59 protein-coding genes, 5 tRNA genes and 1 riboswitch (2 of these 65 cut by a window edge) are annotated in these 53803 nt (G+C 62.6%); of the genes, 45 read left to right on the top strand and 19 right to left on the bottom strand.

The genetic code is table 11. The features are described 5' to 3' along the window. A protein-coding gene (asnS, locus tag ACVDHE_RS03430) for an asparagine--tRNA ligase (RefSeq protein ID WP_418724699.1) crosses the window boundary here: on the top strand, positions 1-619 show its final stretch. The gene continues 776 nt to the left of window position 1, outside the view; 619 of the gene's 1395 nt are visible here — the last part of the coding sequence; its start codon lies off the left edge, out of view; the stop codon is at positions 617-619. 1208 nt (positions 620-1827) lie between these two features. On the opposite strand, the gene ACVDHE_RS03425 is transcribed toward asnS, so the two are convergent. Beyond that, positions 1828-1995 carry a ribbon-helix-helix domain-containing protein gene (locus tag ACVDHE_RS03425; protein ID WP_213039653.1) on the bottom strand — a complete coding sequence of 56 codons (168 nt, stop codon included), beginning with the start codon at positions 1993-1995 and terminating at the stop codon, positions 1828-1830. Between the two features lie 124 nt (positions 1996-2119). Between ACVDHE_RS03425 and ACVDHE_RS03420 the strand changes: the two genes are divergently transcribed. From ACVDHE_RS03420 to ACVDHE_RS03410, 3 genes are all read left to right on the top strand, one after another. Continuing rightward, the gene (locus ACVDHE_RS03420; RefSeq protein WP_458885596.1) at positions 2120-2401 is read left to right on the top strand and encodes a hypothetical protein; all 282 of its coding nucleotides are present in this window, start codon (positions 2120-2122) and stop codon (positions 2399-2401) included. An 80-nt stretch (positions 2402-2481) separates the two neighbouring features. Continuing rightward, positions 2482-3270: a ZIP family metal transporter gene (locus ACVDHE_RS03415; RefSeq protein ID WP_458885595.1), complete on the top strand. Its 789-nt coding sequence runs from the start codon at positions 2482-2484 to the stop codon at positions 3268-3270. A 72-nt stretch (positions 3271-3342) separates the two neighbouring features. Further along, entirely contained in the window at positions 3343-4620 is a 1278-nt protein-coding gene (locus ACVDHE_RS03410) for an L-cysteine desulfidase family protein (protein ID WP_325225657.1), read from the top strand. A 62-nt stretch (positions 4621-4682) separates the two neighbouring features. On the opposite strand, the gene ACVDHE_RS03405 is transcribed toward ACVDHE_RS03410, so the two are convergent. Next, complete coding sequence (locus tag ACVDHE_RS03405) at positions 4683-5342, bottom strand: DUF624 domain-containing protein (protein ID WP_458885594.1); 660 nt, start codon at positions 5340-5342, stop codon at positions 4683-4685. Between the two features lie 321 nt (positions 5343-5663). On the opposite strand from ACVDHE_RS03405, the gene ACVDHE_RS03400 reads away from it, so the two are divergent. The 9 genes from ACVDHE_RS03400 (at position 5664) to ACVDHE_RS03360 (ending at position 15410) form a co-directional block, all read left to right on the top strand. After that, entirely contained in the window at positions 5664-6650 is a 987-nt protein-coding gene (locus ACVDHE_RS03400) for a LacI family DNA-binding transcriptional regulator (protein WP_458885592.1), read from the top strand. Between the two features lie 124 nt (positions 6651-6774). Continuing rightward, entirely contained in the window at positions 6775-7614 is an 840-nt protein-coding gene (locus ACVDHE_RS03395) for a carbohydrate ABC transporter permease (RefSeq protein ID WP_418725937.1), read from the top strand. Between the two features lie 60 nt (positions 7615-7674). Next, complete coding sequence (locus tag ACVDHE_RS03390) at positions 7675-8940, top strand: extracellular solute-binding protein (RefSeq protein ID WP_418725938.1); 1266 nt, start codon at positions 7675-7677, stop codon at positions 8938-8940. Positions 8941-9045: 105 nt separating this feature from the next. Continuing rightward, complete coding sequence (locus tag ACVDHE_RS03385) at positions 9046-9945, top strand: carbohydrate ABC transporter permease (protein WP_418725939.1); 900 nt, start codon at positions 9046-9048, stop codon at positions 9943-9945. Positions 9946-9949: 4 nt separating this feature from the next. Beyond that, the gene (locus ACVDHE_RS03380) at positions 9950-10942 is read left to right on the top strand and encodes a ComEC/Rec2 family competence protein (RefSeq protein ID WP_458885591.1); all 993 of its coding nucleotides are present in this window, start codon (positions 9950-9952) and stop codon (positions 10940-10942) included. A gap of 345 nt (positions 10943-11287) precedes the next feature. Then, a complete protein-coding gene (locus ACVDHE_RS03375) occupies positions 11288-12013 on the top strand; it encodes an MgtC/SapB family protein (RefSeq protein WP_418725941.1) in 726 nt (241 codons plus the stop codon). Positions 12014-12029: 16 nt separating this feature from the next. Next, a complete protein-coding gene (locus ACVDHE_RS03370; RefSeq protein WP_213039642.1) occupies positions 12030-12722 on the top strand; it encodes an MgtC/SapB family protein in 693 nt (230 codons plus the stop codon). Positions 12723-12743: 21 nt separating this feature from the next. Beyond that, positions 12744-13625: a PfkB family carbohydrate kinase gene (locus ACVDHE_RS03365; protein WP_213039641.1), complete on the top strand. Its 882-nt coding sequence runs from the start codon at positions 12744-12746 to the stop codon at positions 13623-13625. Positions 13626-13815: 190 nt separating this feature from the next. Then, positions 13816-13909, top strand: a riboswitch (glycine riboswitch). 112 nt (positions 13910-14021) lie between these two features. Next, a complete protein-coding gene (locus ACVDHE_RS03360) occupies positions 14022-15410 on the top strand; it encodes an alanine/glycine:cation symporter family protein (protein ID WP_458885590.1) in 1389 nt (462 codons plus the stop codon). 25 nt (positions 15411-15435) lie between these two features. On the opposite strand, the gene ACVDHE_RS03355 is transcribed toward ACVDHE_RS03360, so the two are convergent. Beyond that, positions 15436-16158: an RsiV family protein gene (locus tag ACVDHE_RS03355; RefSeq protein WP_458885589.1), complete on the bottom strand. Its 723-nt coding sequence runs from the start codon at positions 16156-16158 to the stop codon at positions 15436-15438. Positions 16159-16353: 195 nt separating this feature from the next. Between ACVDHE_RS03355 and ACVDHE_RS03350 the strand changes: the two genes are divergently transcribed. The 8 genes from ACVDHE_RS03350 to ACVDHE_RS03315 all read left to right on the top strand — a co-directional run bounded on the left by ACVDHE_RS03350 (position 16354) and on the right by ACVDHE_RS03315 (position 18980). Next, positions 16354-16644, top strand: coding sequence for a YerC/YecD family TrpR-related protein (locus ACVDHE_RS03350; protein WP_213039639.1), 291 nt, complete (start codon positions 16354-16356; stop codon positions 16642-16644). Further along, complete coding sequence (locus tag ACVDHE_RS03345; RefSeq protein ID WP_325225680.1) at positions 16629-17393, top strand: class I SAM-dependent DNA methyltransferase; 765 nt, start codon at positions 16629-16631, stop codon at positions 17391-17393. The genes ACVDHE_RS03350 and ACVDHE_RS03345 overlap by 16 nt, the downstream gene beginning before the upstream one ends. Positions 17394-17413: 20 nt before the next feature. After that, a complete protein-coding gene (gene hslO, locus ACVDHE_RS03340) occupies positions 17414-18313 on the top strand; it encodes an Hsp33 family molecular chaperone HslO (RefSeq protein WP_458885588.1) in 900 nt (299 codons plus the stop codon). Between the two features lie 68 nt (positions 18314-18381). Then, a tRNA-Val gene (locus tag ACVDHE_RS03335) sits at positions 18382-18458 on the top strand. A gap of 37 nt (positions 18459-18495) precedes the next feature. Further along, positions 18496-18572: transfer RNA gene (locus ACVDHE_RS03330), tRNA-Asp, on the top strand. Between the two features lie 83 nt (positions 18573-18655). Further along, a tRNA-Phe gene (locus tag ACVDHE_RS03325) sits at positions 18656-18731 on the top strand. Positions 18732-18734: 3 nt separating this feature from the next. Further along, a tRNA-Gly gene (locus ACVDHE_RS03320) sits at positions 18735-18810 on the top strand. 95 nt (positions 18811-18905) lie between these two features. Continuing rightward, positions 18906-18980 (top strand) — tRNA-Cys (locus ACVDHE_RS03315). A 472-nt stretch (positions 18981-19452) separates the two neighbouring features. On the opposite strand, the gene ACVDHE_RS03310 is transcribed toward ACVDHE_RS03315, so the two are convergent. Together ACVDHE_RS03310 and ACVDHE_RS03305 are read right to left on the bottom strand one after the other, a co-directional pair. Beyond that, positions 19453-19722: a hypothetical protein gene (locus ACVDHE_RS03310; RefSeq protein ID WP_458885586.1), complete on the bottom strand. Its 270-nt coding sequence runs from the start codon at positions 19720-19722 to the stop codon at positions 19453-19455. 67 nt (positions 19723-19789) lie between these two features. Further along, the gene (locus tag ACVDHE_RS03305) at positions 19790-20017 is read right to left on the bottom strand and encodes a hypothetical protein (protein ID WP_458885585.1); all 228 of its coding nucleotides are present in this window, start codon (positions 20015-20017) and stop codon (positions 19790-19792) included. A gap of 381 nt (positions 20018-20398) precedes the next feature. Here ACVDHE_RS03305 and ACVDHE_RS03300 point away from each other — a divergent pair, with 381 nt between their 5' ends. Next, positions 20399-20614: an ABC transporter ATP-binding protein gene (locus tag ACVDHE_RS03300; RefSeq protein ID WP_458885584.1), complete on the top strand. Its 216-nt coding sequence runs from the start codon at positions 20399-20401 to the stop codon at positions 20612-20614. 128 nt (positions 20615-20742) lie between these two features. Here the strand turns inward: ACVDHE_RS03300 and ACVDHE_RS03295 are convergent, their stop codons facing one another. Continuing rightward, on the bottom strand, positions 20743-21939 hold the full coding sequence (locus ACVDHE_RS03295; RefSeq protein WP_458885583.1) for a tyrosine-type recombinase/integrase: 1197 nt from the start codon (positions 21937-21939) through the stop codon (positions 20743-20745). A 128-nt stretch (positions 21940-22067) separates the two neighbouring features. Then, positions 22068-22583 (bottom strand): helix-turn-helix domain-containing protein, encoded by a 516-nt coding sequence (locus ACVDHE_RS03290; RefSeq protein WP_458885582.1) that lies wholly within the window; start codon positions 22581-22583, stop codon positions 22068-22070. A 147-nt stretch (positions 22584-22730) separates the two neighbouring features. On the opposite strand from ACVDHE_RS03290, the gene ACVDHE_RS03285 reads away from it, so the two are divergent. The 10 genes from ACVDHE_RS03285 (at position 22731) to tnpA (ending at position 28190) form a co-directional block, all read left to right on the top strand. After that, positions 22731-22931, top strand: a complete 201-nt coding sequence (locus ACVDHE_RS03285) for a helix-turn-helix domain-containing protein (protein ID WP_458885581.1) — start codon at positions 22731-22733, stop codon at positions 22929-22931. A 17-nt stretch (positions 22932-22948) separates the two neighbouring features. Beyond that, complete coding sequence (locus tag ACVDHE_RS03280; RefSeq protein WP_458885580.1) at positions 22949-23137, top strand: helix-turn-helix domain-containing protein; 189 nt, start codon at positions 22949-22951, stop codon at positions 23135-23137. A gap of 197 nt (positions 23138-23334) precedes the next feature. Continuing rightward, complete coding sequence (locus tag ACVDHE_RS03275; RefSeq protein ID WP_458885579.1) at positions 23335-23814, top strand: hypothetical protein; 480 nt, start codon at positions 23335-23337, stop codon at positions 23812-23814. Next, the gene (locus ACVDHE_RS03270; protein WP_458885578.1) at positions 23811-24008 is read left to right on the top strand and encodes a hypothetical protein; all 198 of its coding nucleotides are present in this window, start codon (positions 23811-23813) and stop codon (positions 24006-24008) included. Before ACVDHE_RS03275 ends, ACVDHE_RS03270 begins: the two co-directional genes overlap by 4 nt. Continuing rightward, a complete protein-coding gene (locus tag ACVDHE_RS03265; protein WP_458885577.1) occupies positions 24005-24277 on the top strand; it encodes a hypothetical protein in 273 nt (90 codons plus the stop codon). Before ACVDHE_RS03270 ends, ACVDHE_RS03265 begins: the two co-directional genes overlap by 4 nt. Then, positions 24274-24402 (top strand): hypothetical protein, encoded by a 129-nt coding sequence (locus tag ACVDHE_RS03260; protein ID WP_458885576.1) that lies wholly within the window; start codon positions 24274-24276, stop codon positions 24400-24402. The genes ACVDHE_RS03265 and ACVDHE_RS03260 overlap by 4 nt, the downstream gene beginning before the upstream one ends. A 117-nt stretch (positions 24403-24519) precedes the next feature. Beyond that, positions 24520-25275, top strand: coding sequence for a rolling circle replication-associated protein (locus ACVDHE_RS03255; protein WP_458885575.1), 756 nt, complete (start codon positions 24520-24522; stop codon positions 25273-25275). Positions 25276-25418: 143 nt separating this feature from the next. Next, complete coding sequence (locus ACVDHE_RS03250) at positions 25419-25643, top strand: cysteine-rich KTR domain-containing protein (RefSeq protein ID WP_458885574.1); 225 nt, start codon at positions 25419-25421, stop codon at positions 25641-25643. Between the two features lie 1061 nt (positions 25644-26704). After that, a complete protein-coding gene (locus ACVDHE_RS03245; RefSeq protein ID WP_418725438.1) occupies positions 26705-27166 on the top strand; it encodes a hypothetical protein in 462 nt (153 codons plus the stop codon). Positions 27167-27710: 544 nt separating this feature from the next. Further along, on the top strand, positions 27711-28190 hold the full coding sequence (tnpA, locus tag ACVDHE_RS03240; protein WP_087270007.1) for an IS200/IS605 family transposase: 480 nt from the start codon (positions 27711-27713) through the stop codon (positions 28188-28190). A 132-nt stretch (positions 28191-28322) separates the two neighbouring features. Here the strand turns inward: tnpA and ACVDHE_RS03235 are convergent, their stop codons facing one another. Beyond that, on the bottom strand, positions 28323-29555 hold the full coding sequence (locus tag ACVDHE_RS03235; RefSeq protein ID WP_458885573.1) for a serpin family protein: 1233 nt from the start codon (positions 29553-29555) through the stop codon (positions 28323-28325). Between the two features lie 144 nt (positions 29556-29699). On the opposite strand from ACVDHE_RS03235, the gene pdaA reads away from it, so the two are divergent. Further along, a complete protein-coding gene (pdaA, locus tag ACVDHE_RS03230; protein WP_458885571.1) occupies positions 29700-30533 on the top strand; it encodes a delta-lactam-biosynthetic de-N-acetylase in 834 nt (277 codons plus the stop codon). A 78-nt stretch (positions 30534-30611) separates the two neighbouring features. Here pdaA and ACVDHE_RS03225 read toward each other — a convergent pair whose 3' ends face one another. The 5 genes from ACVDHE_RS03225 to ACVDHE_RS03205 form a co-directional block, all read right to left on the bottom strand. Next, positions 30612-31349, bottom strand: a complete 738-nt coding sequence (locus ACVDHE_RS03225; protein WP_458885570.1) for an ABC transporter transmembrane domain-containing protein — start codon at positions 31347-31349, stop codon at positions 30612-30614. Then, positions 31330-33078 (bottom strand): ABC transporter ATP-binding protein, encoded by a 1749-nt coding sequence (locus tag ACVDHE_RS03220; RefSeq protein ID WP_458885569.1) that lies wholly within the window; start codon positions 33076-33078, stop codon positions 31330-31332. The genes ACVDHE_RS03225 and ACVDHE_RS03220 overlap by 20 nt, the downstream gene beginning before the upstream one ends. Next, entirely contained in the window at positions 33075-33515 is a 441-nt protein-coding gene (locus tag ACVDHE_RS03215) for a MarR family winged helix-turn-helix transcriptional regulator (RefSeq protein ID WP_249539367.1), read from the bottom strand. The genes ACVDHE_RS03220 and ACVDHE_RS03215 overlap by 4 nt, the downstream gene beginning before the upstream one ends. A gap of 132 nt (positions 33516-33647) precedes the next feature. Next, the gene (locus ACVDHE_RS03210; protein WP_458885568.1) at positions 33648-34880 is read right to left on the bottom strand and encodes a glycerate kinase type-2 family protein; all 1233 of its coding nucleotides are present in this window, start codon (positions 34878-34880) and stop codon (positions 33648-33650) included. Positions 34881-34894: 14 nt separating this feature from the next. After that, the gene (locus ACVDHE_RS03205) at positions 34895-36037 is read right to left on the bottom strand and encodes a CdaR family transcriptional regulator (RefSeq protein WP_458885567.1); all 1143 of its coding nucleotides are present in this window, start codon (positions 36035-36037) and stop codon (positions 34895-34897) included. Between the two features lie 130 nt (positions 36038-36167). On the opposite strand from ACVDHE_RS03205, the gene ACVDHE_RS03200 reads away from it, so the two are divergent. Continuing rightward, positions 36168-37133 (top strand): D-2-hydroxyacid dehydrogenase, encoded by a 966-nt coding sequence (locus tag ACVDHE_RS03200; RefSeq protein WP_458885566.1) that lies wholly within the window; start codon positions 36168-36170, stop codon positions 37131-37133. An 80-nt stretch (positions 37134-37213) separates the two neighbouring features. On the opposite strand, the gene ACVDHE_RS03195 is transcribed toward ACVDHE_RS03200, so the two are convergent. Genes ACVDHE_RS03195 through ACVDHE_RS03175 form a run of 5 tightly spaced genes read right to left on the bottom strand, consistent with a single transcriptional unit; the run spans position 37214 to position 41693 of the window. Then, positions 37214-37891 (bottom strand): AroM family protein, encoded by a 678-nt coding sequence (locus ACVDHE_RS03195; protein ID WP_458885565.1) that lies wholly within the window; start codon positions 37889-37891, stop codon positions 37214-37216. 59 nt (positions 37892-37950) lie between these two features. After that, positions 37951-38889 carry a DUF1177 domain-containing protein gene (locus ACVDHE_RS03190; RefSeq protein ID WP_213039631.1) on the bottom strand — a complete coding sequence of 313 codons (939 nt, stop codon included), beginning with the start codon at positions 38887-38889 and terminating at the stop codon, positions 37951-37953. Positions 38890-38920: 31 nt separating this feature from the next. Further along, on the bottom strand, positions 38921-39604 hold the full coding sequence (locus tag ACVDHE_RS03185; protein ID WP_213039630.1) for an aspartate/glutamate racemase family protein: 684 nt from the start codon (positions 39602-39604) through the stop codon (positions 38921-38923). Positions 39605-39639: 35 nt separating this feature from the next. After that, a complete protein-coding gene (locus tag ACVDHE_RS03180; RefSeq protein WP_458885564.1) occupies positions 39640-40581 on the bottom strand; it encodes an aminopeptidase in 942 nt (313 codons plus the stop codon). Positions 40582-40604: 23 nt separating this feature from the next. Beyond that, positions 40605-41693 (bottom strand): DUF917 domain-containing protein, encoded by a 1089-nt coding sequence (locus ACVDHE_RS03175; protein ID WP_325226760.1) that lies wholly within the window; start codon positions 41691-41693, stop codon positions 40605-40607. A 310-nt stretch (positions 41694-42003) separates the two neighbouring features. On the opposite strand from ACVDHE_RS03175, the gene ACVDHE_RS03170 reads away from it, so the two are divergent. Continuing rightward, complete coding sequence (locus ACVDHE_RS03170) at positions 42004-42816, top strand: IclR family transcriptional regulator (protein ID WP_213039627.1); 813 nt, start codon at positions 42004-42006, stop codon at positions 42814-42816. A gap of 67 nt (positions 42817-42883) precedes the next feature. Here the strand turns inward: ACVDHE_RS03170 and ACVDHE_RS03165 are convergent, their stop codons facing one another. Further along, on the bottom strand, positions 42884-43969 hold the full coding sequence (locus ACVDHE_RS03165) for a DUF917 domain-containing protein (RefSeq protein WP_458885563.1): 1086 nt from the start codon (positions 43967-43969) through the stop codon (positions 42884-42886). Between the two features lie 69 nt (positions 43970-44038). Here ACVDHE_RS03165 and ACVDHE_RS03160 point away from each other — a divergent pair, with 69 nt between their 5' ends. The 10 genes from ACVDHE_RS03160 to abc-f form a co-directional block, all read left to right on the top strand. Further along, the gene (locus ACVDHE_RS03160; RefSeq protein WP_458885562.1) at positions 44039-44200 is read left to right on the top strand and encodes a hypothetical protein; all 162 of its coding nucleotides are present in this window, start codon (positions 44039-44041) and stop codon (positions 44198-44200) included. A gap of 142 nt (positions 44201-44342) precedes the next feature. Continuing rightward, positions 44343-46013, top strand: a complete 1671-nt coding sequence (locus tag ACVDHE_RS03155; RefSeq protein WP_458885561.1) for an OPT/YSL family transporter — start codon at positions 44343-44345, stop codon at positions 46011-46013. 202 nt (positions 46014-46215) lie between these two features. After that, a complete protein-coding gene (locus ACVDHE_RS03150) occupies positions 46216-47091 on the top strand; it encodes a phosphate ABC transporter substrate-binding protein (protein WP_458885560.1) in 876 nt (291 codons plus the stop codon). A gap of 294 nt (positions 47092-47385) precedes the next feature. Then, positions 47386-48222, top strand: coding sequence for a phosphate ABC transporter permease subunit PstC (pstC, locus tag ACVDHE_RS03145; RefSeq protein WP_458886152.1), 837 nt, complete (start codon positions 47386-47388; stop codon positions 48220-48222). Positions 48223-48225: 3 nt separating this feature from the next. Further along, on the top strand, positions 48226-49074 hold the full coding sequence (gene pstA, locus ACVDHE_RS03140) for a phosphate ABC transporter permease PstA (RefSeq protein ID WP_325224226.1): 849 nt from the start codon (positions 48226-48228) through the stop codon (positions 49072-49074). Positions 49075-49091: 17 nt separating this feature from the next. Beyond that, positions 49092-49847: a phosphate ABC transporter ATP-binding protein PstB gene (gene pstB, locus ACVDHE_RS03135; RefSeq protein ID WP_249539366.1), complete on the top strand. Its 756-nt coding sequence runs from the start codon at positions 49092-49094 to the stop codon at positions 49845-49847. A 17-nt stretch (positions 49848-49864) separates the two neighbouring features. Further along, a complete protein-coding gene (gene phoU / locus ACVDHE_RS03130) occupies positions 49865-50512 on the top strand; it encodes a phosphate signaling complex protein PhoU (RefSeq protein WP_213039621.1) in 648 nt (215 codons plus the stop codon). An 87-nt stretch (positions 50513-50599) separates the two neighbouring features. Further along, complete coding sequence (locus tag ACVDHE_RS03125) at positions 50600-51265, top strand: response regulator transcription factor (RefSeq protein ID WP_458885559.1); 666 nt, start codon at positions 50600-50602, stop codon at positions 51263-51265. Positions 51266-51278: 13 nt separating this feature from the next. Continuing rightward, the gene (locus ACVDHE_RS03120; RefSeq protein ID WP_458885557.1) at positions 51279-52967 is read left to right on the top strand and encodes an ATP-binding protein; all 1689 of its coding nucleotides are present in this window, start codon (positions 51279-51281) and stop codon (positions 52965-52967) included. Between the two features lie 237 nt (positions 52968-53204). Continuing rightward, positions 53205-53803, top strand: the 5' portion of a protein-coding gene (gene abc-f, locus ACVDHE_RS03115; protein ID WP_458885556.1) for a ribosomal protection-like ABC-F family protein. It continues 889 nt past the right edge of the window; only the first 599 of its 1488 coding nucleotides appear in the window; it begins with the start codon at positions 53205-53207; its stop codon lies beyond the right edge, outside the window.

Raw genomic sequence — 53803 nt, 5'->3', positions numbered from 1 at the left:
CGACATGGACGTGGCCGAGGCCATGATCAAGTACGTCATCCGCTACGTGCTGGAAAAGTGCCCCGATGAGATCAACTTCTTCAACTCCTTCGTGGACAAGGGCCTGAAGGAGCGGCTGGAGCACGTGGCCTCCTCTGATTTCGCCCGGGTCAGCTACACTGAGGCGGTCAAGATCCTGGAGCAGAACAACGACAAGTTCGACTTCAAGGTCTACTGGGGCTGCGACCTGCAGACCGAGCACGAGCGGTATCTCACCGAGCAGGTGTACAAGCGCCCGGTGTTCGTCACCGACTATCCCAAGGAGATCAAGGCCTTCTATATGCGCCTTAACGACGACGGCAAGACCGTGGCCGCGGCGGACTGCCTGGTGCCCGGCATCGGCGAGCTGATCGGCGGCAGCCAGCGCGAGGAGCGGCTGGATCTGCTGGAGGCCCGTATCCAGGAACTGGGCATGGATCCCAAGGACTACTGGTGGTACTGCGACCTGCGCCGCTACGGCTCCTGCCGCCACGCGGGCTTCGGCCTGGGCTTCGAGCGGATGGTCATGTACCTCACGGGCATCAACAACATCCGGGACGTGGAACTGCATCCCCGGACCGTGGGCAACGCGGATTTCTGAGAAAAGCGAACAGACAGGGGGGCGGCCGCCGGGCCGCTCTCCTTTTTTTACGCTTTGTCCTGCTAACATCGGCGCTCTTGTCAAAAGCCCTCCCCCTTGGGGAGGGCGGCTGGCCGCGGGCCGGACAGGGGAGGGGGCAGGGTTGCTTGAGACTTTCGCAGAATGCGTTTTCCCGGCAGGCCGGGTGGGGAGTGCAGGCTCCCTGCGAGGGATCCGCCCCCGTTTTCTTTTGTCTTGACAAAAGAAAACGGCCGCGGCCGGTCAAAAGAAAACCGCCGGGACGAAAGGGCGGCCCTTATGGGCTGCCCTTTCGTAAGCGCGAAGGTCGTGCGGATCGGCCCGGTGGTGATCGGCGGCCCCGTCGACCCTGCGCCAGACCTGTCCCGTGAAGGACTGCGCCTCCGCATCCGATGGTGCGGCAGAAGATCGTGGGTGCAAGACCGGATGGGCGTATTTCTGCTCCCGCGCGTTACGCGCTGCTCCGGCGGTCGCTGAGGGACGTTCCGCAGGAACGGGTCCTGCGTCCGACTGAGGGCGGCGGGCGGATATGGGATCCGCCCCTACATCCCGCCGGGGCCGGGACCCTCGAAGGCCGCCCCGGCAGCGCGCAGCGAAGCGGACCGGGCGGAAAGAGGAGCAGACCAAATCCGACCGCGGCCCCGTCCATCTGCCCGGGGCCGTTATGCGGAGAGCAGCCCCTTCACCCGCCGGGGCCGGGACCCCTCGACGGCCGCCCCGGCAGCGCGCAGCGAAGCGGACCGGGCGGAAAGAGGAGCAGACCAAATCCGACCGCGGCCCCGTCCATCTGCCCGGGGCGTTATGCGGGGAGCAGCCCCTTCACCCGCCGGGGCCGGGCACCCTCAACGGCCGCCCCGGCAGCGCACAGCGAAGCGGAACGCGCGGAAGCAGAAATACGCCGATTCAGGTTTCCACCCCGTCCGCGCTCCGCCCCATCGAATGCGGAGGTGCAGTTCTTCGCGGGACAGGTCCGGCGCAGGGTCGACGGGGCCATCGATCTCCGCCGGACCGATTCGCGCGACCCCCGCATACACAAACAGGAGGACTGGACGGTCCTCCTGTTTGTCAAAACGGTTTTCTCTTCCACTGGGCGCGGCCCATTCTCTTTTGCCAAGACAAAAGAGAATGGGGGGCGCATCCCCGCAGGGACCCTGTGCCCCCGGAGGCTCCGGCCCATAACCCCGCCCCGCTCAGCGGTCCCTCTTTCCGTACTTTTTCAAAAGGTCCTCCACCGCCTCATCCAGCAGGCGGCTCTTGGGGATGCGGGTCTGATCCGCCAGGGTATTGAACCCCTCCATCAGTTCGTTTTTCAGCGATGAGGTGAACCGCGTCCGGTTGACCAGCACAGGCTCAGCCATTTTGAACGCCTCCTTTACTACAACATGGGTACTATATAGTCACCATGTTACACTATGGTAATTCTCTGAACAAGTGGTTGTACATAGTGCTATATAGTGTTATAATGCAGACGAGGTGATGAATATGAACGACGCGCTGGAACTGCTTTGCGCCTGGCTGGAGACCAACCGGCGGCAGATCCAAAAAGACGACCCCCAGTGGCGGGAGTTCTCCGCCGAGGCCAATGCGCGGATGGAGGCCTTTTACCGCACCCACCGCCGCAACAAGCCCCTGGTCCACGCCGTCAACGACCTGCTGGACGCCCTCTGGTTTCAGGCGGAGCGGGAGGCCCGGCTGTCGCTGCTGCTGGGACTCCAGATGGGGGCGGCCCTGGACGGCGCGGGCCCGCTGCGGTGGGAGCCGTGAGAGAAGAGCGGGCCGCGATTGACAGGATCTCCCCAAAAAGGGTATGATACAGTTAAGAACCAGTTAAAAAGGAGGCTTTCATGCTGCAGCGGGAACTGCTCTACGCCGCCATCGGCACCGGATGCACCTGCCTTGCCACGGTGCTGGGCGCCGCCATGGTGTTTTTCTTCAAAAAAGAGATGTCCGCCCTCACCCAGAGGGTCTTTCTGGGGTTCGCGGCGGGCGTGATGATCGCGGCCTCCGTGTGGTCGCTGCTGATCCCCGCCATGGAGATGGCGGAGAAGGCCGGAGGCAGCGTGTTTCTGCCGGCGGGCGGCGGATTTGTGCTGGGCGGCGTGTTTTTGATGCTGCTGGACCGCCTGCTGCCCCACCTGCACCTGGACAGCGACCGGCCGGAGGGTCTGCCTGCCCGGTGGAAGCGCACCACCATGATCGTCCTGGCGGTGACCCTCCACAACATCCCTGAGGGTATGGCGGTGGCGCTGAGTTTCACCGTGGCCGCGCAGGACGGCGGCGCCCTGGCGGGGGCCGTGGCCCTGGCCATCGGCATGGGGCTCCAGAACTTCCCGGAGGGCGCGGCGGTGTCCCTGCCCATGCGGTCCCAGGGCGTCCCCGTGTGGAAGGCCTTCTGGTGCGGCGCGGCCTCCGGCGTGGTGGAGCCGGTGTTCGGTTTGCTGACCGTTTTGGCGGCGGGCAGCGTCACGGGGCTCATGCCCTGGATACTGTCCTTTGCCGCCGGCGCCATGATCTACGTGGTGGTGGAGGAGCTGATCCCGGAGGCCCACCTGGGCGAGCACTCCCATGCGGGCACCGCCAGCGTCATGGCGGGCTTCCTGGTAATGATGCTGCTGGACGTGGCCCTGGGCTGAGCCCAAGGCGGAAATAGATGCTGGAACGAGCCCTCCGGGGCCCGAAAGACGGAGGAAAAGGAGGAGACAGCCATGGAACGCACACCCCATTACGACAGCTACGTGAAGATCCTGGAAGAGGAGCTGATCCCCGCCATGGGCTGCACGGAGCCCATCGCCATCGCCCTGGCGGCGGCCAGGGCCCGTCAGGCCCTGGGCGTGGAGCCGGAGGCCTGCCGGGCGGAGGTCAGCGGCAATATCGTGAAAAACGTCAAGGCTGTCACCGTGCCCAACACCGGCGGGCTCAAGGGCATCGAGGCCTCCGTGGCCGCCGGCGTGGTGGGCGGACGGCCGGAACTGGAGCTGGAGGTCCTCTCCCGGGTGACGCCGGAGGAGATCGCCGCCATGCGGGACTTTCTGGACCGGTGCCCCATCAAGGTGGCTCTGGGCGGCGAGGGCCGGATTTTCTACATCAACGTGACCGTCATCGGCGGCGGACACTCCGCCTGCTGCGAGATCATGGACTTTCACACCAACGTCACCCGGATCATGCGGGATGAGAACGTGCTGTTCCAGGGCGGCGCCGCCGGCGGAGAGGCGGAGGAGACGGACCGGTCCGTCCTCAGCGTGGAGGAGATCATCCGGTTTGCCGACTGCCTGGATGTGGAGGACGTGGCGGAGGTGCTGGAGCGGCAGATCGCCTACAACAGCGCCATCTCCGCCGAGGGCCTCAAGGGCGGCTGGGGCGCCGAGGTGGGCAAAACGCTGCGGACCGTGTACGGGGACAGCCTGCCGGTCCGGGCCCGGGCAGCGGCTGCCGCCGGGTCCGACGCCCGGATGAGCGGCTGTGAGCTGCCGGTGGTCATCACCTCCGGCAGCGGCAACCAGGGCATGACCGCCTCTCTGCCGGTGATCGAGTACGCCCGGGACAAAGGCGCCAGCCGGGAGGAGACCCTGCGGGCCCTGGCCGTGGCAGACCTCATCACCATCCACCAGAAGACCAGCATCGGGCGGCTGTCCGCCTTCTGCGGGGCGGTCAGCGCCGGCAGCGGCGCCGCCGCGGGCATCGCCTATCTGGAGGGCGGCCGGTATGAAGTCATCGCCCACACCATCGCCAACGCCCTGGCCATCTGCTCCGGCATGGTCTGCGACGGGGCCAAGCCCTCCTGCGCCGCCAAGATCGCCTCCGCCGTGGACGCGGGGCTGACGGGATACTATATGTATCTCCACGGCGGCCACCAGTTCGTGGGCGGCGAGGGCATCATCCGCAAGGGCGTGGAGAATACCATCGGCAGCGTGGGCCGCCTGGCCCGGCAGGGGATGCGCCAGACCGACGAGGAGATCCTGGACATCATGGTGGGCCAGCAGTGAGAATCATGAATCAGAAAAAGGGTACGGCCGGAGGGCCGTACCCCTTTTATATGAAAAACACTTCAGCTCTGGTTGGGGGCATGGCGCCGCAGAACTGGCTCCATCACCAGCAGCTTCAGCAGCGCCAGCAGCGCAAAACCCAGCAGGATCCAGAAGCCCGTCAGGATCATGAAGGTCCTGGCGTACAGGAAAAACAGCGCCAGAGGTACCAGCTCGATGACCAGCATCACCATGGACCGCCACAGCTCCCCCAGTCCCAGCAAAAAGGCCTTGCGCAGCAGCGCGCCGGGCCGTCCGCCGCCAATGGCCAGCAGCGGGAACAGCCACAGCACCACAAAGGCCCACACTGCTCCGGATACCAGCAGCGGCAGAAGGGCGAAGGCGTTGTTCAGAAGGTTCTGAACGGCTGTCAGCCACGCAGCCCACAGCCACACCACGCCCAGGACCAGCGCGGGCAGCCACAGCGCCGTAGCTGTGCGCCAGCAGCGGCGGAAGGCGCGGAAAAAAGCAGTGAATGCTGTGTCAAAGCTCAGCTCCCGGCGCTCCAGCAGCACTGCGTACAGAGCGGTGGTGGCGGCGCCCGTGGTCACCACCGGCAGGCTGCACACCAGCCAGCACAAATTGCACACTGCCAGCAGGGCTACCTGGCCCACCCGGGTCATCAGGGGAGAGCTGTCGGAGACCAGGTTGGAAAACCTCTGCCACAGTCCCGGCTTTTTCATAACGACCTCCCTCTCCGGCAGACGGCCGGTTTTGCAGTTTTCCAGGATTTTCTGGAGCCAGTATAGGGGAAAACAGACAGCTTGTCAACGAAAAGGGACGATTTGAAGGAATCAGAAAAGAGTGTAAGCGGTTACAAATATTCGGCAAAATCAATAAAGCAGATAAAAAGAATTTATTCAATTTGGATGAATTTCCAATTATGCCTTGCTTTTCAATAGAAACAATGTTAAATTGGCACTAGAAGGGCAGGGGCAAGAGCCGCCGCCCGTATGTTTGTAAAGATAATTGTAACCGCTTACATTACTGGGACGGAGGACACCGTGAATCCAACCATCTATGATGTTTCCAAACTCTCCGGCGTCTCCACCGCCACCATTTCCAGGGCCTTCTCCAATCCGGAACAGGTGCGGGAATCCACCCGGCGGAAGGTGTTCGAGGCGGCCGAGGTGCTGCATTATTCCCCCAATGCCATCGCCCGGGCCATGGCCCGGCAGCGGACCGACAAGCTGGCCTTTCTGATCTGTAAGAAGGACGCCACCATTCTCGACGAGTTCTACGCCGCCATTTGCGAGGGCATCATGCGGGAGACCAACAAGTCCGACCATCAGCTGCTGATCTCCACGGCGGCCGACTGGCGCCAGACGCCCAGCACCGCCCAGCGCAAGCAGGTGGAGGGGGTTATACTGGGCGGCAATGCCCAGCCGGATCTGGTTTCAGAGTTCCAGAGCCAGCACATTGCCGTGGTTCTGGTCAACAACCGCATGACCGGCTTCGATCTGCCCTGCGTCCTCTCCGACGAGTACGGCGGTGTCCGCCAGGCCATCGAGCACCTGATCGACCGGGGCCACCGGCACATCGGCATGATCGCCGGCCGTTTCTCTCCCTACATCGTGGGCGCCCGCTACAACGCCTTTCTCAGCGTCGCCAAGGAGCGGGGCATCCGGACCGACGCCCGGGACATCCAGATGTGTGACGCCGATGCGGATGACGCCGCCCGGGCGGCGATGGAGCTGCTGGACCGGCCGGACCGGCCCACCGCTGTGTTTGGTGCCAATGACGTGGTGGCCGCCGGCATCCTGAAGGCGGTCCGCCGCCTGGGGCTCCGGGTGCCGGAGGATGTGGCGGTGGTGGGTTACGACGATTCCACCGTCTGCGGCATGCTGGAACCGGAGTTGACCTCTGTACGGATCAACTGCCGCCGGATGGGAGAGCTGTGCGTGGAGCGGCTGCGGGCACTGTTGGCTGGGGAGGACTGCCCCTCCGTTACTACGGTGCCCACGGAGCTTTGCATCCGCGGAACCACCTGAGAGGGATTTTTTACAGAGTTTTGACAAAAGCTTCATAGAGCGCAGATAGCGAAGGGCGGGATCGCCCGGTATACTTGGGAGCCGGGACTGACGGTTTTCCGGTAAAGGCAAGGAGGAAGATAGCATGAAAGCAAGAAAGCGGATCGGGACAGTGGGAAAGATCCTGGGATGTGCGCTGCTGCTGTTTGTGGCGCTGTTCCCCATCTACTGGCTGCTGGCCATGGCCATCCGGCCCACGGAGGAGATGCAGGGCCATATCGCTTTGATCCCCCAGGCGCTGACCATGGAGCATTTCGTAAAACTGTTTACGGAGAAGGGCTTCGGCACCGCTATTATCAATAGCCTCCAGACCACCTTCGGATCTCTGGTGCTGTCTCTGGCTGTTGGCATCTGCGCGGCATATGTTCTGGCCCGCCGCCGTTTTCGCTTTGGCCTGAAGCGGCCGGTAACCTATTGGATTCTGCTGGTACGCGTACTGCCGCCGGTGGCTTTCACCATTCCTTTGTACACGATGTTCAGCAATGCCGGATTACTGAACACGAAGCTTCCTGTCATGCTGGCCTGCGTGCTGATCAACGTGCCGCTGATCATCTGGTTCCTCATCAGCTTCTTCCAGGACCTGCCGGAGGAAGTGGAGGAGAGTGCCAAGGTGGATGGTGCCACGGAGTGGCAGCTGTTCTGCCGGATCGTGTTGCCTCTGGTGGCCCCCGGCATTGCGGCGGTGGCCATGCTGTCCTTCATGTATGCCTGGAATGAGTATACCTACACCGTCATCTTTACCCGCAGCCCTGCCAACAATACCGTTCCTCTGGCCCTGTCAGTGCTGAATACCGAGGACAACCTGACCAACTTCGGCCTGGTGGCCGCCGGAGGAGTGATGTCCGTCATTCCCATTACCCTGTTTGTGATCTTTGCACAGAACTACTTGATCTCCGGTCTTTCAAGCGGCGCTGTCAAAGAGTAACAAAAATAAAAAACGAGACCAATTCAAAACGAGGAACAACTGAGATTAGGAGGAAAAGAAATGAAGAAATGGTTTGCCTTGCTCCTGGCCCTGGTCATGTCCCTGTCCCTGGTTGCCTGCGGCGGAAGCGATACCTCCACCGACAGCAGCGGTGATACCGGTACTGATTCCGGTTCCGAATCTCCCACCAAGATGACTCTGATCCTTCGCGGCGGCGCCTACGGCGAGGTCCTGGAGGCCTGCCTGCCCGCCTTCGAGGAAGAGCACAACGTGGATATCGAGGTGCTGCTGATGTCCTTCGACGATCTGCACACCGGTATCGCTCTTGATGCCGTGAACTCCACCGGCACCTATGATCTGTGCATGGTGGATGGCTCCTGGATGGCGGAGTTTACTGCCAACGGCGTGCTGGCCAACCTCAGCGAGATGGGCTACAGCTTTGACGACGACATTATTGAGGCCACCACCACCATCTGCAAGGTGGATGATGATATCTACCTGGCCCCCTACTATGGCAATGTCACCGTCATGATGTACAACAAGCAGCTGATCGCTGATGCCGGCTATGCTCCCGAGGACATCACCACCTTCGAGGACCTCATGGACATCGCCCAGAAAACCAAGGACGCTGATTCCAGCAAGAATGGCTTCCTGATCCGCGGCGGCAGCGCCGACAACATCCTCTCCGACTTCCTGCCCCACCTGGTGGTCCACGGCGGCTGGGTTGTGGATGAGAACAATCAGCCCACCGTGAACACTCCCGAGTTCAAGGCTGCCATGGAGGAGTATCTGGCTCTGTACAAGCTGGGCAGCACCCTGGATAAGGACGACATCGTGGCCTCTGTCACCGCTGGTGAGACCGCTCTGGCCCAGATCTGGCCCGGCTGGTACGTGCCCACTGCCGACGGCCCCGCCAACTACACCACCATCCCCACCAAGCTCAACGACTCCGACACCGAGAAGAACGTGGCCCTGCAGGGCGTGTGGTGCATCGGCATCCCCAACAACGCCCCCCACAAGGATCTGGCTCTGGAGCTGCTGGAGTACGTGATGAGCCCCGAGGTCCAGCTGGCCACCGTTGAGAACGGCGGCGTGCCCTGCCGCTATTCCAGCCTGCTGGATGAGACCGTTCTGGAGACTTATCCCCATCTGGAGACCGTCTGCGGCGCTCTGGAGACCGGCGTGTATCGCCCTGTGATCGAGGAGTGGACCGAGTTCACCAACATCCTGGGTACTGAGATGGACAATGTGATCCAGGGTACCAAGACCATCGACCAGGGCCTGGCCGACGCCCAGAGTCTGCTGGAAGATCTGATGGCCGGCTGATTTCCCTGCGATTTTCCCAACGGACCATGGGTGTGGTCCGGGGCACCGGTCTCCGGTGCCCCGGGCCCCCATTCCCTAACCTCTTAGAATTACGAGGGCTTTATGATGAGAAAGAATGAGTTTGCAAGACTCAGCAGCGGAGGTGCCCAGACGAAGCTGTTCGGCATCAAGATGCTGACCCCCACCATACTGGTGCTGCTGGTCATGACCGCGTATCCCCTGGTCTTTACCCTGGTGTACAGCTTCACCAACTACAATTACCTCAAGCACGCCAATCGTCCCGCAGACTTTGTCCTGTTCAAGAACTACATTGACCTGTTTCAAAACGAATATTTCCGTCAGGCCGTCCTCAACACCATTAAGTTCACCATCCTGGCGGTGGTGCTGGAGATGCTGCTGGGACTGCTGGTGGCGGTTTTCATCCATAGCCTCAAGCGGGGCCAGAAGGTCATGCGGACTTTGCTCCTGCTGCCCTACCTGCTGCCAGCTGTGACGGTGGCCCTGAGTTGGCGCATGATGCTCTCTTCCAACTACGGCATCATCAATCAGTTCCTCACCAGCCTGGGTCTGCCCTACTACAACTGGTTCCTGGATACCAAGACGGCCTTCGGCACGATCCTGGTGATCGATGTGTGGCAGAATGTGCCCTTCGTGTTTCTGCTGCTGTTCGCTTCCCTGCAGTCCGTGCCGGAGGGGCAGTACGAGGCCGCCCGTATTGACGGCGCCGACGCCATCCACCAGTTCTGGTACATCACCATTCCCAACATCAAGAACTCTCTGGCACTGTGTGCCCTGCTGCGGACCATCGACACCTTCCGCCTGTTCGAGAAGGTCAATGTCCTGACCGGCGGCGGCCCTGCGGGTACGACCACTACCATCACCCAGTACCTGTACAACTACGGCATCAAATCCCTGGACTTCGGTTTCGGCAGCGCCGGCGCCATTGTTATGACGCTGCTGGTGCTGATCCTCTCCAGCTTCTACATCAAGCGCGCCATGGGGTGAGCCTATGGAACATATGAGACTGACATTCGTAAACGTGGGCTATGGCGAGGCCATGGTGCTGGAGTGCCCGGACCCCGCCCGACGGAACGGTCAGTTCGTCATGGTGATCGACGGCGGCGGAAACGAGTCCGCGGAATTCGCGGACCGCTCCGGCGGCCGCGTGCCCATGGCGGAATATCTGACTGCCCGGGGTCTGGACCACATCGACGTGATGGTCAGCACCCATATCCACGAGGACCACATCTGCGGGCTGCTGCCGCTGCTGGAGCGATGGACGCCCCGGGAGCTGTGGCAGACCCTGCCGGCGGATTTCTACCGCCGGACCCGCCCTCTGGGCGTGCCGGAGGGCGTGACTCCCTCCCAGAGCAAGTTCCTCCGGGCCCTCAATGACTACGGAACCCTCTGCCGCCTGGTGGAGGACCGGGGCGGCGTGATCCGCACCATTACTGCCCCGCTGGAGGAGACCTTGTGCCGGGACCTGTCGGTCCGGGTGCTGGCGCCTTCCGCCTCTCAGGCAGAGGAGCTGGCGGTGCTGCTGGACGGAGTCTATGCTGCGAAGGATGCGGAGTTCTGGTCCCGTCTGGACCGCCTGGACGCCCGCATGAACAACTTCAGCCTGGTGCTGCGGCTGGACTTCCGCGGCACCGGTGTGCTGCTGCCGGGCGACACCAACTGCCTGGGTTACGGCGATATCCCGGCAGAGGCCCTGCAGGCGGACCTTTTCAAGGTGGGGCATCACGGCCAGCGGGACGGTGTCAGCGCCCAGCAGCTGCGCGCCATCGCCCCCAGGGCAGTGGTGTGCTGCGCCTCCAGCGACCGGCGGTACAACAGCGCCGATCCCGGCGTGCTGACCATGGCGGCGGAGGGCGGCGCCCGGCTGTACTTCTCCGACTGCCCCCCGGTCCCCGGCGCGGCGGAGCCTCTGCCTCCCCATCATGCTCTGGAGTTTACCATCGGCCCCGGCGGCGTGGTGGAAGGACGGTATCTTCCCCTTTGACCGATCCTGCAAGCCCCGGCCCCTTCTGGGGCCGGAGCTTGTTGCTTTCCCCTGGGGGATGCAGAGGTTTGGTAAACGTTTTCAAAAAATGGAAAAATATGGATTATACTTCAAAAACCGCTTGAAAAAAGCGGATTTTTTGGAAAACTTGCCTGTTAAAGACCGGAAAGCCATTGACTTCTCTCCCCTGGCATGATACAAAATAGGAAACGATCAGGAGACGGCAAAGAAAGTTTTTTTGCGAAATCAAGTGGAAATTTTCCGAAAGGAACCATCTTTTTTGCTTCGCAAGCGTTTTCAAAGACCGCCTCCAAAAATTCTCGGAAAAGGGAAGGAGGGGGCGGGATGATCGCCCAACTGGATTGGCTGCGGGAAATGAGTGCCGTTTCCGTCCTGCTGCGGCTGCTGCTGGCGATGCTGTTCGGCGGACTGATTGGCTTGGAGCGGGTGCGCAAGCGCCGGCCTGCTGGCTTCCGCACCTATATGCTGGTATGCATGGGCGCGGCGCTGACGGTGATCCTCAGTCAGTATGAATTTTATATGGTGACTCACGAGTGGACGGAGCTGGCGGCAGAGATCGGCCTGCGGACCGACGTCAGCCGTTTCGGCGCCCAGGTCATCAACGGCATCGGCTTCCTGGGCGCGGGCACGATTATTGTCACCGGTAAGCAGGAGGTCAAGGGCCTGACCACGGCGGCGGGCCTGTGGGCGTCGGCCTGCATGGGCCTTGCCATCGGCGCGGGCTTCTACGAGTGCGTGGCGCTGTGCTTCGCCCTGATCTTCCTGGTCATTCGCCTGCTGCCCTTTATTGAGACCGCCATCATCGAAAATGCCCGGAACATGAACATCTACGTGGAGTTTCAATCCCTGGACGATGTGGGCGAGATCATCAACCGCATCAAGTCCCAGGACGTCCAGATCTACGAGGTGGAGATCGAGCGGGGCCGCGAGGAGCGGTCCCGGAACCCCAGCGCCATCTTCTTCATCCGAATGAACCAGAAACAGGCCCATACGCGCGTGCTGGCGGCCATTTCGGAGCTGGAGAGCGTCTACGCCATCGACGAGATCTGAGAGGGGAGGAAACGAGATGTTATCCATTTTTGACGGCTTGCGGGATGTGACGATGGCCTCCATCTGCCTGCGGATGGTCCTGGCGGTCGTCTGCGGCGGCATCATCGGCCTGGAGCGGGAGTACAAGCGCCGGCCCGCCGGTTTCCGCACCCACATTCTGATCTGTCTGGGTGCGGCCATGACCACGCTGACCAGCCAGTACCTGTATCTGTACATGCACTACTACACCGATATGGCCCGCCTGGGCGCCCAGGTGGTGGCCGGCATCGGCTTCATCGGTGCAGGCTGCATCATCGTCACCCGGCGCCGCCGGGTGAAGGGCCTGACCACGGCGGCGGGCCTCTGGGCCGCGGCGGTGATCGGTCTGTGCCTGGGCGGCGGCTTTTTCGAGGGCGGCATTTTCGCCACGCTGCTGATCCTGGCCGCGGAGATGTTTTTCTCCAAGCTGGAATACCGGGTGCTGGACAACGCCCCGGAGGTCAATCTGTACATGGAGTACACCAATAAGGACTGTCTGGAAAACGTGCTGAAGCTGTTCCGGGAGCTGAATCTGAAGGTTTTGAACATGGAGATCACCCGCTCCACCGAGACGGAAAAGCACAACGCCTGTGCCCTGTTCACGCTGCAGCTGAACAAGAAGTGCGGTGTGGAGCGGGTGCTGGCGGGGGTACACGCCACCCAGGGCGTGATCTCCGTGGAAGAGCTTTGATACAACGAAAGGAGAATACATATGGCAAAGGCCTATGACGTGCTGGTCATCGGACCGGTATCCCTGGACCACAACATCGACTATCAGGGCAACGAGCGCAAGGAGGTGGGCGGCGCCGTGGTGGCCTCCGGCTTCGCGGCGGCCAAGTCCGGCAACCGTACCGCCGTGTTCACCAAGCTGAATCCCGCCGACGCCAATGTGGAGGAGCGCTTTGCCGGCTCCGGCGCCGACGTGTACTGGAAGCCCTCTGCCGCCACCTGCTCCATCCGCAACCAGTACTTCACCGCCGACAAGGAGAAGCGGGCGTGCACCTCCATGGGCGTGTGCGATCCCTTCCGCTTCGACGAGCTGCCGGAGGTGGAGACCAAGATCTACCACTTCGCCGGTCTGGTCTACGGTGACTTTGACGGTGCTCTCTTCGCCGAGGCCGCCAAGCACGGCAAGGTGGCCGTGGACGTCCAGTGCCTGCTGCGCCATGTGGAGGCCGACAAGACCATGGCCTTCCACGACTGGGCGGAGAAGAAGGAGTACCTCCCCTGCATCGACTATCTCAAGACCGACGCCGCCGAGGCGGAGATCCTGACGGGCCTGACCGACCGGGCCGAGGCCGCGAAGCTCCTGTACAGCTGGGGCGCCAAGGAGGTCCTCATCACCCACAACACCGAGGTCCTGGCCTACGACGGCAAGGAGATCTACACCTGCCCCATCAAGGCCCGGAACCTCTCCGGCCGCACCGGCCGGGGCGACACCACCTTCGCTGGCTACATCACCGAGCGCCAGCGCGCGGACATCAAGGACGCCCTCCAGTACTGCACCGCCCTGGTCTCTTTGAAGATGGAGACTCCGGGCCCCTTCCAGGGCACCCGGGAGGACGTGCTGGCCTACATCAAGGAGTTCTATTGACCGGATACAGTCCCCGCCCGGCGGATGCCGGACGGGGACTGCGCAAAAGCCCTGTTGACTTCTGCGTTGTAAAGTGCTATATATTACTACATAATTTCATAACGGCAAGGGAAGTTTTTAGGAAAACGGCGCACAGCCTGCCGAAGGAGTAACACTCTCAGGCGCCCGGGACCGGGCGGGGACTAAAAACGGATGTCGCTCTGGAGAAGCTCAGCAACGAGTACCGAAGGTGCAAGGCGGAGAAATCCGCTGAATCTCTCAGGTAAAAGGACAGAGTGGGAACGCACGGCACCGTCCGCGGTGCCGCGGCTGTTCGTCGCTGTTGGGCTGGATACCGCCGCTGGCGGTCTCCGGCTCTTTTTTGCGTCGTCTTGCCGGGAAAAGAGAGGGAGAAACATGCTGCTCAACATCGTAAACACCGTCAATACGTACCTGTCGGACTACATCCTGGTGATTTTGCTGATCGCCGTGGGACTGTGGTTTTCCGTCAAGACCCGCTTCGTCCAGGTCCGCTGCTTCGGCGAGGGCATGCGGAAGGTCTTTGGAAACCTGTCCCTGCGGGGCGGCCGGCAGGAGAGCGGTATGAGCTCCTTCCAGGCTCTGGCCACCGCTATCGCCGCTCAGGTGGGCACCGGCAATATCGTGGGCGCCTCCGGCGCCATTCTGGCCGGCGGCCCCGGCGCCATCTTCTGGATGTGGATCATCGCCTTCTTCGGCATGGCCACCATCTACTCTGAGGCCGTGCTGGCCCAGCAGACCCGGAAAAAGGACGCCGACGGCAACATCCAGGGCGGTCCCGTTTACTACATCACCACCGCCTTCACCGGCGGCTTCGGCAAGTTCCTGGCGGGCTTCTTCGCCATCGCCATCATCCTGGCCCTGGGCTTCTTCGGCTGCATGGTCCAGTCCAACTCCATCGGCTCCACCTTCAACACCGCCTTCGGCGTCCCCACCTGGCTGGTGGGCGTGATCCTGGTGATCATCTGCGCCGTGATCTTCCTGGGCGGCGTGCAGCGCCTGGCCTCCGTCACGGAGAAGCTGGTGCCCATCATGGCGGCCATCTTCCTGCTGGGCGGCCTGGTGGTGCTGGTCATGCGCCTCACCTATATCCCCGCCACCTTCGCCATGATCTTTAAATACGCTTTCGCCCCCAACGCCATCATCGGCGGCGGTATCGGATCCGCGTTGAAAATCGCCATCAGCCAGGGTGCCAAGCGCGGCCTGTTCTCCAATGAGGCCGGCATGGGCTCCACGCCTCACGCCCATGCCCAGGCCAACGTGGCCAAGCCCCACGATCAGGGCGTGGTGGCCATGGTGGGCGTGTTCATCGACACCTTCGTGGTGCTGACCCTCAACGCCCTGGTCATCATCTCCACTATGTACACCGCCGACGGCCCCCTCAGCGCCGGGTATACCGACGCCGTGGCCGCCACCATCAACAACACCAACCTGGCCCAGAATGCCTTCGGCTCCGTATTCGGCTCCAACGCCGGCGCCATGTTCGTGGCCGTGTGCCTGTTCTTCTTCGCCTTCTCCACCATCCTGGGCTGGAACCTCTTCGGCAAGATCAACATGATTTACCTCTTCGGCCGCAAGTCCGTGGTGGTCTATATGCTGGTGGCCCTGGTGTTCATCTTCCTGGGCACCGTCACCTCCAGCGACCTGGTGTGGGGCCTGACCGATATGTTCAACCAGCTGATGGTCATTCCCAACGCCATCGCCCTGTTTGCCCTGACCTCCATGGTGGTCAAGGCCGTGAAGCAGGGAGACGAGGCAAAGAAATAACTGCCGCTTCGCAGGCGCCGCCGGCCTATCTGGCCGGCGGCGCTGCTGTTTCCTCCGGTGTCTCCCGGACCGGGAGCGCAGGCCCTCCGGCCCCGTAGGGCAGCGTGAACACCGGGATGCCGGAGGCGGCAGGAGCCAGGGCGTACATGGGGTAGAAAAAGGCCAGACCGTCGCCGGTCAGATAGAAGTTCTCCGGGTTGAACCGCCGCCGCAGAGACCGCCGCCAGTCCTCGTTCCACCGGGCGGCTCCGGCGGCTTCCCGGCGGCGGATCTCCGCCTCCGCGGCGGCCAGCAGTGCCTTTTTCCAGCCGCAGCGCCTGGGGAAAAAGGCCGCCAGCGGCACCGGATAGCCGCTGGCCAGATCCCAGGTGTCGCCCCGGCGGGTCAGCAGGGTCCGGCCGTCGGCCCCCCGCTCCCGGGACTGGGTGTAAAGGCTCCAGAGCCCGCCTTCGTTGTAGGTGACCTGGTACGACAGCTCCGCCCGAAGCTGCGGCAGAGGCGCGCTGGCGGTCAGGGCGGCGCGGTATTCCGCCTCCGCCTCCGGCAGAAGCCACCGTTGGCAATACCGCAGGAAAGCACGGCTTTGCAGCTGGTAGTACCGTCGGATGCGGCGAGCGGCGGCGCCGGATGCGCCCTCCGCCGGAGTGGGCAGGGAGACGGAGGCGGTCAGGACCGGAATTTCCTCCACGGTCCAGGTCCGCTCCGCCGTCAGTGGCTCCGTGGATAGTTGGGTCAAAATCGTGGGCATGGGCCGCCGCTCCTTCCTGACGTGAAACTTTGCTCCAGCCTATGCCGGCGGCGGCAGAGGGGTGACGGCGCCGCGCTTTAAAGTGCGAAAAATTTCCCTGTCAGCCCCCTTTACTTTCACGCAGTAGAATGTTAAAATACTTGAAGGCGGACAGCCGCCCAGATTGCTGGAACGATCCCAGAAAGGGTGTGCCATATGGTTAAGATCGGCAAAAAGGAAAAAAGCGATCAGCTGTACAAAGCCATCCTGCAGCTGAAGGACGAACAGGAGTGCTACGAGTTCTTCCAGGATTTGTGTACAGTGTCGGAACTGCGGGCCATGGAGCAGCGGTTCGAGGTGGCTTCACTGCTGTACGACGGCATGATCTATAACGATATCCTGGAGCGCACCGGCGCCTCCAGCGCCACCATCAGCCGGGTGAACCGGTCCCTCAGTTACGGCACCGGCGCCTATGCCAAGCTGTTTGAGCGATGCAAGAAGAAGTGAGCCGGTATCAGGCCCTGGCCGCCAGCTACGATGAGCTGACAGTGGATGTGGGGTATCTGCGCCGGGCAGACTATCTGGAGCGGCAGTTCCGAAAGAGCCCCATCCCGGTGCGGACGGTGCTGGATCTGGCCTGCGGCACCGGCACCATGGCCTGCCTTCTGGCCCAGAGGGGCTATGAGGTGACAGCCACCGACGCCTCGGAGGAGATGCTGACCCAGGCCATGACCAAGGCGGCGGCTCTGACGGAGCGGCCGCCGTTGTTCTTGCACCAGACCATGCCCCGTCTGCGGCTGCTGGAGCCGGTGGACGCGGCGATCTGCACCCTGGATGCGGTCAACTACCTGACCCGGCCCGCGGATCTCCAGGAGACCTTCCGGCGGGTGTTCCGGTGGCTCAGGCCCGGCGGATGGTTTCTCTTCGACGTGAACACCCCCTGGAAGCTCCGGCGGATGGACCGGCAGATCTACATGGACGAGACGGAGGAGAGCTTGTGCGTCTGGCGCACCTTCTTCTCCGAGAAGCGGCAGACCTGCACCTATCAGGTGGACTTGTTCCGCCAGCGGGCCGACGGCGCCTGGGACCGCTCCTTTGAGGAGCACCGGGAGCGGGCCTGGACAGAGGAGGAGCTGCGGCAGGCCCTGGCGGAGGCGGGCTTCACGGCGGTGAAGCTGACGGGAGACCTGACCAGCCGCCCGCCCAAGCCCACGGAGGACCGCTGGATCATCACGGCCCAGCGGCCGGTAGAATAGTTATTGAGAAAGGCGAGAATATGAGCGATCAACTGGTACGCGCCATCTCCAGAGACGGCGCGGTAAAAGCGGTGGCGGTGTCCACCCGGGGATTGACGGAGCGGGCCCGGCAGATCCACAAGACGCTGCCGGTGGCCACGGCGGCCCTGGGACGGACCCTGGCGGCGGCGTCCATGATGGGCAACGCCCTGAAGGGGGACGGCGCCAGCGTCACCCTTCAGATCAAGGGCGGAGGCCCCCTGGGCACGCTGCTGGCGGTGTCCGACAACGAGGGCAACGTCCGGGGCACTGTGGACAACCCGGCGGTGGACCTGCCCCTGCGCCCCGACGGGAAGCTGGACGTGGGCGCCGCCGTGGGCAGTGAGGGCACCCTGACGGTGATCCGGGACCTGAACATGAAGGAGCCCTATGTGGGCAGCGTGGGCCTGCTGGGCGGCGAGATCGCCGAGGATCTGGCGGCCTACTTTGTGGAGTCCGAGCAGATTCCCACGGCCTGCGGCCTGGGGGTCCTGGTGGACCGGGACCAGAGCGTGCTGGCGGCGGGCGGCTATCTCATCCAGCTGCTGCCCGGGGCCAGCGAGGACACCATCTCCAAGGTGGAGGGCGGCATCCTGGCGGCGGGGTCCGTGACGGGCCTCCTGCGGGAGAGCGACGATCCGGAGGCCCTTTTGTACCGGGTGCTGTCGGACTTCGACCTGGAGATTCTGGAGCGCAGCGACGTCGAGTACCGCTGCTACTGCAGCCGGGAGCGGATGGAGCGGGCCCTGCTCAGCATCGGCCGGGAGGAGCTGCGGGCATTGATCGACGAGAAGGGCGAGGCGGAGCTGACCTGCCGCTTCTGCGACAACGTCCAGCACTTCAATCGGCAGGACCTGGAGGCCATGCTGGCGTCTCTGGAGAAAAAAGAAGAAAAAATTTGATTTTATAGTTGACAGACGCGGGTCCTTTGAGTATAATAACTTTTGCCGTCTGACGAGTGCGGCGATCTGGGAGCATAGCTCAGCTGGTTAGAGCATCTGCCTTACAAGCAGGGGGTCACTGGTTCGAGTCCAGTTGTTCCCACCATTTTGAAGAAATTCAAAATGGAAGAGTTGTTATATATGGCCCGGTAGTTCAGTTGGTTAGAACGCTAGCCTGTCACGCTAGAGGTCGACGGTTCGAGCCCGTTCCGGGTCGCCATCTCCCACGGGATGGTCACCATCCCGTGGGTCCCCTTGGGGTTGAAATTCCCCGGACCGCGCCTTCGGGCGCGGGAAAGACTTGCCCAGATAGCTCAGTTGGTAGAGCAGTGGACTGAAAATCCACGTGTCGCTGGTTCGATTCCGGCTCTGGGCACCACCTGCGGGCATAGCTCATCTGGTAGAGCGCCACCTTGCCAAGGTGGAGGTAGCGAGTTCGAGCCTCGTTGCCCGCTCCAGTTCAATGCCCACACTGAAAAACGGTGTGGGCATTGAAATCTCAAAAATAAGTGTGGACTTTTTCGGAAAGACCGCATATAATAATAGCAGTGATGGTGACATAGCCAAGTGGTAAGGCAAGGGTCTGCAAAACCCTGATTCCCCGGTTCAAATCCGGGTGTCACCTCCAAAGGAAAACCCCGCAGTTTCAAGGGCTGCGGGGTTTCTTTTTGCCTTTTTCCGGGGCGGTTTTCCCTTTGTTTTTCCCTTTACAGATTTTCGGGGCGGTTTTTTCCACAGTTCAGTGCCTCCGCGGAGGTCCCCATAGGTGGGCGGCCTGGGCGGCAAATCCGACAGCGCTGTCGGATTTCAGAGAGGGCAGGCGGTGAAATCGGCAAGCGCCTGCCGATTTGCCGGACACCTGGTCCGCGCTCCAAATCCGCAAGCGCCTGCGGATTTGGAGGGTACCCGGCAAAGCTGCAGGTGATCCCCTGAAATAGCGGTGATTTCGGCGAAAGAAAATCACCGCAGCCGGGTTATCCGACAACGGTGATTCTAAAAGGGGTATGGCCCCGGTGTCCGATTCGGATACAAGGGCGGCAGCTCCGGCAGGGTGCCCGCAGAAAACTGAGGGCACCTCCGCCGCCCGATCTGATGCTCCCTCACGCCACGCAGAAACGGCGGGTGGTCGTGGTGCGGGTGAACCGCTCCGCCACGTCCGGGAGGGCCTTGCGCAGCGCCGTGGTGTCCAGTCTGGTGGAAGTAATCGGCTTCCAGGTGATCCGGTATTCCCCAGCTTGTACAGCCTCCTGGGACCCCATAGCGGCCTTGATGGCGTCCCGCAGGGCCTCCGCTTCCGCCTGGGCCTCGTCGATCAGGGCCTGCAGCTGCCGCAGCTCCCGGCACTTGCTTTCCAGTTCATTGATGCTCATTTTCGTTTCCTCCTTACATCATAAAAAGACGGCACCGGAGTACCGGCGCCGCCTGATGTAATCGGATTTACTTTACTTTGGGGAGGGGGAACTTGATGACGTTGCCGCACTCCTCCGCCCATTCAAGCAAGCTGTTCACGCCTGCCCTGGTGACCTCTGCGTGTTCTTCCAGCTTGTCCAGTCTGGATTCTATGCCCTCCATCCGGGATTCCATGCCGTCCAGCCTGCCGTTGATCTTGCGGAGTTCCTCTTGCTGGGCCTCCAGCAGCTGCAGGATTCTTTCCTCATTGTTCACTCTGCATCACCTCACGCTGTCATTATAGCGGTGCCGGTATTCCGTTGTCAAGGTCCCTGTGAGGGTGGGCGGATTGTAGAGAGGTCCTCCGGCTCGTCCCCGGTCCACCTGTCGCAGCCACCCGGCCCCCTTGTGGGACTTGAGAGATTGTAGAGGGAATATCCAGCTCGTCCCTGGCCCGTCCGTCGCAGCTCTCTTGTCCCTTGCTGTGATTATAATATACCACTATTTACACCAATAGTCTATTGACAAGATAGATATATTTGCACCAATATATTTATGCAAATATACTATTTACACCAATAGACTTTTAGGGTATAATAAGGGTACAATGAGAGAGGAAGCGCTTATAGAGCGGGGCCTCCCAGAATGGAGGGGACTATGGCGGTATCAAAAGCGCAGCAGGCGTCTGTAAACAAATATGTCAAATCCAACTATGACCGCATCAATGTTACCATGCAAAAAGGGCGGCGGGAGGTTATCCAGGCCCACGCAGCGGCCCAGGGCGAGAGCGTGAACGCTTTTATCAACCGGGCCATCCAGGAGGCCATGGAGCGGGACAAGGCCGCCGGAGCGCCCCAGGAGGGCAACGCATAAGTCCCAGGCAAAAGGCCCAGGGAAGGGCCAACAGGCGTCCCGGAGGGCCTGTCATACATATTCATATGGCAGCTGCCGCACAGCAAAACCGGCCCTTGTGTCCGATTCGGACACCGGGGCCGGTTCTCTTATGTGCCGGTGACGGTCTTGATAAAGGCGTCCATACGGGCCGCGCTGGCCTCCTTCATCTGCTTTGTGACGTGGCCGTATACATCCAGGGTAAAGGACGCTGTGGCGTGTCCCAGGGTCTCCTGGACGGTCTTGATATCGTCCCCGGCCCGGATGGCTGCCACGGCATAGGAATGCCGCAGATCGTGAAAGCGGGCGTCCGGACGGCCAATGTCTGCGGCTGCCCGCTTGAACGCACGGTAGACCGTGGCCTTTGCGAAGGGCTGCCCCAGCTCGTCCGTGAACACAAAGCCGGTATCCTGCCATAGTTTCCCGGCCCGGAGGCGCTGGGCAGCCTGGGCGGCCCTGTGGCGCTTCAGGAGGGCCATAACGGAGGCGGCGGGGGTGATGCTGCGGCCCTTGCCGTTTTTGGTGGAGCCAAGCTGATAGGCCCCGCCGCCCACGGCCTCATGAAGCTGCAGCTGCTTGTTGACGGTGATGGTGCCCGCCTCGAAGTCCACGCAGTCCCACATGAGGCCCAGGACCTCGCCCTCCCGCATCCCGGTAAACAGCGTGACGGTAAAGAGGGTTTCATAGCGGCTGCCCTGGATCGCTTTCAAAAAGGCGCTGATCTGCACATCGTCAAAGGGCGTCAGCTCCTTTTTCTCCCGCCGGGGGAGGGCGCAGGCGTCCGTGGGATTGAACCGCAGGCAGCCAATCAAAACCGCCTGCTGCAGCGCCTTGTGGAGGACGCCGTGGATGTTCTTGACGGACTTGGGAGAGAGGCCCGCCGGACGGTCCTTTGTGGGCTTGCCCAGGGCGTTGTAAAATGCCTGAATGCTCTGGGTAGTTAGGGCCTCCAGACGGACCGCGCCCAGGGCGGGCTTGATGTGTACCCGGATGTCGGTCTTGTAGATCTCCAGGGTGCGGGGCTTCACGCTGCCGCAATAGGTCTCGATCCAGGCGTCCAGCCATTGCCCCAGGGTCTGCTTGCTGGGGGCCGTATAGGTGCCGCTGTCGATGGCTGCGGTGGCCGCCTTGAGCTTCTGGGCAACTTCCTTTTGGGTTTTGCCGGTGATGGAGCGCTGCACCTGCTTGCCGGTGCCGGGGTCCGCTCCCTCTGTGTATCGGGCCTCCCAGTATTCGTATTTTTTGCCGTTGCGGGTGACGGTTTTCTTTCGGATCGTGCCCGTTCCCTTTGCAGATCGTCCGGCCATACGGGAAAAACTCCTTTCCTTTTGCGGCCCGATATGCTATCATAAAAGGGCATACAGAGCCTGTATTTGTTGTGTGGGGTCTGTTGCACTTGCCGTCCCGGTGTTGGTAGCGCCGGGACGGCTTTTTATTATCTATTATCCTTTTTTCTTTGGTATTTGGGAAGTAAAGTTAACTCGTGTACTCGCTCAATAGCTTCATTAATTCCTTCATCATTAAGCCGCTTTAACAGGTATCCCATAGTATTAAGTGTAAAATCATCAAACTCTTGTTGAACTTCCCTTGCTTTTTCCAAAATAGCATTTAGGGGGGCTTCCTGATTTGAAAAGTCGAAATAAGGATGTGAATTAGGGTCAAGTCTGGAATTCGCCTCAGCGAGAACTAATTCATTTATTCCTGTTAATTGGGAAAGGTTCTTTAGCATAGTCAAATAGCTGACAGACTTATCATTGAAGGCTTCGTCAACAAGATAAGAAACGGATGTGTTTAAGGCAGTAGCAATATTTGAAAGCATCTCATACGTGGGGCTTATTTGCCCATTTTCATATTTTGATACGACTGACCTTTTTACGCCTATTTTTTCAGCTAATTCTGATTGGGTGAGAGATGCTTTTTTTCTTGCCTCACGTATTTTATCACCTAACATCTTTTTCACCATCCTTTAGGTGATTGTATCCTGTTAGGAACAAAATAGCAATAAGGTTTAGAAAAGTTCTTGACAGTGGAATCATAGCATGCTAAAATGTTCTTGTCAAGAACAAAATGCGATATTAAGTGATAAGGGGGTGTGCAGATGCTTGGAGAATACCTGAAAAAGTATCGTATCGAAAATGGCTTGACACAGGCAGATCTTGCGGGCAAATTATCCATTTCACAAAATGCAATTTCCCAATATGAAAACGGAAAACGTTGCCCGCCGATCTCGCGTATTGCCAATATCGCAAAGGTGCTGGGTTGCTCAATCAGTGACATTGTGTCCGATTCGGACACCTGAACAGAAAGGAGAAGATCATGGAAAAAATCGCGGTATCCGTGCAGGAGGCGGCAAAGATGCTGGGGATGTGCCCCAAAACCGTCTACCAACTCACCCGGCGGGCGGATTTCCCGGCGTTCAAGACCGGGAACCGCACCATCATTTCCGTGGAGGGCCTGCGGGAGTGGGTCAAGGCGCAGGCCACGGGAGAGGGGGCGGCGGTATGACGGGCGTTTGCCGCAGGTTTGACCCCATCACGGCAAGCTGCGCCCCCTGCTGCGCGGTCTGCAGCAGGCGGGGTAGCTGCCCGGAGGACACAAAAAGAGCCGCCCCGGTGCTGGAACACCGAAGCGGCAAGGCGGAACAGTTTGAAAGCCCTGTTTCCGCCTCCCATTTTAGCAGAATTTGAGGAGGATTGCAAGCCATGAAGCTACATAACGAACCCGCCGCCGGGGCGGCGGATCTCCAGCGCCCTGCGTATATTCTGAGCGACGAAGCCCTGCTGAACCTGTCGGAAATCACCCTATACAGCGAGGGTGACAACTGCCTGTGGTACGTAGAGGACGGGAAGCCTGTGGGCGGCTTCTGGGGCATTGCGGAGGAAGTGGCAAGGGCCACGGCGGCGGACGCCGCACACCTGCGCAGCGGGCAGGGCCGCGCCCTTCTCGCCATGCGGGCCTTTTACTTCCTGGGCGTTCTCCGGGGCGGAGAGGCTTACCGGCGGTTGATCTTACCGGAAGAAGATGACGAGAAGCTGCCGGACCTGCCCTTCACGGTGGATTCGGAGCTGTTTGCGGAGGACCTGGAGGCCATGCCGCCGGAGTGGATGGCCCGTTTGCAGGCGCTTCTGGGGCTTTCCGTGCCCTGGGCGGCGGAGGATAGGAAAGGAGGCCCGGAGGTATGAGACAGCAGGATACGGCGTATGTGGACGCCGCAGAGGTCCCCGGCGTGGTGATAATGGACGGACAGGCATACGGAAAGGCGGGTGGCCGTTGGTTCCCGGTGAAGGGCGTTCTGCGCCGGGGGGATGGATATATTCCGGTGCTGGATATTCCCATGATGGACGAACAGCCCAGCAGAAAGGCGGCGGAGGTATGAACACACAGTATGCAAAAGAAACGGCGGAAAATGTGTCCGCCAACCTGTCTAGTCTGCACTGCCTGCTGAGCGCTGTGGATGATAAAGTCAGGTTTTACCTGCTTGACGATCAGACATACGGCCCATATAACGAGGTGGTGCATTACCATGCAAAGGAAATTCAGGGGCTGCTTGCTATTATGGAGGAAACTCTTGCCGGTGCGGACCTCAATCTCGATGCGGTGATTCATGCTTTGTCTGAAGATCTCAAGCGGGAGACGGCAGCATGAGCGAGACCCAGGCCCGACGGCTTGCCGCCATGCTGACGGACAAGCAGCGCCGCGACTTCCTGAGATTGGCGCAGATTATCCTGGAGACAGAACACAAAAAGCCCGCCGTCGGTGGGCAGGAATAACCCCAGGCTTTAGCGTCGCAGAAATGCGGCGCTAAAACCGTTTTTAGGGGGATTGGAATAGGGCGGAATAGAGCGGAAAATTGAGCCGCCGGGACAACACACGCCGGGAGGGCAAGTATGGCAAAGCGGAAAAAGACCATCATAGCCGGACAGATCGTCAAGACCATCATTTACACGGCCCCGGAACCGTTGGACGGGAAACGGGCAAGGGCGGAAAAGTCAAAAATGACCTCCGCCGCCCAAAAGGCCATGAATGACAAGACCGCCCGTGGGCGGCTGGAAATGCTGCTGGCGGCAAACTTCACCGGGCGGGACCTGTTCGTTACCCTGACATACCGCGACGCAGATCTACCAGACAGCCGGACGGCGGCGGTGAAGCTGCTGCGGGCCTTTATCAAGGCCCTGCGGCAGCACCGAAAGGCCCGTGGACAGGAGCTGAAATACATATATACCACGGAGGAAAAGCACGGGGAAGCCCGTTTGCACCATCATCTGGTTATCAGCTCCACGGGGGCAGATATAGAGGTCATCCGTAGCCTGTGGCCCTATGCGGACGTGATCGACATGGAGTATATCGGCCAGCGGGATTATGAGACCTGGGCGCTCTACATGACCAAGGAGAGCGTCACAGGGCGGCCCGTGGGGGCGCAGATGTGGACCGGCAGCCGGAACTTGCAAAAGCCCGTGGTGAAGTCCTGCTATGTGCCCAACGACACCATGCTTGCCGTTCCCGTTGGCTGCCACATTATCGAGCGGGAAGAACGTGTGACGGAGTTCGGGAGCTACTGCCATATCAAGTACCGGCTGCCGCGGCGGCCACAGGGAGGGGCTGAAAAAGGCTATACGGACGCCTTTTTACTTGCTTGTAATTAGATATAACTTTAGGAACAGGGGCAGAGAAAAGGGCGGAGACCTCTTGAAAGGGGCCTGACTGACCGGTAACATGAAAGCACACGGGGCGATTTTCGCGCGAGGCGCACGCGCGAAACGGCCCATGCCGGAAAGGAGCGGTTTTCATGACCAAAACAGCCATTGTTCCATGCTTTTCCACGCCATTGGGCGTGTTTGTTTCCTGCCCGATCTGCAAGTCAAAACGGCTCATGCGGCTATACCCGGAGACCACAGGGGCAGGCGTGGCGCTGTATTGCCGGAGGTGCAAGCGGGAGCTGGTGGTGGACATCCAGCCGGGGAACAGCCTCAACCGGGTGAACCTGCGGGCGATCAATCCCGCCGGAGGCTGACGGGGCCTGCGGGAGATCCCCCCCCGCCTGAGGGGCGGAGGGGCACCCAGGTCCAGGACCGGGGGCGGAGATTCTTCCGACGGCGGGAGAGGGCGGCGGAGGGGGTAACCAGCGGATCGCAGGGAAACACGCCCGCAGGACGCGCCCGCAAACGCCGTGCCTGCGTGAGCAGCAGTCAAGACGCGCAGAAAACGAGAGTAAATTTCCCGGCGGAGCGGGCACAGCAGCCGGGACGCTTGGGCGCATGGGTGCCCGTGTACGCAAGCGCGGGGATTCCTTGGGCACCCTCCCCCCAGGGGAGAGAAGTTTCAGCCATCATGTGTAAGACCGCAGGCCATCCTACACGCAGAAAATTTTCCCCACGAGCAAGCAAAAATCACAGGGGCGGCCACGTGTGCCCGCAGGCGTGTGCGGTGGTGCGGAAGCGCACGTGGGCGGGTGGTTCCTTGCCCCGCCCCCCGGCCTGGAAAAGTTTCAGGCAAGGGTGTGCAAGACCGCAGGCCCCCTCGAATGCAAAAAAAATTCCCACATCAGGATTCCAGGAAAGGCTGCAGCAAGCCCCAGGAGCGGCCAGGGAGGCCGCAGGGGCCACCGCCGCCCCGGCAGATTATCCGGCCATGCCTACGCCCGGGAGGGCGCAGCAGGCCACAGGAGCGGCCGGGGAGGCCACAGAAACCACCGCCACCCGGGCAGATCTTCCGGTCTGCCCACGCCCAGAAGGGCGCAGCGTGCTCAAGGAGCGGCCAAGGAGGCCGCAGGGGCCACCGCTGCCCCGGTAGATTTTCCGGCCTGTCCATGCCCAGGAGGGCGCAGCAAGCCCCAGGAGTGGCCAGGGAGGCCGCAGGGGCCACCGCCGCCCCGGCAGATCATCCGGCCTGTCCATGCCTAGGAGGGCGCAGCAAGCCCCAGGAGCGGCCAGAGAGGCCGCAGTAACCACCGCCGCCCCGGCAGATCATCCGCCCTGCCCGTGTCTAGGAGGGCGCAGCGGGCCACAGGAGCGGCCAGGGAGGCCGCAGAAACCACCGCCGCCGGGGCGGTTACGTTCATTGCCAGGAGGGACTATGAGCTATTGGAACAAGTGGTATCAGCGTACGGCAGATGAAAAAAAGGGCGCGGTGATCGCACATAACTTCCTTGGCGGAAACCTTATTACCCTGCGGTATGCAAATCCCAATCGTGTAACGGACCTGTTTGTAACCCGAAATTGGAAAGCGTGGCTTGACCGCGCCAGAATATCAAACGGCGGGAATTTTAAGTACATTGTGGGGCATGACTACGGGACGCCGGATGCCCCGGCCATGGCACACTATGTTTTTATGGATATTGCCCAGCCGGAGTGTGAACACATGGCGGAAAGCTGGGTATGTGGGCCTGCAGCTGTCACGCATTTGGATGCGGCGGCCCTTGCCGATGTCCTTCAAGCGCTGTCGCAACGTCCGATTATGCAGCGTAGGACCTCGCGCCCGCTGTGGGGATCGTCAAGAAAGGTACCGTGTGAAATTCCACCCAGCAAAACGGGGTAACGAGGGCGGAATATCCATCAAAATTTCCCCTTATTTTTTCCCTTAAAGCCGTACAGGGAGGAAAGTTGAAAAGTCCGTCCTGTACCATGGAACCGTTGAAAATAGGCGGGTAACGGAGTTTAGTACCACGGGAGAATAAAGCGGCGGGGCAGTTCAAATCCGGGTGTCACCTCCATAAAAATAACCACACCGTCAGGTGTGGTTATTTTTATGGAACCCTGGGGAATTTGAAATGCTCGGGGCAAATGAATTGCCCCTGCGCCGAGGTTTTGTCTGCGGCAAAACGCTCGTACGGCGCAAACGCGCCGTCCCACTGTGTGGGGCCCCGGTTTGGGCGGGCATCTATACTTTACGGACTACCCAAAAAGAAAGACACGCTTTTGGCGTTTCTTTCTTTTTGGATTGGTGGTACCAAAGGCAACCCCCGGCTAAGCCGGGGGTAAAAAATAGCTTAAAGCGAGGAGAAAAGTAGAAAAAGAAAAAACTCCCTGATAAGGTAGAAGTGGTTTGCCGACCACACAACTACGATAACAGGGAGGTCTTCATCGTGAAAGACAAAGACATAAGTAGTTTAGAGCATACGAGTTGGAGATGTCAATATCACATCGTATTTGCACCAAAATATCGGAGGATGGAGATATATGGACAAATAAAACAGGATATAGGAGTGATATTGAGGAAACTGTGCCAGCAGAAGGGGGTAGAAATAATAGAAGCCAGAGCGTGTCCGGATCATATCCATATGCTGATAAGTATCCCACCCAAGTACAGCGTGTCACAGATTATGGGGTATTTAAAGGGGAAGAGCAGTCTGATGATATTTGACCGACATGCGAATCTAAAATATAAGTATGGGAATCGGCACTTTTGGGCGAGAGGATATTATGTGGATACAGTGGGACGGAATAAAAAGCAGATAGCAGAGTATATCCGAAATCAACTGGCATCGGATCAAATAGCAGACCAGATAGGGCTGAAAGAGTTTGTTGACCCGTTTACGGGTCGCGAGAACAAGAAGGCATAAGAGGAACCCCTTAAGGGGTAGCCCGAGAAAGAAATGCAGTCGGCAAACCTTTCGGGGCCCCTTAAGGGGCTTCGTCCGTATCTGGCCCTTATAGGGCCTACTCAAGCCTCCGGCTCAGCCGGAGGTTTTGACTCAGTTCTCCAGACTTCGGACCGTGCCGATGAAGAGGGGAAGGTTCGCCTCACAGTCCACCAGCAGGTACAGGAAGGGGCGGTTGAGATACACCGTCCGTCCGGGAGCGCTGGAACCGGTATCCACCTCCACCACCGTAGCGGCGCTGGCCCGGGTACCCTGGGCATCCAGGGCCAGGAAGGTCTTGTGGAGCACCCGGCTGATGTAGAGGGGGCCGTCGGGGGAACTGCCCATAGCGGAGAAGTCCGCCCGGGAGGCGTCAAAGGCGTCCGCCATGCCCAGCTCTGTCAGCACGCCGCTGAGTTCACTGCTGTACTGGGCGGTGAACTGGGGGACGGCGGCCTCCACGGCCTCCGACTGGGCGGAGGTGAGCGTATTCCGCAGTCCTTCGCCGGTCAGGGAGGCGATGTAGTCCTCCAGGGACACGCCCTCATTGGGAAGCAGCGCGGCAAAGGCATAGGTCCCGCCCTCGTAATATTTGAGAAAGCCGGTGGCCAGACCGTCTTCCAGGTAGGCGTACTCCTGGCTGTACATCATTTGGACCGGCTGCGCTGCGCCGTCCTCCGCGGTGAAGGTGCCCTCGTGGATCTGATTTTCCCGGTAGACGGATGCCCACTGGCCGTCAAAGGCCAGGGCGTTGACCAAATACACCATGGCGCTGTCGGGGATGCGGTCCAGGATGGCGGGGATCATCCCGTCGGTGCGGTCCGACACCCAGGCGTTGAGGTCCGCCAGGGTGGTCTCGTCGAAGGGGGCCCGGAACAGATCGGCGCCGTAGTAGTCGGTGCAGGCGTCCAGAAAGGCCTGCTCCATCGTGAGGCGGCCGGCATCGTCCCGGAACCAGACGGAGTTGGCCAGGGAGCAGCGGGCCTCTTTGCTCTCAGGGAGGGAGCCGGCGTAAGATTGGAGATAGGCGTTGAGCTCCTCCACCGGCAGGCCCAGGGTTTCTTCCATCTGGGTTTTCGTCTCCCCGGCGGCACCGTTGGCCGTCATGGCCAGGGCCGAGAGGACGGAGACCGGGGACAGGAGGACATTTCCGCCGTCGTCGGTGCTTTGCAGCAGCTCCACGGCAAAGTCCGTCGCGGCCAGGGCGCCGGGACCGGGCAGGTCCACGGCTGCGGACGGCGCCTTTCGCCCGCCGGAGGACAGGACTTCGGCGGAGTAGGCGGGGCCGCCGCAGGCGGTCAGCAGGGACAGCAGGCACAGGGCCAGGGCAAGCAGCTTCTTTTTCATCACGGACCTCCTTTGATATCAGCAGGCGCTTCTGCCGATAAAGACGGCAAAAACGAGGCGGCGTTCCGTGCGGGCGAAAAAAATCCGCATAGCCGCGGCTCCGGTGGCGCATCCTGTGAGCAGAGATCACAGGAGGTGCATCATATGTTTCGGACCCGTGACAAGGTGATGATCGTTTTGGCGGCCCTGACCCTGTTCGTGGCCGGGTCGGTGTGGCTGTATGTGCAGGAGGACGGCCCGGCGGCCCAGACAGCGGGGGGAGCCGCGGTACCCGCTTCGGCAGTGGACTGGGGATTGTCCTTCCAGACGGAGGGGCAGGCGCCCATCGGCAATGCCACGGCAGAGGATCTGGCCCGGTACGGCGCCTATTACCTGGGCGATACCGGTGAGAAGGTGATTTACTTGACCTTCGACTGCGGCTATGAGAACGGCTATACGGAGGCCATTCTGGACGCGCTGAAAAAGCACAGCGCACCGGCGGCTTTCTTCGTGGTGGGCAATATGGTGGAGACGGCGCCGGACATCGTCAAACGCATGGCGGCGGAGGGCCACATCGTGGGCAATCACACCTACCACCACCCGGATATGTCCGCCATCTCGGACCAGGCGGCCTTCCAGGAGGAGCTGGCGTCGCTGGAGGCGCTGTACCGGGAGACTACCGGGCAGGAGCTGTCCAAGTTCTACCGCCCGCCCCAGGGAAAGTACAGCGAGGAAAATCTCCGGCAGGCCCAGGCCCTGGGATACACCACGGTGTTCTGGAGCCTGGCCTATGTGGACTGGTACGTGGACGACCAGCCCACGGCGGAGGCCGCCTACGCCAAGCTCCTGCCCCGGATCCACGATGGGGCCATCGTGCTGTTGCACTCCACCTCCGCCACCAACGCCGCCATTTTGGATGACCTGCTGACCAAGTGGGAGGACATGGGCTATCGGTTTGCCTCGCTGGAAGAACTTCCCCAGCTAAATCGTGGGATTTAAAACTTTTGAAACAATCTCTGCTGGTTTGCTTAACAACTCTGCGGTATCGTAATACTTGCAAGAGACAAAAACTTCTTTTCATCCAATCTTCCGCCAAGGAGGGAGCCGGGATTCCGGCTCCCTCCTTGGTGTTTGGAGAGCGGAGAAGAGGGTTGCATTTGTAACTGTCGTATGGTAAAGTAACATATGTAACCAAACGCAGACACGAAAGGGGGCGGCGGTGCCGGAGACAGAGAAGCTGCGGCGGCTGCTGAAGCGGATGTAGAAGAACATGGCAAGATAGCACACCGCCACGATCAGAGACAGCCGCCAGTTCAGAATGAACAGAAGGATCAGCGTGCCGGTCATCTGGATGAAGCTCTGGATGGCCATGGCGAAGCTGCTGTTCATGGCGTCGGCGATGGTGTCCACGTCGTTGGTAAAGTAGCTCATGACATCGCCGTGGCGGCGGGTGTCGAAAAACCGCAGGGGCAGGGTCTGGAGATGGTCGTACAGGTCCCGGCGGATGTCATAGACCACCCGCTGGGCCGCCCGGACCATGGTCTGGGTGTAGCCGAAGGAGCAGAGGACGCCCACGGCGTAGATCCCCGCTGTCACGGCCACGCCCCGCTTCAGCGTGCCGGCGTCGCCGTCCACCAGGCTGTTGACCACCGGTCGGATCATATAGGTGCCCAGCAGGTTGGCGGCGGCGCTGACCGTCACCAGCACCGCCACCGCCAGCAGCAGGTAGCGGTGGCGGCCCAGATAGCGCAGGAGCCGCCCCACGGTGTATCCCAGCCGCTTGGGCTTCTTGGCGCTAAGCTGTCTGGCCGCCATGGATGTCCCCTCCCTTCATCTGCGAGGCGTAGATCTCCTGGTAGATGGGATCCGACGCCAGCAGGGATTCGTGGGTCCCCACGGCGTGGACGCGGCCGTCCTCCAGAATGAGGATCTGGTCCGTGTGCATGACCGAGGTGATCCGCTGGGCAATGATGATCTTGGTCACATCCGGCAGGCGCTCCAGAGCAGCCCGGATCTTTCCCTCCGTGGCGGTGTCCACGGCGGAGGTGGAGTCGTCGAAAATCAGGATCTTTGGCCGCTTCAGCAGGGCGCGGGCGATGCACAGCCGCTGCTTTTGACCGCCGGAGACGTTGACGCCCCCCTGGCCCAGGTCCGTGTCCAGGCCCTTGGCCGTCCGCTCTAGAAACTCGTCGGCGCAGGCCGTCCGGCAGGCCTCCCACAGGTCCCTGTCCCCGGCCTGGGCGTCGCCCCAGCGCAGGTTTTCCCGGACGGTGCCGGAGAACAGCACGTTCTTTTGCAGCACGATGCCGACAGCGCTGCGCAGGGCGTCCAGATCGTAGCTGCGCACATCCTTTCCGCCCACAAAGACGGTGCCCTCCGTGGCGTCGTAGAGCCGGGGGATCAGCTGGACCAGGGTGGTCTTGGAACTGCCGGTGCCCCCCAGGATGCCCACAGTCTGACCCGCCGGAATGTGGAGGGTTACGTCCTCCAGGGCATACTCCTCCGCGCCGGCGCTGTACTTGAAGGAGACGTGATCGAAGTCCACGCTGCCGTCGGCCACCTCCGTCTCCGCCTGGGGCGGGGAGGTCAGCTCCACGGTCTCATCCAGCACCTTTGCGATGCGGTCGGCGCTGGCCAGGGACCGGGTCAGCAGCAGAAAGACATTGGAGATCATCATCATGGAGTTCATCACCTGGAACACGTAGCTGAGAAAGCCCGTCAGCTCTCCCACCAGAAGGTTGCCCGCCAGGATCATATTGCCGCCGAACCACATGATGAGCACCACGGAGATGTACATGACCAGCTGGAGAGAGGGCAGGTTCAGCACGGCCCAGCGGAAGGTGTTCTGGCTGGTGTCCCGGAGGGCGCGGTTCACCTGGTCGAATTTCTCCGCCTGATATTCCTCCCGGACGAAGGCCTTCACCGCCCGGATGGCGGCCAGTCCCTCCTGGACCACGTTGTTCACATGGTCCACCGCCTGCTGGAGGCGGCTGTATAGGGGGGAGACCTTCCCCACGATGGCAAACAGGATGCACCCCAGCACCGGCGCGCCCACCAGAAAGACTAGGGCCAGCCGGGCGTTCATCCAGAAGGACAGCCCCACGCCCATCAAAAGCATCACCGGACTGCGGATCAGGGGGCGGAAGCCGCCGTTGACGGCGTTTTGCAGCACCGTCACGTCGGTGGTCATCCGGGTCACCAGAGAGGACGTCTCAAAGTGGTCCAGATTGGAAAAGGCGTAGCGCTGGATCTTCTCGAACTGGGCCTCCCGGATCCGGGCACCCCAGCCGTAGGCTGCCCGGGCGGCAAGGCGGGCGTAGAGCAGGCCTGTGGACAGCGACAGCAGGGCGCACACGCCCATCTGCACGCCCTTGCTTAGAATGTAGTCCATATCCCGGTTGGCAACGCCCACGTCGATCAGATCCGCCATCAGTACCGGGATCAGCAGTTCAAAGCAGGTCTCCGCCAGTACCAGAGCCGCGCCGATCACCATGTCCCGGCGGTAGGGGCCCAGATAGCCCAAAAGACGCCGCAGCTGACTCATTTGCGCCCCTCCTCAAAATCCCGCAGATTGCGGCGGGCCCGGGTCAGATAGTCAAAAAACTGAGACCGCTCCTGCGCTGTAAAGTCTGAGAGCATCACTTGTTCCAGCTCGCCGCAGCGCGCCTCCCACTGCTCATGGGCCCGGCGGCCCTTGTCAGTGATCTCCACCAGATCCCGCCGGCGGCTGGCTTGATCCGGCTGCCGTGTGACGAAGCCGTTTCGCTCCAGGGCCTCCAGCATCCGGGACACCGCCGCCGGGTCCACCTCGTAGTATGCGGCCAGCTCCCGCTGGTGGCAGGGTCCTTTGGCGGCCAGATAGGCCAGCAGCTTCGGCTGGCCGGAGCCCAGGCCCAGCGGAGCCAGGTTCTGGCGCAGGTGGTTGCGCTGGGCGTGAAAGGCCCGGTAGAGCAGCAGATGGAAGGTCTGCTCCAGATCCATCCCGATCCCTCCTTCCTTAAATATTGACTAGTCAACAGTTGATATATCAATTATATGCGAGCGGCTGGCCGCTGTCAATTCCCACAGAGAAAAAGCCCCTCCGGCACAGCCGGAGGGGCTTGAAAACGCCTTTCAGCGCCGCAGCAGGACCACCGCCACGTCGTTGACGTTGGTGCCGGTGGGGCCGGTGCGCAGCAGGCCGCCCACCGCCTCCAGAGCGTGGTAGGCGTCGTTGCGGCGCAGCACGTCGTGGACGGTGAGGCCCGCGGCAGTGAGACGGTCCAGGGTGCCGCCGTCCACCAGGCCGCCGGCGGCGTCAGTGGGGCCGTCGGTGCCGTCGGAGCCCAGGGAGAAGAGCACCGTGTCCGCCATTCCCGCGATGCCCGGGGCCGCCGCCAGGGCCAGCTCCTGATTGCGGCCGCCCAGGCCGTCCCCAGTCAGGTGGACCACGGTCTCACCCCCGGCCAGGAAGGCCAGGGACCGCTCCGCACCGTCGTGACTCCGGGCGATGGAGGCCAGGAAGGACCCGGCCTCCCGGGCCTCGCAGCAAAGCCGGTCTGTCAGCACCAGCGGCTCATAGCCCAGCTCCCGGCAGACCTTTGCCGCCGCGGCGCACAGCTCCCGGACGCTGCCGGTGATGGCGGTTTCCACATTGGAGAGGGATTTGGGCGTCTCCCGGGCCAGCAGCTCCGCCGCATGGGGAGACAGGGGCAGGCGGTACTTCTCCGCCACCGCCAGGGCCTGGGCGCAGGTGGAGCTGTCCGGGCAGGCGGGACCGGAGGCGATCATATCCAGGGGATCCCCCAGAATGTCCGACAGTACCACGGCGAACACCTTCGCCGGGGCGCACAGCTGGGCGAACCGGCCGCCCTTGACGGCGGAGAGCCGCTTGCGGACGGTGTTCATCTCCACGATGTCCGCGCCGCCGGCCAGCAGGGCCCGGGTGATCTCCGCCAGCTCTGCCTCCGGCACCAGGGGGCTCTCGAACAGGGCGGAGCCGCCGCCGGAGACCAGAAACACCACCTGGTCCTCCGGTCCCAGGTCCCGCACCAGATCCATGGCCGCCTGCGTGCCCCGGAAGGAGTTGGCGTCGGGCACCGGATGGCCGCCCTCCCAGACGGCGCAGCGGGGAATGGGGCCCATGCTGTGGCCGTACTTGGTGACCACCACGCCGGCGCGCAGCTTCGGACCCAGCACCTCGGCGGCGCAGGCGGCCATCTGCCAGGCGGCCTTGCCGATGGCCACCAAGTACACGCCCCCGGCGGGGAATTCCCGGCCCTCCAGGGCGCGGCGCACCGCCGCGTCAGGCCGGCAGGCGGCAAGAGCGGCGCGGATGACGGTCTGGGCGTCAGAGTGAACAGACATGGGATTGCCTCCTCTCAGGATTCCTCCAGCCCGGCAAACAGGCTGCAAAGACACAGCAGCACGCTCTCACGAGGATTGTGCACGCTGTATCCGGTTTTTTCCTTCAGTTTTTGCAGGCGGTAGTGGCAGGTGTTTTTGTGGACGTACAGGGCCTGGGCCATCCGGTCTACCTGGCCGTCGTATTGGAAATACAGCCGGACGGTCTCCAGCAGCTCCTGCCGCTCCCGCTCCGGACAGCTGCCGAACACCTGCCGGAACAGGTCCCTGCGGATGGCGGCGGGAATACTGCGGGCCAGAAATTCCAGAGACACCTGGTTATAGAACAGGATACCGCCGCCGGACCGGGCGGCCAGGCAGGCGGTCCTGGCCTCCTGATAGCCCCGGCGGACCTCCAGGCCCCGGCGGCCCTGGGCGCTGACGCCCCCGCAGATCCGGGCGGAAAAGGCGGATTCCAGTTCGCTGCGCAGACGGTCCAAGGCTGCCAGCAGGGCGTGACGGCCCCGGCTGTGATACATCAGCAGGATCCGCTGGTTCACCACGGCGCACAAAGCGCCGTCCTCTCCCCGGAGGTAAGGCTGGATATGCTTGAGATAGCGGGCGTTGCGCATCTCCCGCAGATCCTCCGGCGTGCCTGCCGCCTCCTCTGGAGCGTCCACCTCCAGGATCACCACGGTCCAGGCCTGGGTGGTGTCGATCCCCAGCAGCCGGCCCCGCAGTTCCAGGTCGCCCTGGTCTGCATGATCGGAGAACAGCCAGGTCTCGATGAAGCACTGGCGGGCGCCCTCCAGCAGCGTCTCCTGCTCCTGCCGGCGGGCCTCCCGCAGCAGGATCTCCGTCATCCGCTTGATGACGCTGCCCAGGGGCTCCACCTGCTCCGGCGGACCGGTGATGCCGATGACCCCCACGGTCTGCCCGTCCATGTGAATGGGCAGGTTGACGCCCCGGCGGGTGCCGGCGGAGGAATCGTCCTGGCGGACCACCAGCTTGTCCTGCCCCGTGCGAAGCAGCTGCTCTGCTCCGGCATGGCGCTGCCCCACCCGATGGGGGTCCGTGCTGGCCAGAATGGTGCCGCTGCCGTCCATGAGGTTGATATCCCGGCCGGTGACGGACTTCATCTCGCTGACGATGGCACGGGCGGTCTCCTCTGCGATAAACATACCAGCCCCTCCTTTGTGCGGAATACAAGAAACAAGAGAAAATTTTATACAATATACAATTTTACCTTTATTATACTGAAAACAATGAAAAAGGCAAGCACGCAGCCGGCATTGAATAAGGAGGAACGCTATGAAGATCGTGATTCTGGACGGATATACGGAAAATCCCGGCGACCTGAGCTGGGGCGAACTGGAGAAGCTGGGGGAGCTGACGGTCTATGACCGCACCAGCCTCACCGATGAGGCGGAGATCATCTCCCGGATCGGTGACGCCGAGGTGGTCCTCACCAACAAGACGCCCATCAGCCGCCGGACCTTTGACGCCTGCCCGGGCATCAAGTTCGTGGCCATGCTGGCCACCGGCTACAATATGGTGGACGTGGCTTATGCCCGGGAGAAGGGCATCAGCGTGTCCAACGTGCCGGTGTACGGCACCCGCTCCGTCAGCCAGTTCGCCATCGCTCTGCTGCTGGAGGTCTGCCACCACATCGGCCACCACGACCGGACGGTCCATGAGGGAAAATGGGAGAACTGCGCCGACTGGTGCTACTGGGACTATCCGTTGATCGAGCTGGCGGACAAGACCTACGGCCTGCTGGGCTGCGGCAACATCGGCATCCACACTGCGGAGGTCGCCAAGGCCCTGGGTATGCACGTGATCGCCTATGACGCCAGGGAGACCGAGGCAGGCCATGCCCTGGGTGTGGAGTATGTGACGCTGGACGAGCTGTTCGCCCGGTCCGACGTGCTGGGCCTCCAGATGCCGCTGTTCCCCTTCAACACCGGCATCATCAACAAGGAGAACATCGCCAAGATGAAGGATGGCGTCATCATCATCAACAACAGCCGCGGACAGATGGTGGTGGAGCAGGACCTGGCAGACGCCCTGAACAGCGGCAAGGTGGCCGCCGCCGGTCTGGACGTGGTGTCCACGGAGCCCATCCGGGGCGACAACCCCCTGCTGAAAGCCAAAAACTGCATCCTCACGCCCCATATGTCCTGGGGGGCCAAGGAGAGCCGCCAGCGGATCATGGACTGCACGGTGGACAATGTGAAGGCCTACCTGGCCGGCGCGCCCATCAATGTGGTAAACTGAAGAGAAACGATCCCCGGCCCGGAGGCTTTGCCTCCGGGCCGGGGATCTTGCTGTATGGGATCAGGCGGGGAAGAGGCGGCTCACTGGGCCACGTCGGTCAGCTCGGAGACCACGCGGGCCAGCAGGGTCCGGGGCAGGACCACCAGCTTGCCGCTCTCCCGGGCGAAGAGCTCCTTCATCTCCTGGGTGAAGCCGATGCAGTCCAGCACCACCAGGTCGCCGTCCAGGTCTTTGACCTGCCGGGCGGCGGATTCCAGGTCGGCCATGGGGCCGTAGGGGGAGGCGGGGATGGTGGTGACCTTCTCCACGTACTGGCCCCACTTCTCCTGGCACTGCTCCACCTGGAGGGGAGAGGGGGTGACGGTGATGATGTGGGAGGTCTTGGTCAGCAGGGGCACCACCCGGTCCAGAATGTCGCAGGGGTAGATCAGGGGCACCTTGGCGGTCAGGGAGGCGGGGAACTTACCGGTGCAGAAAAAGACGATCAGCCGGGCGCCCGCCTCCTCCAGCTCGTGGATGGCCTCCTGGAGCCGGGGCAGGATGTACCGCTCGGCGAAGGTGACGGAGGTGCCGTCCAGCAGGCGGGAGACCAGCACGTAGTCCCCCTCCTGGGGCTGGAAGGCGGAGATCTGCTCCACAGTCAGGCCGTCCAGGCCGCCCCGCTGCATGAGCTCCACCTTTCCGTTGAAGATGTCCATGATGTCGCTGGTCACGTCGGCCCGGGGTGCCTGGCCGATGGTGATGGCGCCGATTTTCATTGCGTGTCCGCTCCTTTCTTTGTGAAAGGCCCCCGGCGGGTGCGCCGGGGGCCGTGATCTCATTCCTTGCCCAGGGTCTGCAGGTGCTTCATGGAGCCGTAGAGCTTCTGAATGCGGGCGTACTCCGCCTCGTCGTAGAAGGCGAACTCACCGCGGCCGTAGGCCTTGGCGGCCTCCAGCATGAAGCGGGCGGCCTCCTCCACGTCGGTGTAGTGGCTGCATCCGGTGCCGCAGCCGGGGACCATGGTCTCGGCGGTAATGGCCACGCCGATCACCGGGGCGGAGGTGCAGGTGCAGGGCTGCATGATGCTGTTGATGTGGTGGATGTCGTTGCCGTAGGGGGTGATGTCCTGCATGTTCACGGGGAACACATAGGGCAGGCGGCCGGTGGTGCGCTGCATGATGTCCAGCAGGGCCTCCGGCAGGCGCAGGATCCAGCCCTCCTTCACCGGCTGGGACAGGGCGAAGCCCCGGGTGTTGATGACCCGGTTGCCCTTGGTGGTGTCCACGGAGAAGATGGCGTCCAGCTCCGGGGAGACCTCCTCCTGGTTGATCTGATAGGTGTCCACGGGGGAGTTCATGAAGGGCACGGGGTCATGGGGCTGGGTGGGGGAGAAGGGGCTGATGTGCGTGGAGATGAACACGTCGCCGGGCAGGAAGTCGCCCTTCATCTGCATGTCCAGCAGCTTGGCCGCCACGGTCAGGGCCGCCAGGGCGCCGTCGCCGTCGGAGACGTAGCCGATCATCTCAGGCCGGGCACCGATGGCGCCCAGACGGCCCAGGATGCCGATGGTGGGCACCTTGCCGCCCTTGGTCTTGCCGTCGGTGCCGGGGATGCGGACTTTTACCATGTCGGTCTTGCCCCGGGGCCCCACCAGCGGGTAGGTCTCGATGTTGGCGTCGGGATTGATGCCCTTGAGGTAGGCCACCACGTCAGCGCCGGTGACCACGCTGCTGTCCAGCAGGTCGTAGACCTCAATGAGTTGTTTGATCAGCATAGAATCTTCCTCCTTAGAAATATATGTAATGTCAGTTCTGCGCCGGGGCGGGCTGCTGGGCCCGCCGCAGAAGTTCAAACAGAGTCACGGCGCCCTCGCACAGCACCGGGTCCAGCACGGGGATGCCCAGCTCGTCCCGGATGAAGGGAGCGATGCCGATGGTGGCCATGCCGGTGCAGCTCAGGGCCAGCACCTGGGCTCCCAGTTCCTGCTGGTGCCGGGCGGCGGCCATGGTGGCCTCCCGGCCGGCGGGGGTCATGAGATCCAGGGTGGAGCGGACCCCCTCGCCGATGCCCGCCTCGGGGATCAGGGCGTCGCCCAGGATCCGGGGATAGGCCTCGGGGATGTCGGCGGTGATGCCCAGGGTGCCCACCTTTCCGCCGTAGAACCGTGCCAGGGTGGCGGTGCTCTCCCCGCCGCCAATGACGGGGATGGGGACCTCCGCACGGGCCTGGGCCACGCCGGGATCCCCGGCGCAGCTGACGATGATGGCGTCGAAGCCCTCCTCGTACATCTGCCGGGCCATGGCAACCACCTTGGGCACACCGGCGGCCATGGTGGCGTCGTCGTGGATGCCCTCCCACTGGTCAGGGATGCAGCGGGACACGGTCTGGAACATGGGGTAGTACTGCTCCAGCAGACGGCCGTGGAGGTTCAGCAGCTCCGGGTCCTCGGTGGTCAGTACGCGGATCACGCCGATTTTGTAAGTGTTCATGCGTTCGCCTCCCGATTTTTTGATGTGGTTGACGCTCAGATGACGAACTCGCCGTCCTTCAGGATCAGCTGGTCGTCGAGGTACAGCGTGGGGTTGAGGATCACGCCGTCCATGTGGCAGTCGGCCTTGTTGGTGCCCTGGAAGCCGATGTTGGTGCCGAAGGCGATGTGGACGGTGTGGTAGGCCTTCTCGTCCTCCAGGATGATGCCGGTGACCCGGGCGGCGTGGTTGGTGCCGATGCCCAGCTCGCACAGCGTGGCGTTGCGGTCGTTGGCCAGCAGGACGCCCAGCTTCTCGGCGCCGGGGCCGGTGATCTCCTTCAGCTTGCCGCCCTCCACCCGCACGCGCAGGGGCTCGTCCAGCTTGCCCAGGCCCACCATGGACCCGTCAATGACCATCTCGCCGTTGGAGCCGTCCTCCAGGGGGGCGATGTAGGCTTCGCCGGAGGGCAGGTTGCCGGACTGGCCCTTCTCCCGGTACACACCGGGGCTGGGGATGCCGGGGCGGCCGGTCAGGTCCAGGGTCAGCACGCAGCCGTCCTTCTCAATCCGGGCGGTGGCGGCCTTGGTCAGCAGCTCCGTCACCCGCAGCGTCAGGTCCATGACCTGGTCGTAGTCGGCGGTCATGGCGCCCTGGCTGAACATATCCTCAGTGATGTTGGGCATGGTGGCCACCCGGGCGCCGGCCTTGGCGGCCTCGATCTTGGCCCGGGTGTGGGTGATGGAGGTGGCCATGGGGGCGATGACCACGTCGGCGGCCTTCATGGCGGCGGCCACGGCGGCGGGGGGCTCCTCGCCGCTGACCTGCCGAGGGGTCATGGTCATCAGCAGGGCCTCGGCGCCCAGATCCTGGGCGGCGTTGTAGAGGGCGGTGCCGATGGGGAGTTTTTTGTCATCGGTGACGATCAGCACCTGCTCGCCCGCCCGGACGTTCAGGCAGGAGACCATCATGCGCTTGGCGATCTCTCGGAGTTCCATGTTGTGTCAGCTTCCTTTCTCGTTCACAGTCCCAGGGGCTCCAGCATGGGCCGGCGGATGATCTCCTCGGCCTGGGCCAGCAGCTCCCGGTCGTGCATGGTGGGGGACAGGTTCAGGTTGCGGTTGTGGGTGGTCAGCACAAAGACTTCCTGGCCCTCCCGGATGTCGGAGGAGGGCAGGGGCCGGCCGGTGGCGGCGTCCACGGTCATGATGAGGTCCGGGAAGGTGGCCACCCGGCTGCCGTCGGGGGCGTCCAGGGTCATGTACTCGTTCCAGAAGGTCAGCTCGTGGCCGTCCACGGTGACGGTGCCCACATCGAAGCCGCCCTCGCCCCGGAGGGTGTAGTGCTCCACGGCGCCCCTGCACAGCACCCGGCCGTGCAGGAACTCCGCCGCGGCCTCCACGGCCTTCTGGGGAGAGACTTCCAGGCCCTGCTCGTACACCTGGCCCAGCTGGATGGCCTGGGAGATGCCGCCCACGGCGCCGTTTTCCCGGACGTAGGCGGCGGTAACCGGGTTGCGGGCCACGCCCACCACGCCGCCGGCCTCCACGGAGGCGGCACGGACCAGCCGGGCAGTGGCGTCGATGGTGCCCCGGAACACGCCCTCCACATACCGGCCCGTGGCCGGATTGCCGCCGGCGCAGGTCATGGTGGTGACGTAGCCGGGCAGCCGGTGGAGGTTCATGCTGCCCATGACGCCGGTGGGATGGGCCCGGCCGTTGCACTGGGCGTCCACCAGGGGCAGTCCCAGAGCCGCCGCCTGCACCCAGCCGTTGACCGTGGCACACCAGCCGTTCTCATTGGTCATGACGGCGGCCAGGGGCGCGCTGCCGGCGTTGCGCTGGAACAGCTCCACCGTGCGGATCATATCCTCGGGGGTCAGGAACTGCTCCTTGGCGGCGGGAGCGCCCACCAGGGACACGGAGAGCACGGTGGCCTCCGGGTCGATCTCCTCCAAAGGCGTGAGGTACAGCGGCGGCATGGACTCCAGCTTCTCCAGCAGCATTTGGCCCATGGCAAAGGAGCCGCCTCCGCCGCCGCCCAGCAGACAGCCGCCCAGCATGGCCCAGCGGCCCGCCTGGCGGTCCAGCAGACGTTTTTCCTGTTTCATCGTGATCCTCTTCTTTCTTTTCGGGAACCGCTGCATCCGCCCGCACCGGACCCTCCGGCACCGACATTCCGACTGTCAGCGGCAATTTTCCGATAATCGGAATAATTAACGAGAAAATCCGGCGGAAATCGTACATAATATACAAATACACTGCGGTTCTTCTGTATATTTATATAGATATCACAAGCGGGTAGCGGTGTCAAGCCGCGGTTTGTGCGCAAAGGTATCTTCCTTTTTCCGACGGGACACGATATAATATCAGCAATTATAAAAAAACCGCCTTCAGGCGGGGAAAAGGAGGCGGAACGTCATGGACAAAGCGGGCGGAGCCAAGTATCAGGATGACCCCAACTATTTGCAGACAGCCGGCCGTACCCTGGAGGTATTGCAGCTGTTTTTGGAGGGAGAGAGCCTCTCTCTCACCGCCGTGGCCCGGCGGATGGAGCTCAGCAGCACCGTGGTTTACCGGCTGCTGTATACCCTGACGGCCCACGGCTTTCTGATCCAGGATGAGGACAAGAGCTACCGGGTGGGTCCGGCCCTGGTGTCGGCGGGCCTCCGGGGCCTCCAGGCCCACAAGGCCCGGGCGGTGGCCAGCCGCTATATGTGGGAGTTTTTCCGCCAGAGCGGCTGCACCGTCACCATGACCGCCTGTCTGGATATGCGCAGCGTGGTGGTGGAGCGGTTCCGCTCCATCCAGGACCAGAACGACACCCCCTTCGTGGGCCACAGCTATCCCCTTCACGCCGGTGCCTCTCACCGGATCCTGCTGGCCTTTCTGGACAGGGAGCGGCAGGAGGCGTACTTACAGGACCTGTTCATGGACGAGCGGACCCGGGAGGACCTGCGCCGGGAGCTGGCGCGGATCCGGGAGCGGGGCTACGACTACACGGAGCAGGCCATCACCAAGGACGTGTGGGGCATGTCGGTGCCCCTGTTCGACAGCCGGGGTATCTGTGTGGCGGGGCTGAGCATCGGCGGGTACCTCTCGGAGATGACGCCGGAGGTGTTCCGGGACCGGCTGCGGATGCTGCGCCAACTGGCCCGTCAGATCAACCGGGCCCTGGGTGCGCCGGAGCGATGTATGGAGTTCCCCATGGCAGAGGAGCTGCCGCCCCGATGAGGAGGGGCCGGATGACAGAAGAGCGGACGGAGGCTGTTGCCTCCGTCCGCTTTTTGGGCTCCGCAGGTCATGCCTCCAGAAGAATATCCCGGATGTAGGGCACCAGCGGTCGGTCCACGATCCGCTCCAGCTGGCCGTACAGGGCGCCATCCCGAACTCCGTCCGCCAGCAGCAGGCGGTGCCGGTCCGCCGCAGTCACCGCGATCTCCATACCCTCCCGCAGGGCGGCGGTAGTCACCACGGCGCCGGTGACGGCGTCAAAGGTGGCGATCAGGTCCGGGAAGGTGGCCAGCCGCTCCCCCTCTGTCTCCAGGGTCATGTACTCATTGTAAAAGGTCAGATGACAGGTGCCCTGTCTGCTGCTCACCAGGGCCTCGCCATGGTCCAGACCGCCCTCTGAGATCAGGCGGTACCCCGTCACCCGGCCCCGCAGCACCACCCGGCCTCCCAGCGTCTCCATGGCGGCCTCCGGGCGGTCCGCCGGAGCGGCCCCCGCCATGGCCCGGCCCAGGGCCAGGGCCTGGGTGTAGGTGCCCAGGGCGCCGGTCCGGAGCAGATACCCGGCGGTCACGGGGTTGCGGACCACAGCCACCCGGCCGCCCGCCAGATCTGCCGCTTGACGGCACAGGCCGGCGGCGGTGGCCACGGAGCCGGTACAGGCCAGTTCCGTGTAGGTGCCGTCGGCCTGGCTGCCGCCGCAGGCGGCCTGTATGGATAGGTACGCCGGCTCTCGGGTCAGACCCAGGGATCCCATGGTTCCCAGGGGGTGGGCCCGGCCGTCGCAGGCCGCGTCCACCAGAGGCAGGCCCCGGGCCGCCGCCGTCAGGAAGGGGCCAAAGGCCGCGTTGCCGCCCATCTCCGACGGGATGAAGGCTGCAACGGCCTTTCCCAGCCGCTGTTCCAGCAGTTCCAGGGCCCGGAGGTAGTGGGCGCTGGTGTACATGGTGCCGCCCCGGGAGGGAGCCCCCACGCCGGAGACCGTGGCCACCAGGGCCTCCTCCGGCAGGGCCTCCGCCGGGATCAGCTCCACGGGGCCCATCTCCAGAGCCGCGGCGGCAGACCGGAGTCCCTGCTCGGCGGAGCCGCCGCCTCCGCCGCCCAGCACCTGCGCCCCCAGGGACAGGGGGGCGATATCGGACCGTTCCAGAATCATACTCAAATTCCCCTCTCCGCCGCCGGAGCAGAGCACCCGGCGGACATTTTCTCGAAATCTGCATTTTGCATGGAAGAATATGCGCCCTTGCATGCTGTCCAACTATCCGGAGGAGCGCAACCGCTGAGCGGAAATGCCTGTTCCGATAATCGGAAAACAGGAAAATATATAAAAAGTTTTTTCATTTCAGGAAAAAAACAGGGATTACATAGGATATTGTTAGGATTTTAACTGAAAACTCCGGCAACGTCAATCGGGAAAACCGGGGATTGACAAAATATTTATGATGATGTAATCTGCATACATGACTCGATCGGCTTTCATTTTTCGACCCGGTTCGCCAATGGGAGCTGAAGGAAAGAGGAGGAAGAAAATGGAAGAGAAAAACCTGAGCGGTCTCAACATTACCGCGAAAGAGCATCCCAAGTGGTACGAGCCGGCTTCCCTGATCTTCGCTACCCTGATGTGCATTCTGGGTACGATCATCGGCATGGAGCTGATCGTGGCCACCGGCACCACTCCCAACACCTCCCTGGTGGGCGCCCTGTTTGCCATCGTGTTTTCCCGGATCCCCCTGAGCGTGTGCAAAAAGTTCCGCAGCATCCACCGGCAGAACCTGATCCAGACCTCCATCTCCGGTGCCACCTTCTCCGTGGCCAACTGCATGCTGCTGACCATCGGCATCCCCGTGGTCATGGGCTATCCGGAGCTGATGGTGCCCATGCTGATCGGCTGCACCCTGGCCACGATCATCGACGCCTCTATCCTCTACAAGTGCTTCGACACGCCCATGTTCCCGGCTGAGGGCGCCTGGCCTCCGGGCGTGGCCTGCGCGGAAACCCTGCTGGCCGTCATTGAAAAGGGCAAGAAGGCCTTCGGCATCATCATCGGTATGCTGATGGGCGCCGTGGGCAAGGCCGCCGGCATCCCCATGGACCTGCTGGGCGTTTCCTGGTTCGGTAACTTCTGGGCCATGATGGCGCTGGGCATCGGCAGCATCATCATCGGCGTCATCAAGACCAACGCCTTCTCCTTCGCCCTGTTCAGCTTCAACTTTAACTTCGTGGACGGCATCTTCGGCGAGAATTTCGTGTACAGCGATTACATCTCCCTGAATTACCTGCCCCACGGCATCATGGTGGGCGCCGGCATCGTCTCCTTGATCCAGTGCGGCATCATGCTGATGAAGAAGAGCGACGGCAACACCTCCGCCGCCGGTCAGTTCACCTCCAGCATGAAGAACATGAAGGGCGCCCTGGGCATCGGCTTCGGCGCCTACGCCGTGGTGGCCATGGTCCTGGCCGTGGTCTGCGGACTGCTGACCGACATGTCCATCCCCATGTTCATCCTGTGGGTCCTGTTCGCCGCCTTCGCGGCCCTGGCCTCCGAGCTGATCGTGGGCATCTCCGCCATGCACTCCGGCTGGTTCCCCGGCTTTGCCACCGCTCTGATCTTCCTGATCGTGGGCATGCTGATCGGCTTCCCGCCCCTGGCCCTGGGCATCCTGGCCGGCTACACCGCCGCCACCGGCCCCTGCTTCTCCGACATGGCCTATGACCTCAAGTGCGGCTACATTCTCCGCGGCGAGGGCAAAGACCCCGAGTTGGAGAAGGTCGGCCGCCAGCAGCAGTTCTATGCCGAGCTGTTCGGCTTTGCCGTGGCCTTCGTCATGGCCCTGCTGTTCGCCAACAAGTACTTCGACCAGGGCATGTTCGTGGCCGTCAGCAACACCTACAAGTCCACTATCGAGGCCGGTACCAGCATGGAGGTGGCCAAGTGGCTGCTGATCTGGGCCGTGCCCGGCGCCGTGATCCAGTGGCTGGGCGGCCATAAGCAGATCGGCATTCTGTTCGCCACCGGTTTGCTGGTGGGCAGCACCATCAACGGCATCACCATTCTGGTGGCTCTGCTGATCCGCTACATCGCCGTCAAGCGCAACCCCGAGAACGAGGCCACCCTGACCATCCTGGGCGCCGGTGCTCTGGCGGGTTCCGCGCTGTACAGCTTCTTCACTGCCACTCTGGGCCTGGTCAAGCGCAACTGATCTGCGCAGGCTGCGTCAAAAACTGCAAAAAAGCGCCTGCCTCCTTCCGGAGGCAGGCGCTTTTTTGCACCCGTTCGGGAGAAGCATAATTCCGGCCTTTTTACTCAGACTTTACATAGGATTGGTGTCGGATTTTACTTGCGGCCGCCTATACTATGGCCGTGGCACCAAGCAACAGACATATGTAAAGGAGTAATGATTGATGAAAAGAGCGATTTCCATTCTGCTGTCTCTGACCCTGACTGCCGCGCTGCTGGCCGGCTGCGGCTCTGACAAGACCACGGAGGATACCGCCGATACCACCGGCGACACCACCACGGAGGAGGCTGCTCCCCAGCTCAGCGGCTCCGTCTCCACCGACGGCTCCACCTCCATGGAGGAGGTCATCGGCGTCCTGGGCGAGCAGTTCCAGGCCGACACCGGCGTGTCCGTCACCTACAACCCCACCGGCTCCGGCTCCGGCATCGAGGCCGTGAAGAACGGCAGCTGCGACATTGGCCTCAGCTCCCGCGCCCTGAAGGACGAGGAGAAGGCCGCGGGCCTCACCGAGACCATCGTGGCCCTGGACGGCATCGCCGTCATCGTCAACGCTGAGAACACCGTCACCGATCTGAGCCTGGAGCAGATTGCTGAAATTTATACCGGCGCCGTCACCGACTGGTCCGACCTGGGCGGTACCGCCGGCGCCATCGCCGTCATCGGCCGTGAGTCCGGTTCCGGCACCCGCGACGGCTTCGAGTCCATCACCGGCACCGAGGACAAGTGTGTCCTGGCTCAGGAGCTCAGCTCCACCGGCGCCGTCATCGAGGCGGTCCGCACCACTCCCGGCGCCATCGGCTACGCCTCCCTCTCCGCCGTGGAGGGCCAGGAGGGCATCACCGTTCTGACCGTGGGCGGCGTGGCTCCCTCCGAGGCCACTGTTCTGGACGGCAGCTACGCCATCCAGCGGCCCTTCGTGTTTGCCACCCGTGCCGACGAGCCTCTGTCCGAGGCTGCCCAGGCCTTCTATGACTTCGCCACCTCTACTGCCGCCAACGACCTGATCGCCGCTGCCGGTGCCGTGCCTGTGGCGCAGTAAAAGGGACCTGACGGACCAACATTCCAACAAACGCGGGTCAGCCGCCGCACCGCGCAGGGTGCGGCGGCCGTTCCGCTGGGGTGCGTCTGAAAGCAGCCGGAGGGTCTCCGGCGGTTTTGAGATGCACCCCCACACCGGGGCCAGCGCCCCTGACAGCAAAGGAGAATCTGCATGGAACATGAGATCGCGGGGATGGCCTTTCGGCCCGTGCCGGGCGGTGTGCTGACCGCTGATGGGCGAAAGAAGGGACCGGGCCCCCGGGGCAAGGGAAGCCGCAAGGCCCTGGAAAAGGGCATGGGGCTGCTGTTTTTTGTCTGCGGCATCGTTGCCGTGGCCTTTGTGCTGGCTATCAGCGTCTATCTGGTGGTCTCCGGCCTGCCGGCTATTGCGGAGATCGGACCGGTCAAGTTTCTTTTCGGAAAGCGCTGGTACGCCTCCGCCAATGACTTCGGCATTCTGGCCATCATCCTCACCTCGTTTGCCGGCACCGCCGGCGCCATTCTCGTGGGCGTGCCGGTGGGGCTGATGACAGCAGTGTTTTTGTCCAAGGTGGCGCCGCCCAGGGTGGCCGCCGTGATCCATGCCGCCGTGGAGCTGCTGGCGGGCATCCCTTCGGTGGTCTACGGCCTGGTGGGCATGATCCTGCTGGTGCCCGCCATCCGAGTGGCCTTCGATCTGCCCTCCGGGGCAACGCTCCTGGCGGCCATCATTGTGCTGGCTGTTATGATCCTGCCCTCTATCATCTCCGTGTCGGAGACGGCACTGCGGGCCGTGCCCCGGGAGTATGAGGAGGCGTCCCTGGCACTGGGGGCCACTCACATCGAGACGGTGTTCCGCGTCAGCGTGCCCGCTGCCCGCAGCGGCATCGCCACCGCCATCGTCCTGGGCATCGGCCGGGCCATCGGCGAGGCCATGGCCATCATCATGGTGGCGGGCAACGTGGCCAATATGCCGGGGCTGCTGACGCCGGTGCGGTTTTTGACCACCGCCATTGTCTCGGAGATGTCCTACGCCTCCGTGGGCTCCCTGCACCGCAACGCCCTGTTCTCCATTGGGCTGGTGCTGTTTTTATTCATCATGATGATCAACGTCTTTTTGAACGTGTTCATCAAGCAGAAGAAGGAGGACTGAACCATGGGCAACCGGTCCCTCTCCGCCCGCCGACGCCTCTACGACCGGACGCTGCGGGCGCTGCTGTACCTCAGCGGCTTCATCACCTGCGCGCTGCTGGTGCTGATCATCGGCTATATCTTTTACCGCGGGATCCCCAACGTCACCTGGCAGCTGCTCTCCACCCAAACCAGCTACCTCAACGACACCATCGGCATCCTGCCCAACATCCTCAACACCCTCTATCTGGTGCTGCTGGCCATGGTGATCGTGCTGCCCCTGGGCGTGGGCGCCGCCATCTACCTGACGGAGTATGCCACCAATCGCAGATTGGTGGCGGTCATCGAGTTCGCCACCGAGACCCTGACGGGCATCCCCTCCATCATTTTCGGCCTGGTGGGCATGCTGTTTTTCATCCAGCTTTTCGGCCTCAAGACCGGCGTGCTGGCGGGCAGCCTCACCCTGGTGGTGATGATCCTGCCCACCATCGTCCGCACCACCCAGGAAAGCCTCAAGACCGTGCCCCAGTCCTACCGGGAGGGAGCTCTGGCTCTGGGGGCCGGTAAGTGGCACATGGTCCGCACCGTGGTGCTGCCCAACTCTGTGGACGGCATCGTCACCGGCTGCATCCTGGCGGTGGGCCGTATTGTGGGCGAATCCGCCGCTTTGCTGTACACCGCCGGCTTCGGTGTGGTGCTCAATGATTTCCTCACCTCTCTCCAGGCGGCCTCCGGGTCGCTGACGGTGGCGCTGTATATGTACAGCGAGCGGGGTGAGACGGCCGTGGGCTTTGCCATCGCCACCATTTTGATGCTGCTGACCCTGCTGATCAACCTGGCCGCCACCCTCGCGGGGCGGAGACTGAAGAAATGAACGGGAGAGAATCCGATATGTCTGCCATCATTGAAGTAAAGGACCTGAACCTGTGGTATGGCGCGCACCACGCCCTCCACAGCGTCAGCGTGGACATTCCGGCCCATGAGATCACCGCCCTGATCGGGCCCTCCGGCTGCGGAAAATCCACCTTTTTGAAAACCCTCAACCGCATGAACGATCTGATCCCCGGCATCCGCATCGAGGGCTCGGTCAACTACGGCGGTCAGGACATCTACGACCCCACGGTGGACACCACCTGGCTGCGCAAGCAGATCGGCATGGTGTTCCAGAAGGCCAACCCCTTCCCCATGAGCATCTATGACAACGTGGCCTACGGACCCCGGACCCACGGCATCCGGTCCCGGGCCAAGCTGGACGAGATCGTGGAAAACTCCCTGCGCGCCGCCGCCATCTGGGACGAGGTCAAGGACCGGCTGAAAAAAAGCGCCCTGGGCCTCTCCGGCGGCCAGCAGCAGCGCCTTTGTATCGCCCGGGCCCTGGCAGTGGAGCCGGAGGTGCTGCTGATGGACGAGTCCACCAGCGCGCTGGACCCCATCTCCACCTCCAAGATCGAGGACCTTGCGGTGGAGCTGAAAAGCAAGTATACTGTCATCATGGTGACGCACAATATGCAGCAGGCCGCCCGGGTGTCTGACAACACCGCGTTTTTCCTGCTGGGTGATCTGGTGGAATTCGGAAAGACGGAGCAGATCTTCTCAACCCCCTCCGACAAGCGCACCGAGGACTACATCACCGGACGGTTCGGATAAGGGAGGAATGGAGAGATATGCGCAATCGTTTTGACCAGCAGCTGGAGCGGCTGCATGTAGAGATGATTCAGATGGGCGCACTGTGCGAGGATGCCATCGCCGCCGCGGCGGAGGCCCTGATCCGGGGGGACGAGGCCCTGGCCCGGTCCGCGCAGGAGGCCGAGCGGGAGATCGACCAGAAGGAGCGGGAGGTCGAGAGCCTGTGCCTGAAGCTGCTGCTGCAGCAGCAGCCGGTGGCAAAGGACCTGCGGGAGATCTCCTCGGCACTGAAGATGATCTCCGACCTGGAGCGCATCGGCGACCAGGCGGCGGACATCGCGGAGCTGACCCGTTTTGCCCGAGTGCCCGAGGGGTCCGGAAGGGTCCACATCGGGGAGATGGCCAGAGCCGTCATCCGCATGGTCACTGACAGCGTGGACTCCTTTGTCAAGGGGGATCTGGACCTGGCCCGGGCGGTCCGCGCTCAGGACGACCAGGTGGACGCGCTGTTTGATCAGATCAAGAAGGAACTCATCGCCCTGATTGCGGTGGACGCAGCCTCCGGAGAGCTGTGGCTGGACCTTATTATGGTGGCCAAGTATCTGGAGCGCATCGGCGACCATGCCACCAACGTGGCCGAGTGGGTGGAATACGGCATTACCGGTATCCACCCCGCCGGGGACTGAGTACCGCCGCCCACCGGCGGAGAGCGGGCGGCCATAAGCCGGGGGAGACCCCGGCCTATGGGCCGATTTTCACATAGGAGGCAAGCCATGATCTACTTACTGGAAGACGACGACAGCATCCGGGACTTTGTCATCTACTCCCTCAACAGCCAGGGAATGGAGGCCCGGGGCTTTGGCCTGCCCTCGGAGTTCTGGCGGGCAGTGGAGGAGACGGCGCCCACCCTGGTGCTGCTGGACATCATGCTGCCGGAGGAGGACGGCCTCAGCGTACTGAAAAAGCTCCGTTCCGGCCCCAGGACTGCATCAGTGCCCGTTATTATGCTGACAGCCAAGAGCACGGAATATGACAAGGTTCTGGGGTTGGACGGCGGGGCGGACGACTATGTGGCAAAGCCCTTCGGCATGATGGAGCTGCTCTCCCGGATCCGCGCGCTGCTGCGGCGCACAGAGCGCAGCAGCGGGCCTTTGCACATGGGCTGCCTGGAGGTGGATCCGGACCGCCATACCGTTCATGTGGAGGGCCGGGAGGTGGCGCTCACCCAGAAGGAATTTGAGGTGCTGTGCCTGCTGCTGCGCAGCCGGGGGCGGGTGCTGTCCCGGGAGACCCTGATCCAACAGGTCTGGGGCTACGCCTTCACCGGTGAGAGCCGCACCGTGGATGTGCATATGCGCACGCTGCGGCAGAAGCTGGGGCCCGCGGGCGCGTATATCGAAACCGTTCGGGGCTACGGCTACAAAATCAGCGAGATGTGAGGAGGCGGAGATCATGACAAAGCGGATCTTCCGCTCCATCCTGGGTGTGACGCTGGTGGTGCTGGCGGCCAGCCTGGTGCTGGTGACCGGCGTACTCCACGGTTATTTTGAGGACCAGGTGGGCCGGGAGCTGGCCGCCAGGGCGGCCTATATCGCGCGGGGAGTGGAGCAGAGCGGGACAGAGTATCTGAAGGACCTGCCGGGTGAGAGCCGGATCACCTGGGTGGACTCGGACGGCACAGTCCTCTGGGACAACCAGGAGAATCCCGCCGCCATGGACAACCACGCTCAGCGCCAGGAGATCCGCCAGGCTCTGCTGGCCGGAACCGGCACCGCTGCCCGTTACTCGGATACCCTGGCGCAAAAGACGCTGTATTACGCTCTGCGGCTGTCCGATGGCTCCGTGGTACGGGTAGCGGATACCCAGTACACCGTCTGGGCCATGGTACTGCAGGCCGCCCAGCCCGTGGCGCTGATGATGCTGCTGGCGGCGGTGCTGGCTCTGGCGCTGGCGTCCCGGGTTTCAAAGCAGCTGGTGGCGCCCATCAATCAGCTGGATCTGGACGCACCGGAGACCGCGGAGTGCTACGAGGAGCTCTCCCCGCTGCTGGGGAAGATCCGCAGCCAGCAGCGGCAGATCCGCCGGCAGATGGAGGATCTGCGCCAGCGGCAGGAGGAGTTTGCCGCGTTGACGGAGACCATGAGCGAGGGCTTCGTGGCGGTGGATCAGGAGACGAGGGTGCTGGCCTGCAATCCGGCGGCGCTGCGGCTGCTGGGCGCCCAGGCGGCGCCGGAGGGCGAGAGCGTCTACGCTCTGAATCGGGAGGCGCCCTTCCGCCGCTGTGTGGAGCAGGCCCTGGCGGGCCGGCGGTGCGAGGTCCTTCTGGAGAGTGAGGACAGCTGCCGCCAGGTGATCGCCAGTCCCGCCCGGCGGGAGGGGCAGACTGCCGGCGCGGTGCTGATGGTGCTGGACGTGACGGAGAAGGAGCGCCGGGACGCTCTGCGCCGGGAGTTCACCGCTAATGTCTCCCACGAGCTGAAAACGCCCCTGACCTCTATTTTGGGTACCGCAGAGATTTTGAAAACCGGTATGGTGGCTCCGGCAGATGTGGAGCACTTCGCCGGCAACATCCACCGTCAGACACAGCGGCTGATCAGCCTGGTCAACGACATCATCCGATTGTCCCGGCTGGATGAGGGCGGGGACCTGGGCCCCTGGGAGAGCGTGGACCTGCACGCCGCTGCCCGGCGGGTGCTGGATCGCCTGACTGACGCGGCCCAGGGCAAGGGTGTTGCCCTCACTCTGACCGGCGGCGGGGCGGTGGTCCGGAGCGTGCCCCGGATCGTGGAGGAGATCCTCTACAACCTCTGCGACAATGCCGTGGTCTACAACCACCCCGGCGGCAGTGTCACCGTCACCGTGGAAAACGGGTCTGATGGGGCGCGGGTCAGTGTAACCGATACCGGTGTGGGAATCCCCCGGGAAGCGCAGAGCCGGGTGTTTGAGCGGTTCTACCGGGTGGACAAGAGCCACTCCGGCGGCGGCACAGGGCTGGGATTGTCCATTGTCAAGCACGGAGCGGCCTACCTGGGCGCCCGGGTGGACCTGGAGAGCCGGGAGGGCAGGGGCAGTACCTTCACGGTGACCTTCCCGCCGGAGAGAGACGGGACTTGCGTCCCGGACAACAGCGTGGTATCATAAGAACAGAATTTGACGAAGGGGTGGGAAGATGCGCAGCTGACTTGCGAGTTTCACGCGGAAAACGGACGGCTCACGGCCGTCCCGGTGCCGCGCGCCCGCAGGAACGCTGACGCTCTCTTCCCGGACCCCTTGTGAACGGACCTCCGCTGCGGCGGAGGCCTCGCGGCTGTGTGTCCGGCCGCGGGAGAGGTGCGCCTTTCCCGCGGCCGATTTTATTTGATTGGAAGGAGCACAGCCATGTCACTGATCGAACTTACGGATCTGACCTTTGCCTATGACGGAAGCCCGGAGCCGGTATTTGAGGGGCTGACCCTCCAGCTGGACACCGACTGGAAGCTGGGCTTCACCGGCCGCAACGGGCGGGGCAAGACCACGCTGCTGCGGCTGCTGGCGGGACAGCTGCCCTGCGGCGGCAGCATTGCCGCCTCCGTAAACTGCGTGTATTTCCCGTACCCGGTGGACCGGCCGGAGCAGACGGTCCGGGCCGTGGCGGCCGCCGCCGCGCCGGAGGCGGAGGAGTGGCAGCTCCGGCGGGAGCTGGGGCTGTTGGATCTGCCGGAGGAGGCCCTGGACCGGCCCTTTGCGACCCTCTCCTTCGGGGAGCGGACGAAGGTGCTGCTGGCGGCGCTGTTTCTCCGGGAAGACGCCTATCCGCTCATCGACGAGCCCACCAACCACCTGGATCTGGAGGGGCGGCGAAAGCTGGCATCGTATCTGAGCCGCAAGCGGGGGTTCCTCCTGGTGTCCCACGACCGGGACTTCCTGGACCGGTGCACAGACCACACCCTGGCCCTGACGCCCACCGGGGCTCAGGTGCGGCGGGGGAGCTTTTCCGT

Source organism: Dysosmobacter sp. Phy (assembly GCF_054476235.1).
This window is presented reverse-complemented; position numbering and strand designations above follow the sequence as displayed.

What these genes read in the sequence shown, in the direction of transcription:
- ACVDHE_RS03425 (WP_213039653.1), bottom strand. Translation starts at nt 1,995, where the DNA reads ATGGCTGAGCCTGTGCTGGTCAACCGGACGCGGTTCACCTCATCGCTG.
- ACVDHE_RS03420 (WP_458885596.1), top strand. Translation starts at nt 2,120, where the DNA reads ATGAACGACGCGCTGGAACTGCTTTGCGCCTGGCTGGAGACCAACCGG.
- ACVDHE_RS03415 (WP_458885595.1), top strand. Translation starts at nt 2,482, where the DNA reads ATGCTGCAGCGGGAACTGCTCTACGCCGCCATCGGCACCGGATGCACC.
- ACVDHE_RS03410 (WP_325225657.1), top strand. Translation starts at nt 3,343, where the DNA reads ATGGAACGCACACCCCATTACGACAGCTACGTGAAGATCCTGGAAGAG.
- ACVDHE_RS03405 (WP_458885594.1), bottom strand. Translation starts at nt 5,342, where the DNA reads ATGAAAAAGCCGGGACTGTGGCAGAGGTTTTCCAACCTGGTCTCCGAC.
- ACVDHE_RS03395 (WP_418725937.1), top strand. Translation starts at nt 6,775, where the DNA reads ATGAAAGCAAGAAAGCGGATCGGGACAGTGGGAAAGATCCTGGGATGT.
- ACVDHE_RS03390 (WP_418725938.1), top strand. Translation starts at nt 7,675, where the DNA reads ATGAAGAAATGGTTTGCCTTGCTCCTGGCCCTGGTCATGTCCCTGTCC.
- ACVDHE_RS03385 (WP_418725939.1), top strand. Translation starts at nt 9,046, where the DNA reads ATGAGAAAGAATGAGTTTGCAAGACTCAGCAGCGGAGGTGCCCAGACG.
- ACVDHE_RS03380 (WP_458885591.1), top strand. Translation starts at nt 9,950, where the DNA reads ATGGAACATATGAGACTGACATTCGTAAACGTGGGCTATGGCGAGGCC.
- ACVDHE_RS03375 (WP_418725941.1), top strand. Translation starts at nt 11,288, where the DNA reads ATGATCGCCCAACTGGATTGGCTGCGGGAAATGAGTGCCGTTTCCGTC.
- ACVDHE_RS03370 (WP_213039642.1), top strand. Translation starts at nt 12,030, where the DNA reads ATGTTATCCATTTTTGACGGCTTGCGGGATGTGACGATGGCCTCCATC.
- ACVDHE_RS03365 (WP_213039641.1), top strand. Translation starts at nt 12,744, where the DNA reads ATGGCAAAGGCCTATGACGTGCTGGTCATCGGACCGGTATCCCTGGAC.
- ACVDHE_RS03360 (WP_458885590.1), top strand. Translation starts at nt 14,022, where the DNA reads ATGCTGCTCAACATCGTAAACACCGTCAATACGTACCTGTCGGACTAC.
- ACVDHE_RS03355 (WP_458885589.1), bottom strand. Translation starts at nt 16,158, where the DNA reads ATGCCCACGATTTTGACCCAACTATCCACGGAGCCACTGACGGCGGAG.
- ACVDHE_RS03350 (WP_213039639.1), top strand. Translation starts at nt 16,354, where the DNA reads ATGGTTAAGATCGGCAAAAAGGAAAAAAGCGATCAGCTGTACAAAGCC.
- ACVDHE_RS03345 (WP_325225680.1), top strand. Translation starts at nt 16,629, where the DNA reads ATGCAAGAAGAAGTGAGCCGGTATCAGGCCCTGGCCGCCAGCTACGAT.
- hslO (WP_458885588.1), top strand. Translation starts at nt 17,414, where the DNA reads ATGAGCGATCAACTGGTACGCGCCATCTCCAGAGACGGCGCGGTAAAA.
- ACVDHE_RS03310 (WP_458885586.1), bottom strand. Translation starts at nt 19,722, where the DNA reads ATGAGCATCAATGAACTGGAAAGCAAGTGCCGGGAGCTGCGGCAGCTG.
- ACVDHE_RS03300 (WP_458885584.1), top strand. Translation starts at nt 20,399, where the DNA reads ATGGCGGTATCAAAAGCGCAGCAGGCGTCTGTAAACAAATATGTCAAA.
- ACVDHE_RS03295 (WP_458885583.1), bottom strand. Translation starts at nt 21,939, where the DNA reads ATGGCCGGACGATCTGCAAAGGGAACGGGCACGATCCGAAAGAAAACC.
- ACVDHE_RS03290 (WP_458885582.1), bottom strand. Translation starts at nt 22,583, where the DNA reads ATGTTAGGTGATAAAATACGTGAGGCAAGAAAAAAAGCATCTCTCACC.
- ACVDHE_RS03285 (WP_458885581.1), top strand. Translation starts at nt 22,731, where the DNA reads ATGCTTGGAGAATACCTGAAAAAGTATCGTATCGAAAATGGCTTGACA.
- ACVDHE_RS03280 (WP_458885580.1), top strand. Translation starts at nt 22,949, where the DNA reads ATGGAAAAAATCGCGGTATCCGTGCAGGAGGCGGCAAAGATGCTGGGG.
- ACVDHE_RS03275 (WP_458885579.1), top strand. Translation starts at nt 23,335, where the DNA reads ATGAAGCTACATAACGAACCCGCCGCCGGGGCGGCGGATCTCCAGCGC.
- ACVDHE_RS03270 (WP_458885578.1), top strand. Translation starts at nt 23,811, where the DNA reads ATGAGACAGCAGGATACGGCGTATGTGGACGCCGCAGAGGTCCCCGGC.
- ACVDHE_RS03265 (WP_458885577.1), top strand. Translation starts at nt 24,005, where the DNA reads ATGAACACACAGTATGCAAAAGAAACGGCGGAAAATGTGTCCGCCAAC.
- ACVDHE_RS03260 (WP_458885576.1), top strand. Translation starts at nt 24,274, where the DNA reads ATGAGCGAGACCCAGGCCCGACGGCTTGCCGCCATGCTGACGGACAAG.
- ACVDHE_RS03255 (WP_458885575.1), top strand. Translation starts at nt 24,520, where the DNA reads ATGGCAAAGCGGAAAAAGACCATCATAGCCGGACAGATCGTCAAGACC.
- ACVDHE_RS03250 (WP_458885574.1), top strand. Translation starts at nt 25,419, where the DNA reads ATGACCAAAACAGCCATTGTTCCATGCTTTTCCACGCCATTGGGCGTG.
- ACVDHE_RS03245 (WP_418725438.1), top strand. Translation starts at nt 26,705, where the DNA reads ATGAGCTATTGGAACAAGTGGTATCAGCGTACGGCAGATGAAAAAAAG.
- ACVDHE_RS03235 (WP_458885573.1), bottom strand. Translation starts at nt 29,555, where the DNA reads ATGAAAAAGAAGCTGCTTGCCCTGGCCCTGTGCCTGCTGTCCCTGCTG.
- pdaA (WP_458885571.1), top strand. Translation starts at nt 29,700, where the DNA reads ATGTTTCGGACCCGTGACAAGGTGATGATCGTTTTGGCGGCCCTGACC.
- ACVDHE_RS03225 (WP_458885570.1), bottom strand. Translation starts at nt 31,349, where the DNA reads ATGGCGGCCAGACAGCTTAGCGCCAAGAAGCCCAAGCGGCTGGGATAC.
- ACVDHE_RS03220 (WP_458885569.1), bottom strand. Translation starts at nt 33,078, where the DNA reads ATGAGTCAGCTGCGGCGTCTTTTGGGCTATCTGGGCCCCTACCGCCGG.
- ACVDHE_RS03215 (WP_249539367.1), bottom strand. Translation starts at nt 33,515, where the DNA reads ATGGATCTGGAGCAGACCTTCCATCTGCTGCTCTACCGGGCCTTTCAC.
- ACVDHE_RS03210 (WP_458885568.1), bottom strand. Translation starts at nt 34,880, where the DNA reads ATGTCTGTTCACTCTGACGCCCAGACCGTCATCCGCGCCGCTCTTGCC.
- ACVDHE_RS03205 (WP_458885567.1), bottom strand. Translation starts at nt 36,037, where the DNA reads ATGTTTATCGCAGAGGAGACCGCCCGTGCCATCGTCAGCGAGATGAAG.
- ACVDHE_RS03200 (WP_458885566.1), top strand. Translation starts at nt 36,168, where the DNA reads ATGAAGATCGTGATTCTGGACGGATATACGGAAAATCCCGGCGACCTG.
- ACVDHE_RS03195 (WP_458885565.1), bottom strand. Translation starts at nt 37,891, where the DNA reads ATGAAAATCGGCGCCATCACCATCGGCCAGGCACCCCGGGCCGACGTG.
- ACVDHE_RS03190 (WP_213039631.1), bottom strand. Translation starts at nt 38,889, where the DNA reads ATGCTGATCAAACAACTCATTGAGGTCTACGACCTGCTGGACAGCAGC.
- ACVDHE_RS03185 (WP_213039630.1), bottom strand. Translation starts at nt 39,604, where the DNA reads ATGAACACTTACAAAATCGGCGTGATCCGCGTACTGACCACCGAGGAC.
- ACVDHE_RS03180 (WP_458885564.1), bottom strand. Translation starts at nt 40,581, where the DNA reads ATGGAACTCCGAGAGATCGCCAAGCGCATGATGGTCTCCTGCCTGAAC.
- ACVDHE_RS03175 (WP_325226760.1), bottom strand. Translation starts at nt 41,693, where the DNA reads ATGAAACAGGAAAAACGTCTGCTGGACCGCCAGGCGGGCCGCTGGGCC.
- ACVDHE_RS03170 (WP_213039627.1), top strand. Translation starts at nt 42,004, where the DNA reads ATGGACAAAGCGGGCGGAGCCAAGTATCAGGATGACCCCAACTATTTG.
- ACVDHE_RS03165 (WP_458885563.1), bottom strand. Translation starts at nt 43,969, where the DNA reads ATGATTCTGGAACGGTCCGATATCGCCCCCCTGTCCCTGGGGGCGCAG.
- ACVDHE_RS03160 (WP_458885562.1), top strand. Translation starts at nt 44,039, where the DNA reads ATGGAAGAATATGCGCCCTTGCATGCTGTCCAACTATCCGGAGGAGCG.
- ACVDHE_RS03155 (WP_458885561.1), top strand. Translation starts at nt 44,343, where the DNA reads ATGGAAGAGAAAAACCTGAGCGGTCTCAACATTACCGCGAAAGAGCAT.
- ACVDHE_RS03150 (WP_458885560.1), top strand. Translation starts at nt 46,216, where the DNA reads ATGAAAAGAGCGATTTCCATTCTGCTGTCTCTGACCCTGACTGCCGCG.
- pstC (WP_458886152.1), top strand. Translation starts at nt 47,386, where the DNA reads ATGGGGCTGCTGTTTTTTGTCTGCGGCATCGTTGCCGTGGCCTTTGTG.
- pstA (WP_325224226.1), top strand. Translation starts at nt 48,226, where the DNA reads ATGGGCAACCGGTCCCTCTCCGCCCGCCGACGCCTCTACGACCGGACG.
- pstB (WP_249539366.1), top strand. Translation starts at nt 49,092, where the DNA reads ATGTCTGCCATCATTGAAGTAAAGGACCTGAACCTGTGGTATGGCGCG.
- phoU (WP_213039621.1), top strand. Translation starts at nt 49,865, where the DNA reads ATGCGCAATCGTTTTGACCAGCAGCTGGAGCGGCTGCATGTAGAGATG.
- ACVDHE_RS03125 (WP_458885559.1), top strand. Translation starts at nt 50,600, where the DNA reads ATGATCTACTTACTGGAAGACGACGACAGCATCCGGGACTTTGTCATC.
- ACVDHE_RS03120 (WP_458885557.1), top strand. Translation starts at nt 51,279, where the DNA reads ATGACAAAGCGGATCTTCCGCTCCATCCTGGGTGTGACGCTGGTGGTG.